Here is a 57,671-nt window from a genome sequence, read left to right on the forward strand (position 1 = left end):
TTAAAGCCTAATCTATTAATTAATGCTTCATCTTCTACCAATCTAAATACTCTAGGTTTAGGATTTCCATATTGTTTCAAAGGAGTAATCGTTCCAACCTCTACAAATCCAAAACCTAATTTAAATAATGAGTTGTATACCTCTGCATTTTTATCAAAACCAGCTGCCATTCCAATTGGATTATCTAAATCTTTGTCAAAAATTTTTGTTTGAAAAATAGGATCATTTTTATTTTCATCAAATACATTGGGAATTAAATTAAATTTTAACGATTTTATTGCTAACGTATGTGCTTTTTCAGGATCTACTTTAAATATCAGCGGTCTTAATTTAGAAAACATTATTTTAATTTATTCATTAACAGCTCAGTAGTTTCTTTTACACCAAAAAAACTTATAAAAAATCCCATTCGAGGTCCATTTTCATCACCAAAAACTACCTCATATATTAATTTGAACCAATCTCTCAAGTTATCTGCATAACCATTTTCTTTTCCAGTAGAATAAATCAAAGTTTGAATATCTTCTGGAGACATTTCATCTGTACATTTTTTTAGAGTTTTCACTAATGCTTCAAGAGCTAGTTTTTCTGACACATTTGGTGATTTATATTTTTTCTGAGCTTTAATTACATCATTAAAATATTTAATTGCATAACCAACCAGGCCATCAAAAATTGAAAAATTTTTTTCAGAAATATCTGACTTATATTTTTTAACAAACTTCCATAACAAATCCTTACTGTCAGCATTACTTGTTTCAACTAAATTAAGTAACATTGAAAATGTCATAATCATTTCTTCTTTTGGAATATTACCATTATGTACGTGCCATACAGGATTCATTAATAACTGTAGCTCATTTTGTTTTTTGGATTTTTCAATACAATCTAAATACTCATCAACAGCTTTAGGCACTATTTCTTTATATAGCTTTTTTGCTCTTTTTGGATTTTGATACATGTACAAGGATAAGCTTTCTGGTGATGCATATTCCAGCCATTGATCAATCGTTATCCCATTTCCTTTTGATTTAGAAATTTTTTCTCCTTTTTCATCTAAAAACAACTCATATGCAAAACCAGATGGATTTTTCTTCCCTAATAAATTTATTATTTTTGTGGATAAAATTGCACTTTCAATCAAATCTTTTCCGTACATCTCAAAGTCTACATCTAATGCGTACCATCTCATTGCCCAATCAACTTTCCATTGTAATTTACAATTCCCGTCCAAGACACTTGTCTCTAATTTTTTACCTTTATTATCAAAAATAATATTTGATTTTTTTTTATCAATTTCGATAACAGGAATTTCTAAAACATGTCCAGTCTCAGGACAAATCGGTAAAAAGGGACTGTAAGTTTGTTGACGTTCCTTACCTAAAGTTGGAATAATAATATTCATAATTCCTTCATAATTTTCTAAAATTATTTTAAGTGTTGGATTGAAAAATCCACTTTTATAAAGTGATGTAGAACTTTGAAAATTGTAATTAAATTTAAAACTATCTAAAAATTTTTTTAACATTTCATTGTTATGTTCACCAAAACTTTCAAATTTTCCAAATGGATCAGGAACTTTAGTCAGCGGTTTATGAAGGTTATCTTTCAATAATTCTTGATTAGGGACATTGTCTGGCACCTTTCGTAAGCCATCCATATCATCTGAAAATGTTATTATTTCGGTTGGAAGATCTGATAGTTGCTTTAAAGCATTTACCATCATTGATGTTCTTGCAACCTCACCAAATGTTCCAATATGTGGAAGACCACTAGGACCATAACCTGTTTGAAGAGTAATCTTGCCTTTTTTTTCTATAAAGGACTTTCTTTCTCGAAGTAGTTTTTTTGCTTCTACAAAAGGCCAAGCACTAGTTTTATCTAAATTTTCTTTTTTAATCATGAATTTTGCTTCTAAAAATCTTAAATCAGTGATTTTACTAATTCTTATAGAGTTGAAATTTATTTACCATAAAATAATGTTCTTTCAAAATGTCTAATTATAAAACTGTTTTTTTTACACTGGGAATTTTACAAATAATTCTTGGGGTGTCCATGTTCATACCCATTATTGCTCAATTTGCTTATTCTGAAATAGACTCTTCATTTTTTGGAGCATCAATTGTTACAATAATTTTTGGAACTTTATTTTTTTTAGCTAACTTAGATCATGATAAAAAATTAAATTTACAACAAGCTTTTTTGCTCACTGCACTTTCTTGGTTAAGTATCGCAATTTTTGGATCTTTGCCTTTTATATTTTCAACAATAGAATTATCCATCACTGATGCATTTTTTGAAAGTATGTCTGGGATAACAACTACCGGCTCAACAATTATTTCAAATCTTGAGTTTACACCAAAAGGAATTTTATTATGGAGAGCAATACTACAGTGGTTAGGTGGTATTGGTATCATTGTCATGGCTATTACTTTAATGCCAATAATGAACGTTGGTGGAATGCAATTGTTTAAAATTTCTAGCAATGACTCTGAAGAAAAAATACTTCCAAAATCTAAAGAGATAGCTCTGAGATTAATCTATATATATTCAGGACTAACTTTAATGTGTGCTTTGACTTATTGGTTGTTTGGAATGAGTAAATTTGACAGCATAACACACTCTATGACCACGATAGCAACAGGTGGTTTTTCAAATTACAATCAATCCATAGGTTTTTTCAATAGTATTCCAATTGAAATAGCATCAATGATATTCATTATTTTAGGAAGTATCCCATTTATTGCATACATCAAATTTATAAATGGAAACAAAAAAATTTTTTTAACAGATGTGCAAATTAAAACTTTTTTTAAAATTATTGTTACAGCAATTATATTATTGTCGATATATCTATTATTAGTTAATAATGAAAATTTTAATTTAAGGTCAGTTTTTTTTAACACTATTTCTATATTGACAGGAACTGGTTATGTAAATTCTGAGTATGATAGCTGGGGTGGTTTTCCAATAACTTTGTTTCTAGCACTAATGTTTATAGGTGGATGTGCTGGTTCAACTGCCTGTGGTATCAAAATTTTTAGAATTCAAATTCTGTATTTGTTTATAGCAAATCAACTTAAAAAAATTATTTATCCAAAAGGTGTGTTTGTTATCAAATATGATCAGGGTTCAGTTGATAATAAATTTATTGCATCAATAATTTCTTTTATTTATTTTTACTTTGTAATCTTCTTTTTACTTACAGCACTACTATCGTTAACTGGTCTCGATTTTATTACAGCAATTTCGGGAGCTGCTACATCAATTTCAAATGTTGGACCTGGACTAGGGCCTATAATAGGTCCTAATGGAGATTTTTCATCTTTACCTGATATTTCTAAGTGGATTTTAACAATTGGTATGATTTTAGGTAGACTTGAACTATTTGCAATATTAGTATTATTTTTACCATCTTTTTGGAGAAGTTAAAAATGCTTGAAATTAAAAAACAATCTCTATCAGAAACTTTTTCAGTTTATTTTGATAGAAGAATGTTGAGAATACTATTACTTGGAGCAATCTCTGGTTTTCCATGGGTTTTGATCGGCAGTAGCTTAAGTTTATGGCTCAAAGAGGAAGGCTTAAGTAGATCAACAATAGGATGGGCTGGATTAATATTCGGAGTATACGCATTTAATTATTTGTGGGCTCCTCTTATAGATAGACTACAAATTCCCTATCTTACAAAAAAACTTGGCCATAGACGAGGATGGATAGTATTAATGCAAACTGCAATTTTAATCTGTTTGGTTGGTTGGAGTTTGATAAATCCAACAGAAAATCTTGCTCTACTAATTACAATTGGTTTAATCATTGCAATTGCATCAGCAACTCAAGACATAACTGTAGATGCATTAAGAATTGAGCAGATTGGTGAAAATGAGGGTAAATCAATGGCTGCTGGAGCTGCAATGGCAGTGGTTGGTTGGTGGAGTGGATATAAATTAGGTGGTGTAATAGCTTTATTTACTGCGGAATACTTTCAAAATATTGGCATAACTAATTACTGGCAATCAACATTTTTAATTTTAGGGATTGTAGTAATTTTAATGAATATTGGATTGATGTTTGTTCATGAAACACATTCAAATACTAGAAAGGTTAATCAGAAAAAAACTGATGAGCTTATACAAAGTAAACTTGGATCACAAAATTTTATTACAAACATAATTTCATGGATAAGTGGAACTCTTGGAGGTCCTGTAATAAGTTTTTTCAAAAAAAATGGGTTTTCTATTGCAATAGGTATTTTAGGGTTTGTGTTTTTATTCAAGATAGGTGAGGCATTTTTAGGTCGTATGTCGATTGTTTTTTATAAAGAAATTGGATTTTCTAAGGGTGATATTGCAATTTATTCTAAAACCTTAGGCTGGATAACGACAGTTATTTTTACATTATTGGGTGGTCTTTTTGTAATTAGATCAGGAGTTTTAAAAGCAATGTTTCTTGCAGGTATCCTAATGGCTGCAACTAATTTATTATTTACAGCACTCGCATGGAGTGGAAAATCAGAATTGTTATTTGCAATTGCAGTTATTTTTGATGATATAGCTGCAGCTTTTGCAACAGTTGCTTTTGTAGCTTTTATTTCATTGTTAGTAGACAGAACTTATACTGCAACTCAATATGCACTTCTTGCCTCTATTGGAACGGCAGGAAGAACTACACTTGCATCCTCATCCGGAGCATTAGTGGATTGGTTAAATGGAGACTGGGGTATATTCTTTATTTTAACTGCAATTATGGTTATCCCCTCATTGATTTGCTTATGGTTTATTAAAGATAAACTTAAACTTCGTGAAAAATAATTTTTTTTATAAGAGTCAATTCTCAAATATTTATAAAAAAGCTTCAAAGAATTCTGAAGTTACTTCTCAAATAATCTATGGAGAAAAATTTAAAATCATATCTAAAAATAAAGAATGGATGAAAATAAGATCTTCATTCGATAATTACATAGGTTTCATCAAAAATGAAAAATATACAGACAAACATAAGCCAAGTCATAAAGTTTATAGTTTAAAAGCTAAAGTTTGGAGTGCACAAAAAAAAATAACAAATGAATTTTTACCCTTTGGTTCAAAAATTTCGATAATTAAAGAAAGTAAAAATCTTGCAGAATTTGAAAAAAATAAATGGGTAAAAAAATATGATTTAAAGAAAATAGATCATAAAGAAAAAAATTTTACTAAAATAATTAAATTATTTTTAAAAACCAAATATGTATGGGGTGGTAAAACTTTCAATGGAATTGATTGTTCAGCTTTATTGCAGCTATTTTATTATTATAATAACTCCTTTTATCCAAGAGATACAAAAGACCAAATCAAATATTCTAGAAAACAATTAAAAAGAAAAGTATTTAAAAAAGGTGATGTAATCTTTTGGAAAGGTCATGTTGCCATGTGCATTGATTCTAAAAAATTAATCCACGCTTATGGTCCAGAAAAAAAAGTATTAATTATGCCAATAATAAAAACAATAGAGAGAATTGAAAGAACAGCTAGCCTGTCTATAAAAAAAATATCCTCTATAAAATATTAACTTCTTCCAAAATCAGGTTTGTTAACATCTTGTTTTAATTTAATGATTTTTGTTCTTACTTTTTTGGTTTGAATTAATTTTTTTAAAATTGATTTATTATTTTTTGAATTAATATCTTTTTTAAAGGAATTTAAGTTTTTGATAAATAGATCAATAGCTTTTGAAATATTTTTCTTATTGTTAAAAAATATATCTCTCCACATAATTTCATTTGAGGCTGCTATTCTTGAAAAATCTCGTAACCCACCTGCACTATATTTAATCAAATCATAATTTTGTATTTTTTCAAAGTCTTGTGCTGATTTTACTAAATTGTATGCAATCAAGTGTGGAAGATGACTAGTTATAGAGAAAATTTTATCATGTTTTTCTGGACTCATAATAACTATTTTTGATCCAATCTTTTTCCAAAACTTATTCAATATATTTAAATGATTTTTCTTAGTATTTTTCTCTTTTATCAAAACACACCATTTATCCTCAAATATATCTTGCCTTCCATACTCTGGTCCACTTACCTCGGATCCTGCTATTGGGTGACTTTGTGTCCAGGAAATATCTTTTCTTAAAAATTTTTTAATAATCTTTGATGACTCTATTTTTGACGAACCTATGTCAGTTATAATAGTTTTGGATAATAAACATTTATTCATTCTAAGAATAAGATTCTTATATTCATTCATTGGTGTACATAAAATAATCAAATCTGCTTTTACAACTCCATCCTCTAATTTTTTTATTATTATTCCTGGTAGTTTTAATTTTTTTATTTTTGTAATGTTGGATTTTGATTTCTCATAAATATAAATCTTGTTAGCCATCCTCTTTTTTTGAATTCTTCTCAGCAAAGATGATCCTAATAACCCACATCCAATAATTAAAACATTTTTCATATTAATTTAATATTTTTTTTGTAGCATTCATAAATGCTAAATTTTCATTTTTAGATCCAATAGTTAATCTTAATTTATTTTTAATGTGATAACCATCCTCTGTGGATCTTAAAATAATTCCTTTTATTTTTAGTCTTTCATAAAAATACTTTGCTGTATATTTGCATTTTTCAAAATCTAAAAATAAAAAATTTGCAGAAATTGGATTTGAAAAAATTTCGTATCTTTCAAGAAAAGATTTTAATTTCTTTGCATAATATAAGTTATGTTTTATTGAGCGTTTTATAAAATTTTGATCTTTAAGTGACTCCATTGCTGCCATTTGTCCAATATGACTAACATTAAATGGGGGTTTTATAACATTTAATGCATTTATTATCTTTTTGGATCCATATCCCCACCCAACTCGTAAAGAAGCTAGTCCAAATATTTTAGAGAATGTTCTTAATACAAAAACATTGTCTTTGTTTTTAAACAAATCTAATCCTGATTTGTAGTCAGAATTTTTCATATACTCTGCATAAGCATCGTCTACCACCAATAAAATATTTTTATTCAATTTTTTTCTAAGATCTAGTAACTCTTTTTTTGTCAAATAAGTTCCAGTAGGATTATTAGGGTTAGCAAGGAAAACTATTTTTGTATTTTTTGTTACTTTTTTGAGTATCTCAATATTTGAAATTTTATAGTTAATTTCTTTTGCAAATTTAACTTTTGCATCAACAATATTTGCATAAATTCTGTACATTAGAAAACTGTATTCTGGAACTACAACTTCATCTTTTGGCTTTAAAAATAATTGACAGATCATTTGAATAACTTCATCTGAACCTGCTCCACATATAATTTTATCTGGATCACATTTAAATTTTTTTGATATTTCTTTTCTTAAATTCTGAGATTTACCATCTGGATATCTCTCTAAATTTAACCCTTTATTAGATATTATCTTGGTTGCTTTGGAACTCATTCCCAAAGCTGACTCATTTGCTGATAATTTAATTATTTTTTTTAGTTTTTTAATTTTGGATTTACCCGGTTTGTAGGGCTCAATATTAAAATTTTTAAATTTTGGAGTGGTCATATTTTTAATTTATGAGTTCTTTATAGATAAAATTATAAAATTTTACATAGAATAAGACAATTTTTAAAAAAATTGACATAATAAATAACATCTAGTACAAAATTTATGCGCTGATTTAACTGAATTGCGAGCGCTTAAAAAAAACCGCTAAAATTGTTTTTTTTCTCTCAATTCAAATAATAGCATTTATTATGAATACGGAATTAAACTTAAAAACTCTAATAGTTAAAAAACCACTTAAACTTGACTGTGGGAAAACTATCAATGATTTTCCAATTGCATACGAAACCTATGGAACTTTAAATGAAGAAAAAGATAATGCTATTTTAGTTTTTCATGCACTTACAGGTGACCAATTTGTAACTGGCCAAAATCCAATTACAAATAAAGATGGCTGGTGGTCCTATGCTGTAGGTCCTGATAAGGCAATTGATACAAACAAATATTTTGTAATCTGCTCAAATGTGATTGGTGGATGCCTCGGCTCATTTGGTCCAAGTCACAAAGATCCAAATACACAAAAAGTTTTTGGTACCAATTTTCCTGTAATCACTATTAATGACATGGTAAATGCTCAGAATAATTTACTAGATCACTTTGGTATAGAAAAACTTTTTTCTATTGTGGGGGGATCAATGGGTGGAATGCAAGTTCTGCAATTTATTAGTAATTTTCCAGATAAGGCTAAAACTGTAATTCCTATTGCATGTACCTCAAGTCATTCAGCACAAAATATTGCGTTTAATGAACTTGGAAGACAAGCGATTGCTGCAGATAGTAATTGGAATGAAGGAGATTATAATTCCAAAGATACTATACCCAATAAAGGTTTGGCAGTTGCAAGAATGGCTGCTCATATCACATATCTTTCAAAAAAAGGCCTTCAAGAAAAATTTGGGAGAAAATTACAAGAAAGAGAAGATCTAAAATTTGGATTTGATGCTGATTTTCAAATTGAAAGTTACTTGAGATACCAAGGATCAGTTTTTGTAGATAGATTTGATGCAAATAGTTACCTTTATATTACAAGAGCTATGGATTACTTTGATTTAGCTAAACAATTTAACGGAAATTTATCAGATGCTTTTAAAGAAACTAAAGCTAAATTTTTCATAATATCTTTTACATCAGATTGGCTTTATCCTACTCAGGAAAATAAAGATATCGTAATTGCTTTAAACGCTATTGGTGCTGACGTTGGTTTTGTTGAGATCGAGTCAGATAAAGGACATGATTCTTTCTTACTTGATGTCCCAGACTTTCTAAGTGCTCTTAAAAATTTTTTAGATAAATCTTATACAGATAATTAATTATGAAAAATGAATTCCAAGTTATTGCTGATTTAATTGAAAAAGATAAAAAAGTTTTGGATGTTGGGTGTGCAGATGGCACTTTAATGAAATTTTTAAAAGATAATAAAAATATTAACATTAGAGGATTAGAAATCTCAAAAGATAAAGTTCAAAAATGTATAGCAAAAGGATTAACAGTAATTGAGGGAAATGCTGAGAAAGATTTAATCCAATTTCCTGATAAATCTTTTGATTATGTTGTTTTAAGTCAAACACTTCAGGCATTTTTAAATCCTGAACTGGTAATAAATGAATTATTAAGAGTTGGAAAAAAAGCAATAGTTACCATACCTAATTTTGGTTATTGGAAAATTAGACTTCATTTATTAACTAAAGGAACAATGCCTATAACTAAAACATTGCCTGATGAATGGTATAACACTCCAAATTTACATATGTGTACAATTAAGGATTTTGTTCATTTTGTAAAATCTAGAAATTTTAAAATTTTCAAATCGATAGCTCTAAGTAATGAAAACGTATCATCAATTAATGATACTAATTTAGGTCTTAAAAATTTATTTGCTGATCTAGGTATATTTTTAATTGAAAAATAATATGAGAATAGAAATAATTCACTGCTTAAAAGATAATTACAGTTATTTAGTAATTGATGAGTCTAATAATACAGCATGTGTTATTGACCCAAGTGAGTCTGAACCAGTTATTAATTTTATTGAAAAAGAAAATATTACTCTAAAATATATTCTAAATACACATCATCATTTTGATCATATTGGAGGAAATATAGATCTAAAAAATAGATACAATTCAATTGTAGTTGGCTATAAAGATGACGCTAATAGAATTCCAGAGATCCAAGTTTTACTTGAGGATGGTCAAATTTGGAAAGCTGATAACTTTGAGGCAAAAATTATTCACGTACCTGGTCATACGACAGGTCATATTAGTTTTCATTTTTTTAAAGAAAAACTAATCTTTACTGGTGACACACTATTTTCTCTTGGTTGTGGAAAAATTTTTGAAGGCACTTATCAAGAAATGTTTAACTCTTTAGGAAAAATAAAAAGGCTTCCTGAGGACACTAAAATTTATTGTGGACATGAATACACACTTCAAAATTCCAAGTTTTGTATCAAACATGAGCCTAAAAATATAAATTTACAAAACAAAATATCAAAAATTAATGAAAAGCTTAAAAATAACCTGCCCACTATCCCCTCTAATGTCAAAGATGAAATAGAATGTAATATATTTTTAAGAGCAAAAAACGTTGAATCCTTTTCAAAATTGAGAGATTTAAAGGATAATTTCTAGTTAATTCAACTTGACTAAAACCTTGCTACAACTATATTGCGGTAACTTAAATTTAAATTCTTACTATGTCTTACGCTATAATAAAAACAGGTGGAAAACAGTATAAAGTAAAAGCTGGTGAAATCCTGAAAATTGAAAAATTACCAGACTCAAAACCTGAGTCTAAGATAGAATTCAACGAAATACTTGCATATGGAGATGATAAATCTATAGAAATAGGTACCCCACATGTTGAAGGTGCTAAAGTAGAAGCTGATTTAATTAAAAATGGTAAAGACAGAACGATTTTAATCTTCAAAAAAAGAAGAAGACATAATTCAAGAAGAAAAAATGGTCATAGACAAGAACATACAATGATTAGAATTAACAAAATTTTTTCTAAAGATGGTAAAGTTTTATCTGAGGCAGAAAAAATGGTTAAACCAACTAAAAAAGTTGAAGCTGAAGTTAAACCAAAAACAGAAGCGGCAAATAAATAAATTAGGTAAGTTATGGCAACAAAAAAAGCAGGTGGATCATCGAGAAACGGACGAGATAGTGCTGGGCGAAGGCTTGGTGTTAAAAAGTACGGTGGTGAGACAGTAATACCTGGAAATATAATTGTAAGACAAAGAGGAACTAAAATTTTTCCTGGAGAAAATGTAGGAATGGGTAAAGATCATTCTATTTTTTCAGTAGTAAAAGGTAAAGTTGTGTTCAAAAAATCTAAAGCAGATAGAACTTTCGTTTCAGTAAAGCCCAATTAATAGTACAACTTAAATAGATGTTGTATTATGAAATTCCTAGATCAAGTAAAAATTTATATTAAAGCTGGAAACGGTGGTGATGGCTCACCAAGCTTCAGAAGAGAAAAATATGTTGAGTATGGAGGTCCCGATGGAGGTGATGGAGGAAAGGGTGGATCAATAATTTTAAAGGCTGAAGATAATCTTAACACACTTATAGATTATAGGTACCAACAACATCATAAGGCACAACGAGGAGAAAATGGTGCTGGACAAAATCGTACAGGTAAAGGAGGTGACGATTTATTTTTAAAGGTGCCCCTTGGAACTCAAGTTTTTGAAGAAGACAACAAAACTTTACTATTTGATTTTAATAAAAAAGGAGAAGATTTTGTCGTTGCTATTGGTGGTAAAGGTGGACTTGGAAATACTAGGTTTAAAAGTTCTACAAATAGAGCCCCAAGAAAATTTACCAAAGGTGGAATTGGAGAAGAGTTTACAATTTGGCTTCAATTAAAAACAATTGCTGACATTGGAATAATTGGTTTACCAAATGCTGGAAAATCAAGTTTGTTGGCTGCAATAACAAACGCAAATCCAAAAATCGCAAATTATAGATTCACTACTTTAAATCCTAATTTAGGAGTTGCATCTTATGATGATAAAGAAATTACTATTGCAGATATCCCAGGACTTGTAGAAGGTGCTCATGAAGGTGTTGGTCTTGGTATACAGTTTTTAAAACATATAGAAAGATGTAAATCATTATTGCATCTTATAGATATTACGAACTTAGATTTAAATGAGTCTTACGAACAAGTTAAAAATGAATTAAAAAGTTACAGCTCAAAATTAATTGATAAAAAAGAGCTTGTAGTACTTAATAAAATAGATTTAGTAGATGAAGATACTGTTAAAGATGTAATTGATTATTTTTCAAAAGGTAAAAATTGTGAAATAATGACTATGACTACATTAGAAAAAGACTCTATATCTAAAATTAAAGCAAAACTTTTGTCATATGTCTCTTAAAAATTCTAAAATAATAGTTGTCAAAATAGGATCTTCACTTCTCGTAGATAACAATAAAAAGATTAGAAAAAAATGGCTTTCTAGTTTTGCAAAAGATATCAAAAAATTAAAAGATAAAAATCAAAAAGTAGTAATTGTAAGCTCAGGTGCAATAGCGCTTGGATGCAAGAAAATGAATATAAATAAAAAAACAATTAAACTAGATAAGAGTCAGGCTATAGCTTCAATCGGGCAAATCGAACTGATGAACTTATTTTCTCAAACATTTACAAAATATAAGCTAAATATTTCACAAATCCTATTAACTCTTGAGGATACAGAGGAAAGAAGAAGATCTTTAAATGCTAAAAGAACTTTTGAAAATTTATTTGATTTAGGTTTTATTCCAATCGTTAATGAAAATGACACAATAGCCACAACTGAAATAAAATATGGTGATAATGATAGACTAGCGTCTAGAGTTGCACAAATTTCAGATGCTGACACTTTAATTCTTCTTTCAGATGTGAATGGTCTTTACACAAAAAATCCAAAAATTTACAAAGATGCTGAATTAATCAAAAATGTAAATGATATAAAAAAAGATTTAAAAGAGATTAATATTAAAGGTGTAAACGAATATGGTAGTGGTGGAATGGAAACTAAAATTGAAGCAGCAAAAATCTGTCAATTAGCAGGCTGTAATATGGTTATAGCAAATGGACTACTCTTAAATCCTATCTCAATGATTAATGAAAAAAATAATTGCACTTGGTTTAATTCTAAAGTTTCAAAGCTTGATGCTAGAAAAAAATGGATCATAAGTTCTATTGCGCCAAAAGGATCAATTATAATTGATGATGGTGCAAAAAAAGCTTTAAGATCAGGAAAAAGCTTATTAGCTGCTGGGATTAAAAAAATTTCAGGAAAATTTAGTAAAGGGGATCATGTCAAAATTCTAGATAAAAAAAACAACGAATGTGCAAGAGGTTTAAGTTCTTTTACATCTGATGAAATAATTAAAATTATGGGAAATCATTCAAATCAAATAGAAAAATTACTAGGTTATGTTGCAAAATCAGAAGTTATTCACAAAGATGATATGGTAGAGATTTAAAATGATTAAAAAAATGAAATTAATAGGTATTAAAAGTAGAAAAGCCTCCGAAAAAAAAATTAATTTAGATACTAAAAATAAAGTTTTAAATCTTTACGCTAAATTACTTGATAAAGAAAATAAATCGATATTAAGAGAAAACTTAAAAGATGTTAAATTTGCTAAAAGTAAAGGAATTAAAGAAAATCTAATTAACAGACTACAAATTGATAAAGTAAGACTCAAAAATATCAAAGATTCTGTCATTAAAATTTCTAAACTAAAAGATCCTGTAAATGTAACTCTAAAAAAATGGAGTAGACCAAATGGATTAAATATAAAAAGAGTAACTATACCAATTGGCGTAATTGGTGTTATTTTTGAAAGTAGACCCAATGTAACATCTGATGTAGCAGGTCTATGCTTTAAGTCTGGTAATGCTGTAATTCTAAAAGGTGGATCAGAAGCTTTGAATACCAACAGAATATTGGCAAAATTATTTCGAAAAGCTCTTAAAAAAAATAATGTGGATGAAAATTATATTCAATTTGTAGACTCTAAAGATAGAAAAATGGTCGACATTATGCTTTCAAAAATGAAACCATACATTGATGTTATAATTCCTAGAGGTGGAAAAAATTTAGTTAAAAGAGTTCAAGAGTTTTCAACAGTTCCTACAATCGGCCACCTAGAAGGTATCTGTCACACGTTTATTGATAAAGATGCAGAATTAAATATGGCATCAAATATTATTTATAATGCTAAATTAAGAAATACAGCTATTTGTGGTGCGACCGAAACTATTTTACTTCATGAGAAAATAGTTAAAAAATTTTGTAATCCAATTTTAAAAAGACTTGAGAATGAAAATTGTAAAATATACGGTGATAATATCATAAGAAAATATTACAAAGGTAAAGTTTATCCAGCTAAAGAGAAAGATTGGTCTACAGAATATTTAACAGCTGCTGTATCGGTTAAAGTTGTTAAAAGTTCTGATGAAGCTATCAATCATATAAACAAATATGGAACAATGCATACTGACTCAATTATTACTAAAAATAAAAAAACAGCTAATAAGTTTTTAAAAAATGTTAAAAGCTCTATTGCAATGCATAATACTTCAACACAGTTTGCAGATGGTGGTGAATTCGGATTTGGTGGAGAAGTAGGTATATCAACTAATACACTACCTCCAAGAGGCCCTGTTAGCTTAGAGCAGTTAGTTTCATACAAATATGAAATCTCAAGTAAAGGAAAAATAAGAGAATAACTTGGATATAAAAAAAGTTAAAATTGGAATTTTGGGAGGTTCATTTGATCCAGCTCACAAAGGTCATTTAGCAATATCTAAAGAAGCTAAAAAAAAATTCAAACTTGAAAAAATTATTTGGGCTATTACTAAGCAAAATCCACTTAAATCTGAGAGCAAGACACCTATTGCAAAAAAAATTAAGGATTGTAAAAAAATAATTGGATTGAATTCTTTTATAAAAGTAAAATTTTATGAAAATATAATTAAATCTAATAAAACTATTGATCTAATTAACCATCTTAAAAAAAATAAAAACTTTGAAATTTATTTTTTAATGGGGGCGGATAACCTGATTGATTTTCATAGATGGCACAAATCAGAATTAATTACTCAAAAATGTAATATCATCGTATTCGATCGTCACGGATATAAAAAAAATTCTTTAAAATCAAAGACATTTAAGAAGTTTAACAATAAAACTCTTACATTTGTTGAATTTAAAAAAGTCAACATTTCATCTTCTCAATTAAGAAAAATTTGATAGTCTTATTTTAACTAATGGATAAAATTTCAGATCTTAAATCAGTTGTAATTGACACACTGGATCTTAACAAAGCTCAAGACATTGTAACTATTGACCTTAAAGATAAAAGTTCAATGGCAGACTATATGATTATTGCAAGTGGTACTTCTTCAAGACATATACAGTCTTTATCAGAGCAGGTTTTAGAAAAGTTAAAAGATAATGGTATCAAAAATTCAAAAATTGAAGGTAAAGAAAGTAGTGAATGGAAGCTGGTTGACGGAATTGATTTGATTGTGCATATATTTCATCCTGAAAAAAGAAAGTTTTATGAGCTTGAAAAAATTTGGTCAGAACTAATTCCAAAAGAAAAGGTAATTATATGAAAAAAATTCAACTTTATTTGATAATTTTTTTAACCTCTTTTTTTTTCTCGTATTCAATAAATTCAGCTGAAATAGATATTTATAAAAAAATTGATCTATTTGGAGAAGTCCTTGAAAAGATAAATGAAGAATATGTAGATGAAATTAATCAATCTGAAAGCATGGACTCGGCTATTAATGGTCTTCTTCAGTCACTTGATCCCTATTCCGCTTATATGTCACCAGAAATTTTTCAAGAGATGCAAACCGAAACTAGTGGAGAGTTTGGTGGTCTTGGAATTGAAGTTAGTATGGAATCAGGTGTTGTAAAAGTAATTTCACCCATAGATGACACTCCTGCATCAAAAGCTGGCATTAAAGCTGGGGACTATATTGTAAAAATTAATAACACTCAGGTGCAAGGAAAATCCTTAAGTGAAGCAGTTGATTTAATGAGAGGTCCAGTTGGTTCTAGCATTGAGCTAACTGTGAGACGAAGAGGAGTAAAAAAAGCTCTTACATTCAACATAACAAGAGAAATAATTGAAGTACAATCTGTTAAATCAGATTTATTGGAAAATAATATAGGATACATCAGATTAACTTCTTTCAACGACAACAGTAGTCAACAGATTAAAAAACAGATTAAAAAACTTAAAGAAAATGAAAACTTAAAAGCATTTATATTGGACTTAAGAAATAATCCTGGAGGTCTATTATCTCAGGCAATAAAAATTTCTGACTTTTTTTTAGAAAATGGTGAAATAGTATCAACGAAAAGTAGAAAAAAATCAGAGAATAGAAAATGGTTTGCAAGAAAAGGAGATATTACTGATGGAAAAACTTTATTGGTATTGATCAACTATGGTTCTGCATCTGCATCTGAAATTGTTGCTGGAGCTCTTAAAGACCATAAAAGAGCAATTATACTTGGTGAAAGTAGTTACGGAAAAGGATCTGTGCAGTCAATAATTCCTCTAAAAAACAAAGGAGCTATCAGATTAACAATTGCAAAATATTATCTTCCATCTGGAAAATCTATATCAGAAGTTGGTGTAAGACCAGATATTGAAGTCAATGAAGAAGGTGATGACTTTAGAATTAAAACTGTTACCGATAATCAGCTAAATTACGCAATTAAGCTACTAAACGGATAGTAATATGAAAAAAAATTTTAGCGAACTACCGCTAAGAATTGGGGTAGGAATAATTTTATTAAATAATGATAATAAAGTTTTTGTTGCAAGAAGGATCGATAATGCTAAAAAATTTTGGCAAATGCCTCAAGGTGGGGTTGATGAGGGAGAAGATTTTTTAAAAGCTGCCTACAGAGAACTTGAGGAAGAAACTAGTGTTAAAAGTGTAGAACTAATCAAAGAATTAGATGGCTCTATAACCTACGAACTTCCTGATCGATTGTTAGGAATTATTTGGAAAGGTAAATACAAAGGTCAAAAACAAAAGTGGTTTTTAATGAAATTTATAGGAGAAGAAAAAGAAATTAATATCAAAACTAAAAATCCAGAGTTTTTAGATTGGAAATGGATTGATATTGATCAAATTACAGAAGTTGTGGTAGATTTTAAGCTACACGTTTACAAAGAACTCCAGGAAAAAGTTAAAAAGATTATTAATTAAGAGATCTTAGTACTTCAAGTTTTTGGTCAACTAAATATTTAGATTGGTCATTTATCTCAGGGTTGCTTGCTTCCTCTTCAGCCAATTTTAATAGATCTTGTTGCTTAGATTTATCTAAATCTGTGAGATTAAATATCGAGCTTGTCAGGATTGATAAATTGTTATTTTTAAACTCAACAATTCCATCCTCAACATAATAATTTTCATCACCAGATTTTGACAAAATTTTTATAATACCTGGCTTTAAAAATGAAATTATAGAAATGTGATCTTTAAGTATTCCCATCTCACCTTCAAAGGCAGGAACAACAACTTCAGATGCATCTTCTTTAACTAAAAAAGATTTTTCTGGATTTACTATTTCAATCTTAAACTCTTCACTCATTAAGCAGCAGCTTCCTTAGCCATTTTTTCAGCTTTTTCTATTGCTTCTTCTATAGTTCCAACCATATAAAAAGCTGCTTCTGGCAGGTGATCGTAGTCACCTTTACAAATTGCAGCAAAGCCTTTTATTGTTGAGTCTAAATCAACTAATTTACCTGGCGATCCAGTAAATACTTCAGCAACAAAGAACGGTTGAGATAAAAATCTCTGGATTTTTCTTGCTCTTGCTACAACCAACTTATCTTCTTCAGATAATTCATCCATACCTAAAATAGCTATTATATCTTGTAGCGATTTATAAGTTTGTAAGATTTTTTGAACTTCTCTAGCAACTCTATAATGTTCATCACCAACAATTCTAGGATCCAAAATTCTTGAAGTAGAATCAAGTGGATCAACTGCAGGATAAATACCTATTTCTGCAATTTGTCTCGAAAGTACGGTAGTAGCATCCAAGTGAGCAAATGATGTTGCGGGCGCAGGGTCAGTTAGATCATCGGCAGGTACATAAATAGCCTGTACTGATGTAATCGATCCTTTATTAGTAGTAGTAATTCTTTCTTGAAGGTTACCCATGTCAGTTGCAAGTGTAGGCTGATAACCAACAGCCGATGGTATTCTACCTAATAGTGCTGACACCTCAGAACCTGCTTGTGTAAATCTGAATATATTATCTACGAAAAAAAGAACATCTTGACCTTCTTGATCTCTAAAATATTCAGCTACAGTTAATCCTGTAAGAGCAACTCTAGCTCTAGCTCCTGGAGGCTCGTTCATTTGTCCATAAACTAGTGCAGCTTTAGATCCAGCTCCATCTTTTTTAATAACACCTGAGTCTATCATCTCATGGTATAAATCGTTTCCTTCTCTAGTTCTTTCTCCAACTCCTGCAAATACTGAAAATCCACCGTGTGCTTTTGCAACGTTGTTAATTAATTCCATAATTAAAACTGTTTTTCCAACTCCAGCTCCACCAAACAGTCCAATTTTTCCACCTTTTGCATATGGTGCTAGTAAATCAATTACCTTAATACCTGTAACTAATATTTCTGTTTCAGTAGATTGTTCGTTAAATTCTGGTGCAGCTCTGTGAATAGGCCAGCTTTCTTTTGTTTTTACTTCGCCTCTTTCATCAATAGGCTCTCCAATTACATTTATAATTCTTCCCAATGTTTCAGGGCCAACTGGAACTTGGATAGGCGCTTTAGTATTTGTCACCTCGTCACCTCTTTTTAAACCTTCAGTAGCATCCATTGCAATTGTTCTAACAGTAGATTCTCCTAAATGCTGAGCAACCTCTAAAACTAGTCGGTTGTCTCCATTTTTACATTCTAAGGCTGTTAAAATTTCTGGAAGATCTCCATCAAATTTTACGTCTACTACTGCTCCAATAACTTGTGTAATTGTTCCTTTGCTCATAATTATAAACTCTCTGCTCCTGATATGATTTCTATTAGTTCTTTAGTAATTGCTGCCTGACGACTTCTATTATACTCAATAGTAAGCTTGTCAACCATTTCACCTGCGTTTCGGGTTGCATTATCCATTGCACTCATTCTTGAGCCCTGTTCACTAGCTGAATTCTCTAACATTGCCTTAAATATTTGTGTTGAAATATTTTTTGGCAATAAATTGCTTAAAATCTCATCTTCATCTGGTTCAAACTCGTAACTATCCTCAGATTTATCATCCTCTGAATTTTCAACATTTAAAGGAATTATTTGTTGTGCTTGAGGAATTTGAGTAATTACATTTTTAAATTGGTTATAAAAAATAGTACAAACATCAAACTCTTCAGCTCCAAATTTTTCAATTACCATTTTACCAACTTTTTCAGCATCAAAATAGTTAGCATGTTTTGACTCTTTGAATGAAATATTTGCAATTATCTTGTCACTATAGGCTCTTTTAAGTTGGTCGTTACCTTTTGAACCTACAGTAATGATCTTTAGATCTTTTCCATCTTTTGAAAGCTTAGCAAAATAGCTTTTGGCCTTTTTAATAATATTTGAATTAAAACCACCACACAAACCTCTATCGGAAGTCATCACTACGCATAAATGAACTTTATCATTACCTGATCCAGATAATAATTTTGGAGCATTTTCTTTGTCAGAAATCCCACTAGAAAGATTTAGAATTATATTATTCATTTTTTCTGAATAAGGCCTTCCCTTCTCAGCACTTTCTTGGGCTCTTCTAAGTTTTGCTGCTGCTACCATCTTCATAGCTTTGGTAATTTTCTGTGTAGACTTTACACTAGCTATTCTTTTTTTAAGGTCGTCTAAACTTGCCATAATAAATTAAGATTTAAAGTTTTCCTTTAATTGAGTTATTACTTCAATTAGTAATTTTTCTTTATCATCTTCAAGTTTACCTGAGCTTTGAATTGAATCAATTATTTCAGGTTTATCAGACTTACATTTTTCAATGATTTTATTTTCAAATTCAGCAATATCTTTTAATTCAATATCATCCAAATATCCCTTTACTCCACAGAAGACAGAAATAACTTGTTCAGCTACTGTCATTGGTGAGTATTGTTTTTGTTTTAGAAGTTCAGTTAATTTTGAACCTCTGTTTAAAAGTTGTTGTGTTGAAGCATCTAGATCAGATCCAAATTGAGCAAAAGCAGCCATCTCTCTATATTGTGCTAACTCTAATTTCATTGATCCAGAAACTTTTTTCATCGCTTTTGTTTGTGCTGAAGAACCAACCCTTGAAACAGATAAACCTACGTTAATAGCTGGTCTTATCCCCTGGTTAAAAAGTTCAGTTTCTAAGAAAATCTGACCATCAGTAATTGAAATTACATTAGTTGGAATAAACGCTGATACGTCACCACCTTGTGTTTCAATAATTGGAAGCGCTGTTAGAGAACCTCCACCATGCTCGTCACTTAATTTTGCTGCTCTTTCTAACAATCTACTGTGAAGATAGAATACATCACCAGGGTAAGCTTCACGTCCTGGAGGTCTTCTTAACAATAGGGACATTTGTCTATAAGCAACAGCCTGTTTAGACAAATCATCATAAATAATTAAACCGTGCATTCCATTATCTCTGAAATATTCACCCATTGTACAACCTGTATAGGGTGCTAAAAACTGAAGTGGCGCAGAGTCAGATGCTGTTGCAGCAACGATTGTTGTGTATTCCATTGCTCCAGCTTCTTCCAATGTTTTTTGAATTTGTCTTACAGTTGATCTTTTTTGACCAATAGCGACATAAATACAATAAAGTTTTTGTTTCTCATCACCAGACTCATTAATTTTCTTTTGGTTAATGATAGCGTCAATTGCAACTGCAGTTTTACCTGTTTGTCTGTCACCAATAATTAATTCACGCTGACCTCTTCCAACTGGAACTAGACTATCAATAGATTTAAGACCTGTTTGCATAGGCTCACTAACTGACTGTCTAGGAATAATTCCTGGAGCTTTTACTTCAACTCTACTTTTTTTAACACTTTTATCTAAAGGTCCTTTGCCATCAATTGGATTTCCTAACCCATCAACAACTCTACCTAATAATTCTTTTCCGACTGGAGTATCAACAATGTTCCCAGTTCTTTTTACAGTATCACCTTCTTTGATATTTCTGTCATCTCCAAAAATTACAACCCCAACGTTTTCACTCTCTAAGTTTAAGGCCATACCTTTAGAGCCATCTGCAAACTCAACCATCTCTCCAGCTTGAACATTGTCGAGACCATAAATTCTAGCGATACCATCTCCCACTGATAAAACTTGTCCTACCTCAGTTACTTCTGCTTTATCACCAAAATTTTTAATTTGTTCTTTTAATATCTTTGTTACTTCTGAAGGATTTATTTCCATTTATGCCTCTATCATTCTGTTTTCGATTTGTTGTAATTTATTTTTAATTGAGGTGTCAACCATAGTACTTCCAACTTGTACTATTAAACCTCCTATTAAACTTTCGTCATGTTTGTAGTTTAATTTTATTTTTGAGCTAAAATTTTTAGTAAGCTCTTCTGTAATTTTTGATATTTCATCGCCAGATAATTCTTTTGCAGATTTTAATTCTGCTTTTAATTCTCCTTTTTTTTGAGAACATGTTTCAATGAAGCTCTTTAAAATTTGATCTACATAAAAAAAACGTCTTTTAGTAATTAAAAAACTTAAGAAATTTTTTAATAAACTTTCAAATTTGTTTTCATTAGAAATAATATCTATAACTTTTAAAAGATCTTCTTGGCTATTAGTTGGATCTTTAATTAGATCTGAGAAATCTTTACTTGATGAAATCAGGCTTAAGATAGATGAGGACTGATCTTCTACTTGAGAAAGAACATTGCTTTCACTTGCAAGCTCATACAAAGCTAAAGAATATCTTTCAGCTGAAGTTATTGAAAATCCCTTATTTTTACTCAACTTGGTACCTCTGTTATGTTGAAGATTATTTTAAAATCACGCTCTAATTAGCATATGACCATAATGTCTTCAAGTAGCACATTCGTTTAAAAGTCCTTTTTTTAAAGGTTAATTGAAGTTTATTGGATCAACATCAACTGAAAGTTTTATTCCTGATGAAAATTTGTAATTTGGGATAATTTCAGCGATTGAATTCTGTAATTTGAGAGATTTTGAACCTCTAATTAACATTCTTATTCTAAATTTTCTTTTTAGTCTAAAAATAGGTGCGCTGACCGGTCCTAAAACTCTTCCATTAATTTTTTTTTCGATAAAATTTTTAAAATAAAAAGCTTCTTTTTCTAATTTTACTTCATTGTCTCCTGTTAGAATTAATGAAATAAATCTTTGAAATGGTGGAAGCTTGTTTTGTCTTCTAATATCTAATTCTCTATCAAGAAAGATGTCCGGATTACTATTTGTTAAATCTGAAATCATTTTAGTATTAGTATTATAAGTTTGAAAATACACAGTAGCAGGTTTACCTGTTCTTCCTGCACGGCCAGAAAGCTGGTGATATAACTGTAAATTTTTTTCAGCTCCTCTCAGATCATGTCCTTGAGACGAAAGATCAATATCAACTACCACAATACAATTAAGGCTTGGAAAATGAAAACCTTTAGAGATCAACTGTGTTCCAACTAATATTTGAACTTCATTATTAATTATTTTTTCTAATTTATCGCTAGAGTCTTTTTTATTCATAGTATCACTCGAAAAAATTTCTATTTTTTTTGATGGAAAGTTTTTTTTAACTTCTTCAGATATTCTTTCCACACCAGGCCCACTAAAAATAAACTCACAGTCACCATCTTTTACACAAGTTCTTTTCAAAGAAGATTTAAAACCACAATAATGGCACAATAAATTATTTTTATTTTTATGATAAACTAAATTGATTGAACAATTTGGACACGAATAACTATTAAAGCATTTATTACAAAGTACATGTGGAGAAAAACCTCTTCTATTTAAAAAAAATAATACTTGGTCGTTTTTATCAAGATGAAAATTTACTTTCTCAATTATTTTTTTTGAAAGCCAAGATTGTTTTTCTAATTTTGTTTCATTAAGATTGATTATTTCATAATTTGGTAATGATGCATTTTGATAACGTTTTTCTAATTTAGAAATACTATATTTACCTTTTTTAATATTTTCATAAGTTTCAATTGATGGAACAGCTGTAATTAAATTGATAGGAATATTTTCAAATGACGCTCTTGAAATAGCCATGTCTCTTGCATTATAGGTAACTCCTTCATCTTGTTTATAAGATTGGTCATGTTCTTCATCAACAATAATTAGACCTAGTTTTTTAAATGGTAAAAATAATGATGATCTAGCTCCAATGACAACTTTTATTTCCCCGTTTGCAATTCCACTCCAAATAATTTCTTTCTTTTTTTTTGTAATACCAGAATGCCAAACTGCTGGAGTAAAGCCAAAGAATTCTATAAATTTTTTTTCAAATTGACCTGTTAAGCCAATCTCAGGTAATAAAATTAAGCCCTGAAAACCTTTGTTTATAATGTCTTTAAGGGCTTCAAAATATACCATGGTTTTTCCTGAGCCTGTTGTTCCCTGAAGAACATGAACCCTAAATTTTTGATTAGAAAAATTCATTTTTTTAAGGGATTTTTTTTGTTCTTCAGAAAGCTTTATTGAATTTTTTTTGATATTTGTGTCAAAAATTTTGTGAGTATCTTGTTGAAATTTTTCTACAGCATTACTACTTAATAAAACTAGTTTTAAAGCCATTCCTCTAGGAATTATATTGTATTCTGAAAACCAGTTAAGAAATTTGATAGTTGTTTTTTTTAATGGAGAAACGTCTAATTTTTTTAAAACACTCTTTATCTTAAAATTTCTATTATTTTTTTTTTCAAATTCATCCCAAACTACTCCTGTGATTTTAGATTTACCAAAAGGTACAACTACATAATCTCCTACTTTTAAATTAATATCACTTTCGTAAGTAAAAGGATGGTTAAAGATATTTGGTAAAAGAATCGGTACTTTCATATCTTAATAATATGAAAATTTATTAAGAGTGTATTGCTCTTTTATCTACTGATAATGCTGCTTCTTTAACAGCTTCTGAAAATGTTGGGTGAGCGTGACAAGTTCTTGCAATATCCTCAGAGCTTGCACCAAATTCCATAGCAACACCTATTTCTGCAATAAGCTCTCCTGCGTGAGGACCAATAATGTGTGCACCTAAAACCTTATCTGTAGTTTCATCTGCTAAAATTTTTACAAACCCTTCTGCGTCATCTATAGCTTTTGCTCTAGAGTTTGCCATGAATGAAAACTTACCAATTTTATATTTTGTGTTTAATTCTTTTAATTGTTCTTCTGTCTTGCCAATTGATGCAACCTCAGGGGTAGTATAAACAACACCAGGAATTGTATCATAATTTACATGACCTGATTGACCTGCAATATTTTCTGCAACCGCAATTCCTTCATCTTCTGCTTTATGGGCAAGCATTGGTCCACTTATAACGTCACCTATCGCATATATGTTATCAACGTTTGTTTTAAACATATTGTCTGTTTTAACTCTTTTTCTTTCATCTAATTCAACCCCAATAGCTTCTAAATTTAAACCATTAGTGTTTGCTTTTCGTCCAACAGAAATAAGAACTACATCACAATCAAAATTATTTTTATTTCCATCTTTATTAACTGTTAAAACAACTGCTCCTGTTTTATTATTTTGAATAGCTTCAACTTTATTTTGCATATTAAATTTGATGCCTTGTTTTTTTAAAATCTTCATAAATTCTGAGGAAATTTCTTTATCCATACCTGGAGTAATATGATCTAAAAACTCTACTACTTGCACTTCAGCTCCTAATCTTGACCAAACTGATCCCATTTCTAATCCAATGTAACCACCTCCCACTACAACCATTTTATTTGGAACTTTATCTAATTTTAATGCTCCAGTTGAAGATACAATAACTTTCTCATCAATTTCTATTCCAGGTAATGACATTGGTACAGAACCAGTTGCTATCACTGTTTTTTCAGCCTCTATAACTGTCTCTTTGTTTTGATCATCTCTAATTATAATTTCATTTTGAGATTTGAAGCTTCCAGTTCCTTTGTAATAGGTCACCTTGTTTTTTTTCAATAAAAACTCGACTCCCTTAGTAAGAATAGTCACTGCTTTATCTTTACTTTTCATCATTTTTTCTAGATTTAGCTTAACTTCTCCAACTTCAATTCCTTTACTAGATAAATTTTGAACTTTATGAAATTCTTCAGATAAATTTAATAGGCTTTTTGAGGGAATGCACCCAACGTTTAAACACGTTCCCCCAAGTGATCCTCTTGACTCTATGCAGGCTGTTTTAAGTCCAAGTTGAGCAAGCCTAATAGCACAAACATAACCACCAGGACCCCCTCCAATTACTACTGCTTGAAATTTTTCTGACATTTAAATATCCAAAAATAACCGTCTAGGGTCTTCTAAATTTTCTTTAACCATTTTTAAAAATGAAACTGACTCTTTACCGTCAATTATTCTATGATCATATGACAAAGCTAAATACATAATAGGTCTAATTTTTATTTCTCCATCAACCACAACTGGTCTTTCAACAATATTATGCATTCCAAGTACCCCTGATTGAGGAAGATTCAATATTGGTGTTGATAACATTGATCCATACACACCACCATTACTAATTGTAAATGTTCCACCTTGAAGATCTTCAATAGTTAATTTTCCGTCTCTTGCTTTTTCTGAAATTTCTTTAATATTTTTTTCAATATCAGCAAATGATAATTCATCAGCATTTCTTAATACAGGTACAACCAAACCTTTTTCGGTACCTACAGCAAAACTAAGATTATAATAATTTTTATAAATTATTTCATCACCATCTATCTCAGCATTTACTGCTGGGAAATTTTTCAATGCAACAACACACGCTTTAACAAAAAAAGACATAAAACCTAATTTTATTCCATAACGACTTTGAAAATCTTGCTGATTTTCTTTTCTCATTTCCATAATATTAGTCATATCAACTTCATTAAATGTAGTTAACAAAGCTGCATTTTCTTGTGCTTGTTTTAATCTCTTAGCTATCGTCTGTCTTAGTCTGGTCATTTTAATTCTTTCTTCTTGACCATACTGAGCTTTTCTTTCTGAAGGTTGTGGATTAGCTCCCATTAAACTTATTAGGTCACCTTTTAAAACCCTTCCATCTTTTCCTGAGCCTTGAACTGAATTAATATCTATTTTATTTTCTGTAACAATTTTTCTAACAGCTGGTGAAAGTGTTTGGCTTTCTGTATTGGTTTTAGGCTCTAATTTTTCTATTTTGGCCTTTGGAGTTTCTTCTTCTATGACTTCATCAGTTAAAACTAATGGTTCATCTTCAGTTTTTTCTTCTGGTTTTTCCTCAAAAATTTTTGGTTCTTTTTTAGATGCATCTAATTTAATTACGTTATCTTCTTTTTGAGTGGGTTCTACTTTTTTAATTTCCTCTTTTTTAACTGACCCTGCTGATCCACTCTCTGATACTGAGCCTAACAAAGCTCCAACTTCTACCACAGAGCCATCTTTTGAATTTATTTCTGTTAAAATACCTTTAATAGGAGATGGCACTTCAAGATTAACCTTATCTGTCTCAAGCTCTACGATTGGCTCATCAGCGTCAACAGCATCACCAGCATTTTTTAGCCATTTTGCAACTGTTGCCTCAGTAATACTTTCGCCAAGAACAGGAACTACAATTTTTTCACTCATCTATAATTATTCAAAAACCTTATCAATTATTTCTTGTTGTTGAGAATTATGCCTTTTTGCATATCCTGTTGCTGGGGATGCATCGGGGCTTCTTCCTATATAAGAAATTTCATTATTATTAGCCTTAATAGTATCCAATGTCCATTGGATATAATCTCTAACTGAAAACCAAGCACCCATATTTTTAGGCTCTTCCTGACACCAAAAAAATTTAGCATTCTTTGCGTATGGTTTAAGCTCTTTAACAAGAGTTTTCGCAGGAAATGGGTAGAGTTGCTCAACTCTATATAAAATTACATCATCTTTTTTTAATTTTTCTCTAGCTTCCAATAAATCAAAATAAACTTTACCTGAACACATTATTACTTTTTTAATTTCTGAACTTTCTTTTAATTTTATAAAACCTTTTGTTTGTGGGTCTATTGCATGGTCCCAAAGTATTCTATGAAAAGAATTCGATTTACTAAAATCTTCTAAATTTGATACACAGTATTTATTTCTAAGTAAAGATTTTGGAGTCATCATAATTAATGGTTTTCTAAAATCTCTATGCATTTGTCTTCTAAGAGCATGAAAATAATTTGCAGGTGTTGTACAATTCATAACTTGCATATTGTCATTTGAGCACATCTGTAAAAATCTCTCTAATCTAGCTGATGAGTGTTCTGGTCCTTGACCTTCATATCCATGGGGCAATAACATTACTAATCCAGAAGCTCTTCTCCATTTTCTCTCTCCTGATGCAATAAATTGATCAATCACAACTTGTGCACCATTCGCAAAATCTCCAAATTGTGCTTCCCATAGAGTAAGAGTATTTGGTTCAACCAAACTATAACCATATTCAAATCCCAGAACAGCTAATTCTGATAAAAAGCTATCAACAACTTCAAATTGTTTTTGATTATTTGAAATATTATTTAGAGGAACATATCGACTGTTATTTTTTTGATTTCTTAATACTGAATGTCTCTGACTAAAAGTTCCCCTTCCAGAATCTTGCCCAACCAATCTTACTGGATAGCCCTCTTCTAAAAGAGATCCAAATGCTAAAGCTTCAGCTGTTGACCAATCAATATTGGATCCACTCTTAACAGCTTCTCTTCTATTATTTAATATTTTGACTATCGTTTTATGTAAATTTAATTCATCCGATGAAGCATTTATTTTTTCTGAAATTTGTAAAAGCTTTTTAGTATCTGCTCCCGTTACTCCTCTTTTATCTTTTCCTTTTTCAGGTTTATATGCTGACCACGTACCTTCAAACCAAGCAATTTTTGGTTTGTAATCTTTTGCATTTTTAAACTGATCATCAAGCAAGTTTTTAAAAGTCTTAATTGAATTATCTAAACTTTCATTTGAAATTACATTTTCATCTACAAGTCTTTTACCATAAACTTTTATTGTTGAAGGATGAGATCTAATTTTTTCATACATCAAAGGTTGCGTAAATGATGGCTCATCTCCTTCATTGTGACCAAACCTTCTGTAACAAATTAAATCTACAACTACATCTCTATTGAATTTAAGTCTAAACTCTGTTGCTATTCTAGCCGCATAAACAACAGCTTCTGGATCATCTCCATTTGCGTGAATTATTGGAGCATCAACCATCTTTGCTACATCAGATGGGTATGGGGAAGACCTGGCAAATCTTGGGCTTGTCGTAAATCCTATCTGATTATTAACTATTATGTGAATTGTACCACCAGTATTATGTCCAGGCAGTCCAGACATTGCAAAACATTCAGCTACAACACCTTGGCCTGCAAAAGCAGCATCGCCATGAATTAAAATTGGTATTACTTTGTTTCTCTCTTTATCCTTGTGGAAATATTGTTTTGCTCTAGTTTGACCTAGCACAACTGGATTAACTGCTTCTAAATGTGAAGGGTTATCAGTTAAACTAACATGAACTGAATTTCCATCAAATTCTCTATTAGATGAAGCACCTAAATGATATTTTACATCACCCGCACCCTCATCTGATGAAGTTCCAAATTCTCCAGCAAATTCATTAAATATTCTCTTATATGATTTTTGCAACACATTGGCTAAAACATTTAACCTACCTCTATGGGACATTCCAATTTTTACTTCTTTTACTTGTGATTGACCACTAATCTTAATAATTTGTTCTAAAGCTGGTATTAAGCTCTCTCCACCATCTAATCCAAATCTTTTGGTACCAACATATTTGGTATGAAGAAATTTTTCAAACCCCTCGGCTTGAATTAATTTATTCAAAATAGCTTCCTTACCATTTTTAGTAAAACTTAAATCATCTTCTGATTTTTCAATTCTATCCCTAAACCACTTTCTCTCTGTAGGATTTGAAATATGCATATATTCATATCCAACTGATCCACAATAAGTTTTTTTTAAAAATTCTAAAATTTCTTTTATATTTGAATTTTGTTTATTAATCACACCACCTAAATAAATATTTTTTTTATAATCAGATTTTTTAAAACCAAATGACTCAGGGTGAAGTTCATCTAAATAATCTGATTTAATTAATTCTAATGGATCTAATTTAGCTATGAGATGTCCTCTTTGCCTATAAGATCTTATCATCGAAACAGCTTTTATTGAATCTTCGTTTGATCCAGATGAATTTACATTCGTATCACCCACATTAGAAGCAGCACCATTGGAGTTATGATCTTCTTGATCAATTTTTTTCTGAAGCTCATCAATATCTATTTTGTTTTTTTTAGGACCCCAAGAAGGGCCATTAATTTCTTTTGCAATAATATTTAATTCATCTCCGATACCCTCAAAATAATCCTTCCAACTATCTGGTAAATCTGCATCTTTGTTAACAAACTTAAGGTACATTCGCTCAATAAATGCACTATTAGACTTGTTTAAAAATGAGGTTTTTTCGTATTCGAGATTTTTTGATGCTGACATCTATCTATTTAATATAATCCTCTAATATTATTTTTCAATTTGACAATTTATTAAATAAAGTTTTACCAATTATTGAAGGTGATTTTGCTACTGTAATGCCAGATTCTTCCATTTTCTTAATCTTATCTTCGGCGCCACCTTTTCCTCCTGAGATAATAGCTCCTGCATGGCCCATTCTACGTCCTGGTGGAGCTGTAATTCCAGCAATAAAACCAACAATTGGTTTTTTAATTTTGTGATTTTTAACAAATTCTGCAGCTTCTTCTTCTGCTGTACCCCCAATTTCTCCTATCATTAAAATAGACTCTGTTTCTTCGTCATTTAAAAACAAATCTAAACAATCAATAAAGTTTGTTCCATTTATTGGGTCGCCTCCAATACCAATACAAGTTGATTGGCCTAAACCGTTCTCAGTCGTTTGTGCAACTGCTTCGTAAGTGAGAGTTCCAGATCTAGATACAATTCCGACTGAACCTCTTTTATGAATATTTCCTGGCATAATTCCAATTTTGCATTCATCTGGCGTAATTATTCCTGGGCAATTTGGTCCAATCAATCTACTTTTAGAACCATTTAATTTTTGTCTAACTTTAAGCATATCCTGAACTGGAATACCCTCAGTAATGCAAACAATTAATTCTACAGATGCATCGATTGCCTCTATAATAGCTGCAGCAGCAAATTTAGCAGGAACATAAATCATTGATGCGTCCGCACCAACATTATTTTTTGCTTCAATAACACTATTAAAAACAGGTCTATCTAAATGCTTTTGACCACCTTTTTTAGGAGTTACTCCTCCAACTAAATTAGTTCCGTATTTAATTGCTTGCTCAGAATGAAAAGTACCATGTGCGCCTGTAAAACCTTGGCAAATTACTTTTGTGTTTTTGTTTACTAAAACAGACATATTATTTTATTGCCTCTACAATTTTTTTAGCTGCATCATCTAAATTTTCAGCAGATATCAATTTCAATCCTGAATTATCTAATATTTCTTTTCCTTCTTTGAAATTTGTTCCTGCAAGTCTAACAACTAATGGAACACTAATATTTATTTCTTTAGCAGCATCGACTACCCCTTGAGCAAGTACATCACATCTCATTATTCCCCCAAAAATATTAACTAAAATTCCCTTAACATTTTTATCAGATAGAATTATCTTTAAAGCCGCAGAAACTTTTTCTTTAGAAGCACCACCACCTACATCTAAAAAATTAGCTGGTTCTTTTCCATATAATTTAATTATATCCATTGTTGCCATAGCAAGTCCTGCTCCATTAACCATGCAGCCAATACTTCCATCTAATTTAATGTAAGCCAAATCATGTTTGCTTGCTTCTATTTCTGTTGGATCTTCTTCATTTAAATCTCTTAACTCAACAATTTCAGGGTGTCTAAATAAAGCGTTAGAATCAAAATTTACTTTTGCATCTAAGCAAATTATTTTTTCTTCTTTAGTTAAAATTAGGGGGTTAACTTCAACCATGTTTGCATCAGTATTTATAAACATTTGATAAATTGATTTTATTAGTGAAATTGCTTGTTTTTTTGCACTATCACTTAAGTTAAAGATTTTAACTATCTCCTCACATTCTTTATCTGAAATTTCATTATTTATATCAACTTTTGTTGTTATAATTTTTTCAGGTGAACTACTTGCTACCTCTTCAATATCCATCCCTCCTTGATCACTAGATATAAAAGCTATTTTAGAACTAGCTCTATCGACTAAACATGATAAATAAAACTCTTTATCTATATTTGACGACTCTTCAACGTAGAGTCTTTTAACTTCTCTACCCTCAGGACCTGTCTGATGGGTTACCAAAGTTTTTCCCATCAGTTCTTTTGCTGCATCAGTTAACTCTTCAATAGTATCTAAAATTTTTACTCCTCCAGCTTTACCTCTTCCACCCGCATGGATTTGTGCTTTTAATACATATTTTTTTGTATTTAATGATTTTGCTTTTTCTACTAATTCATCAACAGAAAGTGCAAACACACCCTCTGGAACGGTTGCACCATATTTCTTTAAAATTTGTTTGGCTTGATGTTCGTGAATGTTCATTATTACTTAGAAAGATCAGGATCTATTTTAGACGCTGCTTCCCAAAGAGCTTTGACTGCGTCAATGGAATGCATAAATTCTTTTTTTTCTTTATCATCTAAATCAATTTGCTCAATTTTCTCTACTCCATCTTTTCCTATAATTACTGGAACACCTGCATAAACATTGCTCACACCATACTCACCATTTAACTGAATAGCACATGGTAATAATTTTTTTTCATCATTTAAATATGCTTCTGCCATCTGAACTCCTGATGCTGCAGGCGCATAAAATGCAGATCCTTTTTCAAGGTATTTCACTATCTCAGCCCCACCATCTCTAGTTCTTTGATTTATTTCCTCTAATCTTTCTTTGGAAATTTTTCCCTCTTTTACTAAATCAAGCAAAGGTTTTCCTAAAACTTTTGTAAATCTAGGCATTGGTACCATAGTATCTCCATGTCCACCCATTACCATTGCATCTATTTCTTTTACAGGAACATTTAATTCTAAAGACAAAAATAATTTAAATCTTGAGCTATCTAAAATTCCAGCCATTCCAACAACCTTGTTAGCTGGTAAACCTGAAAATTTTTGAAATGCCATTACCATGACATCCAAAGGATTAGTAATACATATAACAAACGCGTTAGGGGCATTTTGCTTAATTCCTTCTGCTACTTGTTTAATAATTTTTAAATTAATTCCTAATAAGTCATCTCTGCTCATGCCTGGTTTTCTTGGTACACCAGCAGTAATAATTATTACATCAGAGTCTTTAATATCTTTATAGTCATCTGTGCCAGAAAATTTTACATTAAAACCATCAACTGATGAAGATTGCGCTATATCTAAAGCTTTTCCCTTTGCTATTCCGCTTGCAACATCAAACAAAACTACTTCGTTTACTAGCTCTTTTGTTCCAATTAAGTGTGCTAATGTTCCGCCTATTTGACCTGCACCAATTAATGATATTTTAGTCATGTTTTTCCTTATTTCATTGTTGGCATTACAAATTCCGCGTTTGAACGAATACCTGATGGCCATCTTGATGTTACTGTTTTTAATTTTGTATAAAATTTTATTCCTTCCATACCGTGCATTGCACTATCTCCAAATAAAGATCTTTTCCATCCTCCAAAACTATGAAACGCCATTGGAACCGGAATTGGAACATTAATACCAACCATACCTACTTGAATTTTACTTGCAAAAGTTCTGGCAGCATCTCCATCTCTAGTATAAATGCTTACTCCATTTCCATACTCATGATCATTAATCAATTTAGCTGCATCTTCGAAAGTTTTTACTCTAATAACTGATAGCACTGGTCCAAATATTTCCTCTTTATAAACTCTCATGTCTTTTGAAACATGATCAAATAAGCAACCACCAATATAAAAGCCATTTTCATAACCTTGGAGTTTTAAGTTTCTTCCATCTACAACTAGTTTTGCTTCCTCTTCAACACCTAGATCTACATAACTTTTAACTTTTGCTAAATGATCTTTAGTAACCAGGGGTCCCATTTCTGAAGTTTTATCCATGCCTGGACCAACTTTTAAAGCTTCAGCTTTTTTTGATAATCTCGAGACTAATTCATCACCTATGTCACCAACAGCCACCGCCACAGATTGGGCCATACATCTTTCGCCTGCGGAACCATAGGCTGCACCCATTAATCCATTTACAGCTCCATCTAAATCACAATCAGGCATAACCACTAAATGGTTTTTAGCTCCACCTAATGCCTGAACTCTTTTTTCATTTTTAGCTGAATTTTCATAAATGTATTTAGCAATAGGTGTTGATCCTACAAAACTTACCGCTTTTACATCTTTGTTTTCTAAAATTGCATCAACTGACTCTTTGTCTCCATTAATAACGTTAAATACACCATCTGGAAGCCCTGCTTCTGTAAGTAATTGTGCTAATTTGATTGCACATGAAGGATCTTTTTCCGAAGGCTTAAGTATAAATGTGTTTCCACATGCTATAGCTATTGGAAACATCCACATTGGAACCATTGCTGGAAAGTTAAAAGGTGTTATTCCAGCCACAACTCCTAACGGCTGTCTCATTGACCAGCTATCAACATTAGTTCCTACATTTTCTGAAAACTCACCTTTTAATAAATGAGGAATTCCACAAGCAAATTCAACTACCTCTAGTCCTCTTGTTAGTGAACCTTGGGCGTCATCATAAACTTTACCGTGCTCAGAAACTATTAATTTTGTTAGTTCATCCGAGTTTTTTTCAATTAATTCTTTAAATTTAAACATCACTCTTGCTCTTTGAAGAGGAGGTTTTAATGACCAAGTTTCAAAAGCTTTTTTAGCAACTTCAACTGCTTGATCTAAGTCTGATTTTGAAGCAAGTCTTACTTCAGATTCTTGTTCTCCAGTTGCAGGATTAAAAACTTTGCCCTTTTTATCTGATGAACCAGGAATAATTTTTCCACCAACGAAGTGCTCTATTAATTTCATGAATAGGGTCTTTTAGATCAAAAAAGCTTATTAGTCTATTTAAACATTGGCTGTAGCAATCATTTTTTTAATTTCAGCAATTGCTTTTGCTGGATTCAGGCCTTTTGGACAAGCATTTGTACAATTTAGAATAGTGTGACATCTATAAAGTTTTAATTCATCTGCAACTTTTTTTAATCTTGCTTTTCTCTCTTCATCTCTACTATCAATGATCCACCTATAAGCTTGAAGAAGAACTGCAGGACCTAAATATTTATCACCATTCCACCAGTAGCTTGGACAAGATGTTGAACAACATGCACACATAATACATTCATAGGCACCATCAAGTTTAGCTCTTTCTTCTTTTGATTGAACTATTTCAGTTGTTTCTTTCGTTGAATTATTTTTTAACCAAGGCTCAATTGATTGATATTGTTTGTAAAGCCCATCTAAATCCCCAATCAAATCTCTTTTAACTTTTAAGTGTGGTAAGGGATAAATATCTATATCACCATCAATTTCTGCATGAGGTGTGGTACATGCAAGGCCATTTTTACCTCCCATGTTCATAGCACAAGATCCGCAAACTCCATGTGCACAAGATCTTCGGTAAGCTAATGTTGGATCAATTTCATTCTTAATTTTATTAAGAATATCCAAAACTTTTGATGGACAATTATCCATATCCACTTCATAGGTATCTAACCTTGGGTTTTCTCCTGTGGACGGGTCCCATCTATAAACGTTAACTTTTCTTAAATTTTTTGAACCAGTTTTATCTTGATAATATTTACCCTTAGTTACTTCAGAATTTTTAGGTAAATTTATTTGAACCATTAATACACTCTTACTTGCGGTGGAAAATATTGTACTTCGTTTGTCAGAGTGGACTTATGTACTTCTCTATAGCCAATTTTTGTGTTCTTACCATCACACCAGGCAAGTGTATGTTGCATAAATTTTTCATCATCTCTTTTAGGATAATCTTCTCGAGCATGAGCTCCTCTACTTTCTTTTCTATTATATGCAGAGTCTACTGTCACTACAGCTTGTCTAATTAAATTATCAAATTCTAAAGTTTCTACTAAATCAGTATTAAATACTAATGATTTGTCTTTTACTGATATAGAATCTAATCCATCATAAGTTTTTCTTATTTCTTCAACTCCTTCTTTGAGAGTTTTTTCTGTTCTAAAAACTGCACATTTAGATTGCATTGTTTTCTGCATCGCTAGTCTTAATTCAGCTGTGCCGGTGTCTCCATCTGCATTTCTAATTTTATCAAATCTATCAATACATTTTTGTGTTTCATTCTCACTAATTTCTTCATGTGGTGCTCCAGGTTTAACCAGCTCAGCAGCTCTTTTTGCTGCTGCTCTTCCAAAAACAACTAAATCAATTAGAGAATTGGACCCCAATCTGTTTGCTCCATGAACTGAAACGCAGGCTGCTTCTCCAATAGCCATTAAGCCTGGCACTGTTTTTTCAGAACCATTCACTGTTAAAACTTCTCCTTTATAATTTGTCGGAATACCTCCCATATTATAATGAACAGTTGGCACAACTGGAATTGGTTCTTTGGTGACATCAACATTTGCAAATAATCTTGCAGCGTCAGTTATACCTGGCAATCTGCTTTCAATAATTTCTTTATCTAAATGACTTAAGTTAAGATGAACATGATCTTGATCTTTTCCAACTCCTCTTCCTTCATTAATTTCAATTGACATTGACCTACTTACTACATCCCTTGAAGCTAGATCTTTTGCATTAGGAGCATATCTTTCCATAAATCGCTCACCTTTAGAATTTGTAAGGTAACCTCCTTCACCTCTAGCTCCCTCAGTTATTAAAGTACCGTGACCATATATTCCTGTTGGATGAAATTGTACAAATTCCATATCTTGTAAAGGTAATCCAGCTCTAAGAACCATTGCATTACCATCGCCAGTGCAAGTGTGAGCTGAGGTTGCTGAGTAGTATACTTTTCCATAACCACCTGTTGCAATAATTACTGTATGTGCTCTAAATCTATGAATTGTTCCATCATTTAAATTCCATGCAATCAATCCTTTACACTCACCATCTTTCATCAATAAATCCAAAGCAAAATATTCTATAAAAAATTCAGTATTATGTTTTAGAGCTTGTCCATAAAGAGTATGCAATATTGCATGGCCCGTTCTATCAGCTGCCGCACAAGTTCTTTGCACTATTCCGTTTCCATAATTTTTAGTCATTCCACCAAATGGTCTTTGATAAATTTTCCCTTCTTCAGTTCTGCTAAATGGAACACCATATTTTTCTAGTTCAATTACTGCTTTTGGGGCTTCTTTACATAGGTACTCAATACTATCCTGATCACCCAACCAATCAGCACCTTTTACAGTATCGTACATGTGCCATCTCCAATCATCTTCACCCATATTTCCTAGAGCAGCTGAAATTCCACCTTGAGCAGCAGATGTATGGCTTCTTGTTGGAAAAACTTTTGAAATACAAGCTGTTTTTAATCCAGCCTCACTTAATCCTACAGCAGCTCTTAGACCAGATCCACCTGCTCCAAGGACAACAACATCGTATTCATGATCAATAATTTTATAAGAACTCATTAGTTTAGATTAAATAAAAAAATAATTGTTAATAATGGAATAATTATAGCAGAAATAAATAATAGTCTGTTTGCGACATATTTGATTTTATCCTCTGTTATATAATCTTCAAAAACCTCACTAATATTTAGTGCAGAAAAAAAGTAAGCAAAAATAATAAATAAGCTAAATAAAAATTTAGAAACTGAATTAGAAAAAAATTCTACTAATTCAAAATGATTTTGGTCATAAATTTCTATAAAATTTACTGCAAACCAAAACATTAACGGTAACAACATCACTGATGATATCTTTAAAAATACCCATTTTTTTGTAGCTAAATTCATATTAAATTTTTACCTATTAAATAAATCAAAATAGTTAATACAAATGATCCAAATATAACCATAAGACCTGTGATACGAGTTGTTTGTAATTCAAAACCATAGCCCATATCCATGACCAAGTGTCTAATTTCACTTAACATTTGGAAGCTAAAAGACCAAACTAAACCTATTGCAATAAATTTTCCAACTATAGAATTTAAGAATTGATTTATTAAACTATAATTTGCATCACCTAACACTAAAAAAGAAACCCAAATACAAATCAAAGTAATTGCAGCAATATTAATAATTCCTGTTATTCGGTGAGAAATAGATACTAATGATGAAATGTGCCACCTATAGATTTGTATATGTGGAGATAAAGGATTTTTATTTTCCATAAAAATTATTTTTAATTAATGTTTCTGCAATCTCAACTGCGTTTAAAGCTGCACCTCGTAAAAGATTATCTGAGACAATCCACATATTTAAGCCATTCCTTACTGTTTTGTCCTCTCTTATACGAGAAATAAAAGTTTCATCTTTTCCCTCAGCTTCAATAGGCGTTGAATAACCTTTGTCAGCTCTTTCATCAATTACTTTACATCCTTCAAAATTATCTAAGGCATCTCTAACTTTTTCTAATGAAAAAGAATTTTCAAATTCTATGTTAACTGACTCTGAATGAGAAACTAACACAGGCACTCTTACACAAGTAGCCGTTAAATCAATTTTGCTATCTAAAATTTTTTTTGTTTCATTTGTCATTTTAAGTTCTTCTTTTGTATAACCATCATCTGAAAATACATCTATGTGAGGAATTGCATTAAATGCGATTTGCTTTGTAAAGTTTTTAGACTCTATTTTATTATTTTGTAAAACTTGTTTTGTTTGCTCTATCAATTCATCCATGGGAGCCTTACCACCTCCTGAAACTGATTGATATGTTGAAACAACTATTCTTTTAATCTTAAATAAATCATGCAACGGCTTTAATGCTATGACAAGTTGAGCTGTCGAGCAGTTTGGATTTGCAATAATATTTTTCTTTATATTGTGTAAATGGTCTGAATTTACTTGAGGCACTATTAATGGTACATCTGGGTCCATTCTATAAAAACTTGAATTATCAATCACCAAAGAATGTTTTGCAGCAACTCCAGCAAAATTTTCTGAAATTTTTCCCCCTGCTGCAAAAAAAGTAATTTTTACTTTTGAAAAATCAAAAGTCTCTAAATCGATTACTTCATGCTCTTTTCCATTGAAAATAATTTTAGATCCTGCACTTCTAGATGATGCTAATAAATACAAATTATCTATAGCTAGATCTTTTCTTTCTAGAACTTCTAATATTTTTCTGCCTACATTACCAGTGGCTCCAACAATAGCTATATTCATGATTTTGTTAAAGTTTATACTAAATGAAAGGTAAATCGCAAACGTTTCCAGTACAAATATTGCCGTTTATCTCAGCTTTCACACTTAGAGACACTTCCCAGTAAGGCTTTTTAATCATTGCGATGCCAATTACTTTTTCGAAATGTGGTGAATAACATGCTGATCTTAATTCTCCAATAATGTTATTATTTTCATCTTTTAAGTCTAATGATCCTGATAAGCTGACCTCTTTAGCTTCAAATTTAATTCCCATAAGTTTTTTTTTAATTCCATTTAGTTTAACTTTTTTAAGATTTTCTTTTCCTAAAAAATTTATTTCATTATCTAATGAAACGTATTGATCAAAACCACATTCGAATGGATTATCATTATTGTCAAAATCATTTCCATACGAAAGCAATCCACTTTCAATTCTTTCAATTAAATTTGGGCAACCTGGTTTAACATTAAATTCTTTTCCTATCTCAAACAGGTGGTCATACAATCTCTGTCCTGATTGTGTGTCTTGAACATACACCTCATATCCCCCTTGTTTAGACCATCCAGATCTAGCAATTAAATGCTTTACTCCTTCAAAATCAAAATAACTAAAACCAAAAAATTTTAGTTCTTTAATTATTTTTCCAAATACTTTCTCCATTAAATCAAAAGATTTAGGACCTTGAACAGCAATAATATCAACAACTGGTTCAATAATTTTGACATCAAATTTATATCCAGATGCTAAACCTTTTGCAAAAAAAATCACATCTGAGTCAGCAATTGATATCCACCATTTATCTTCTGCTAACTTTAAGATTACAGGATCATTTACTAAATTTCCTGAACCATCAATAATTGGACAATAATAACATCTTCCTATTTTAGATTTTGATAAATCTCTACATGTCATCAATTGAACTAGTTTTGCAGAATCTTTTCCTTGAATTTCAACTTGTCGTTCAGCTGCAACATCCCAAACTTGAACATCTTTTTTTAAATGCTCATATGAGTCTTCGATAGATCCAAATGCTGCAGGTAAAAGCATATGATTATAAACCGTATAAGCAGTTACACCTTGTTTCTCTATTCTTGAAGTGTATGGAGTACTTCTAAGTCTCCTGGATTTTGCAATTGAATACTGTTTCATTTTTGTAAAAATTCTAAGACTTTTTCCCGCATTTCAAAAGCTTTTTCAATCATAATCATATGTCCACATTCATCAATAATGTGAGTTGTAGAATTATTAATCATATTTGCAAATTTTTTTCCTACTTCTATGTTAACCATTTTATCTAAGGAGCCCAAAACAAGCATGGTGGGACAATCAATTGTTTTTGCCGCATTTGAACCATTGCTGTAATTGTTGCAAGCAACAAGATCTACTCCTAATATTCTACTAATATCTTTCGGAGATTGGATTATTCTTTTTATAGGATTTCCACCTATAAATTTTTTTGACCCTTCGTAACCCCATTTCATCATTAATTTAACAGCATCTGAGTCTCCGTTTTGAGCTAGGTCTATTAAGTCTTGATTTACTGGCATTTTATAAGAGCCACCAACAAATACTAACTTGTTTATTCTGCTCTTATATTTATTTGAGTATTCAAGCATTTCCAAACACCCCTGAGAATGACCAATTAAAATAACTTGTTTTAATTCCAATTTAATAAATACTTTTTCTAACCAGTCTGCGATCTCTTCTATTGTGTGAAGACAGGGTCCCGCAGAATTACCATGTCCAGGAAGATCAACGGATAAAACATTGAAATTTCTATTTGCAAAAAATTGTTCAACTAAAGACCAAATTATATGAGAAAGACCACTGCCGTGAAGAAAAATAATAGTTTCTTTTTTATGATCTAATTCTTGACCAGCATCTGACGCATAAATACTTTTATTTTCTATCTCGAATATCAAATAATTTCCTAGAATTGCTTTCTTAATTCAAATTTCTGAATTTTTCCTGTTGATGTTTTTGGAAGTTCACAGAAAACAACTTTTTTGGGAACTTTAAATCCAGCTAAAGTTTCTTTACAAAAATCTATTAATTCCTTTTCCGTAACTAGTTTGTCTTTAACCATTTCTATAAATGCACAAGGAACTTCACCCCATTTATCATCTGGTTTAGCAACTACCGCTGCAATGGAAACAGATGGATGTTTTGCAAGTGTATTTTCAATTTCAATAGATGATATGTTTTCTCCTCCAGAAATAATTATATCTTTAGATCTATCCTGTATCTTAACGTATCCATCAGGATGCATAACAGCTAAATCACCTGTATGAAACCAGCCTCCAGCCATCGCTTTATCTGTTGCATCTTTATCTTTGAAATATCCCTTCATTACAATATTTCCTCTGATCATAATTTCACCAATAGTTTTTCCATCATGTGGAACTTGCTTCATTGTTTCAGGATCCATAACTGTAACCCCTTCAGTATTTGGATATCTAACGCCTTGTCGTGCTTTAATTTCATTCTGCTTATCTTCATCAAAATTGTTCCATTCATCATTCCAAGCACATTGCGTAACATGGCCATACGTTTCTGTTAAACCGTAAACATGCATTACTTCAAATCCTAAATCATTCATTTTCTTAAAAATGATACTGGGTGGAGGAGCTCCTGCTGTTAATACATGAACTTTGTGATTTAATTTTTTTCGATCACTCTCTGGGGCTCCTGTGATCATATTAAGTATAATTGGTGCACCACCAAAATGAGTTATTTTATATTTGTCTATTAATTCAAAAATTTTTTTAACATCTATATTTCTTAAACAAATGGTTCTTCCGTTTAACATTGGGATAGTCCAAGGATAACACCAGCCATTACAGTGAAACATTGGCACTATAGTTAGAAAATTTAGTCTATTCGGCATATTCCATGCAACTGAACTTCCAGTAGACATCAAGTACGCACCTCTATGATGATAAACAACTCCCTTTGGGTTACCTGTTGTTCCTGAAGTGTAACTTAAGGAAATAGCCTGCCATTCATCCTCTGGCATTTTCCAATCATAATTTTCATCACCAGTATCTAAAAAATCTTCATATTCATATTCACCAATCTTTTCCAACTTTGATTGATCTGCATATTTGTCATTTATATCAATAATAATAATTTTTTTATCTATCATGCTTAAAGCTTTTTTAACTTCTACATGAAGTTGTCTGTCCACAACTAATACTTTAGCTTCACTATGGTCTAATATATAGGCAATAGTGTTTGCATCCAATCTAACATTAATTGTGTTTAGCACTCCACCAGTCATTGGAACTGAATAATGTGCCTCAAAAATTTCAGGAGTATTAAACGCTAAAAATGAAACTGTATCTCCTTTACTAATTCCAATTTTTGATAATGCGCTAGCAAATTTTACTGACCTCTTATAAACTTCTGACCAAGTATACTTTCTATCTTCATAAACTATTGCTTCATAATTGGGATAAACATCTTTAGCTCTTTCTAAAAAAGTTAATGGAGAAAGAGGAATATGATTAGCTTTGTTCTTATCTAAATTTACATCGTAACTACTCATAATTAATTGAATTTAAAATTCATTATATTTGAACTTCCAGATATTGCAGACTTATAATGAAATTCAGCTCTTGGTAACACTTTATCAAAATAAAATTTTGCTGTATTTATTTTATCTTCATAAAATTCTTTATTAGTTTCATAATCAGTAAAACTTACTTCTAATACCTTAATCCAAGAGTATGCTATTGATACATAACCAAGTGTTTTTAAATAATCATTTGCAGCAGCACTAACATCATCTTTCTCAAATTTAGATTTATCTTCAATCCAGCCTGTAAATTTATACAAAATATCTAAGTAATAATTTAATTCCTTGGAATATGACTTCACTTTTTCATTCTTGCTATCACTTTCACTTTTAATCAAGTCTAGAAATTTTTGAATTATATTTCCATTTTTATTTGAAAGTTTTCTAAAAACTAAATCAGCTGCCTGAACTGAATTTGTTCCTTCATAAATTGGTGTAATTCTATTGTCTCTATATAATTGTTCAATTCCTTGATCTTTTGTGTATCCATATCCTCCATGAATTTGCATAGCATCATTAGTTATTTCCATTGCCAGATCAGTAAATAGTGATTTAACAACAGGGGTCATTAACGAAACATAATCGGAAGCCTCCTGTTTTATTTTATCGTCTGGATGATAAAGACTAACTTCTGTTTGTTGTGAAAGCCAAAAACAAAGGGCTCTTTCTCCTTCGATTATTGACTTCATGTTTAACAATGATTTTCTTATATCCGCATGTTCAATTATAAAATCTGCACCATTTGTTGATTTTGTATTATTAGTTTTGCCTTGTTTTCTCTCTTTAGCGTAAGCCAGAGAATTTTGATATGCTATTTCAGAAATACCCAAGCCTTGAATACCAACAACAATTCTCTCTAAATTCATCATAGTAAACATGGCATTCAAGCCCTTGTCTTTTGATCCAATCATGTAACCAGTTGCCTCATCAAAATTCAAAACACATGTTGCAGAGCCTTTAATACCCATTTTACTTTCAATAGATCCTGTGGATATTCCATTTCTTTGTCCTATTGTTCCATCTTCATTTACAATAAATTTTGGAACTAAAAATAAACTTATACCTTTTGTTCCTGCTGGTGAATCTGTTGATCTAGCTAAAACTAAATGAATTATATTTTCTGTTAAATCGTGATCACCTGATGTGATAAAAATTTTTTGACCACTTATTTTATAAGTACCGTCAGTTTGATGACTAGCTTTTGTCTTTAATAACCCTAAATCTGTTCCACATACTGGCTCTGTTAAACACATTGTGCCACTCCATTTTCCTTCAACCATTTTTGGTAAGTATTTCTCCTTAATTTCTTCAGGAGCATGGTGATTAATACAATTGTAGGCACCAATACTTAATTCGCTATATAATTTAAATGAGAGGCTTGCTGACGAAAGCATTTCATCAAAAAATCCACTTACTGTTTTAGGCATACCTTGACCACCATATTTTGGATCACAAGATAATGATGTCCAACCATCTTCAATATATTTTTGGTAAGCTTCTTTGTAGCCTGGAGGTGTTCTCACTACTCCATTTTCTAAAACAGCAGGATTTTCATCTCCTATCTTTGCTAACGGTAAGATTAAATTTTGATTAATTTTTGCTGCTTCTTCTAAAATATCTTTTACTAAATCTAAACTAACTTCATCATATTTTTTTAAATCATTGTAGTTTTTGTTATTTCTTAATTTTTCAAAAAGAAATAGCATATCTTCTACTGGCGCAGTATAACTTGGCATAATTTAAGCTTAGAATAATTCTAAGATTATTGCAATTTTGAAATTATCGCATCACCCATCTCAGAGGTTGATGTTTCTTTCATACCTTCTGATAGAATATCTTTTGTTCTAAGACCATCATTTAATACGTCTTGAACTGCTTTTTCTAAAGCGTCTGCTTCATTATCAAGATCTAATGAATATCTAAGAGCCATTGCAAAACTTAATATTGATGCAATCGGATTGGCTATTCCTTTGCCTGCAATATCTGGTGCTGATCCATGAATAGGTTCATACATAGCTCTCATTTCACCATCTTTATTTTTTGCCCCTAATGATGCAGATGGTAGAAGTCCTAAAGACCCTGTAAGCATTGAAGCTTGATCTGATAACATATCACCAAATAGATTATCAGTTACTATCACATCAAACTGTTTTGGGTTTCTTAAAAGCTGCATTGCACAATTGTCAGCAAGCATATGACTTAATTCTACATCCTTGTACTCTTTATCGTGAAGTTCTTGAACCTCTTCTTTCCAAAGCTGTCCTGCCTCCATTACATTTGATTTTTCACATGATGTTACTTTATTTGATCTTTTTTTAGCTAAATCAAAAGCAACTCTTGCTACTCTGGTAATTTCACTAGTTGTGTATGTATGGGTGTTAATTCCTTTTCTTTCACCATTATCAATTGGCTTAATACCTCTTGGCTCACCAAAATATATTCCACCCGTCAATTCTCTTACTATCATTATGTCTAAGCCTGATACAATTTCTGGCTTTAATGTTGATGCATCAACTAATTGTTCAAAACAAATAGCAGGTCTTAAATTAGCGAATAACTTTAATTCTTTTCTAAGTTTTAATAATGCTCTTTCAGGTTTTTTTGAAAATTCTAAATTATCCCACTTAGGACCTCCAACAGCACCAAGCATAACCACTTCACTTTCTAAAGCTTTGTAAAATACTTCGTCCGTTATAGGTGTACCATGTTTATCATAAGAACAACCTCCAGCAAGATCCACATCTATTTCGAAATCTAATGATTTATTATCATTGAACCAATTAATAATTTTTTTTACTTCACCAATGACTTCAGGCCCAATACCATCACCTGGCAATAAAAGTATTTTTCTTTTTTTTACTTTAATCATTAAAAATCCATGGTTTTTTGTTTTTTAGGTCTGTTTCAAAATTTTCAATTTTGTCTGACTTTTTAAGAGATAGAGCAATATCATCTAATCCCTCTAGCAAACACTTTTTCTTAAATGGATCTATATCAAATTTAATTTCATTATTTCCATAAACAATTTTTTCATCATTCAAATCAACTGAAATTTCTTCTTTTCTATTTGCATATTCTGATAGCTCTTTAATTTTTTCTTCTTCTAAAATTATAGGCAAAATTCCATTTTTAAAACAATTGCTATAAAAAATATCTGCATAACTAGAACTAATTACACATGTTATCCCAAAGTCTAATAATGCCCAAGGTGCGTGCTCTCTAGAAGAGCCACATCCAAAATTTTTACCAGCAATTAAAATTTTTGAATCATTGTATGGACTTTGATTTAAAACAAAATCATTAATTTCTTTGCCTTGATCGTCATATCTCATTTCAAAAAATAAATTTTTTCCAAGTCCAGTTCTTTTTATTGTTTTTAAAAATTGTTTTGGAATGATCATGTCTGTATCAATATTTACTATAGGTAAATATGCAGGTACGCTTTTTAATGTATTAAATTTTTGCATTAGTTTTGATACTTTCTTACATCATCTAGATTTCCAGATATTGCTGCTGCAGCTGCCATACCAGGACTTACTAAGTGTGTTCTACCACCTCTTCCTTGTCGTCCTTCAAAATTTCTGTTAGACGTAGAAGCACATCTTTCCTCAGGTTTTAATTTATCAGCATTCATTGCTAAACACATTGAACATCCTGGCTCTCTCCATTCGAAACCAGAATTTACGAATATTTTATCCAAACCTTCTTGTTCTGCTTGCTCTTTTACTAAGCCAGAACCTGGAACAACCATTGCATTCACATGTGATGATATTTTTTTATCTTTTAAAATTTTAGCTGCTTCTCTTAAGTCTTCTATTCTGCCATTAGTACAGCTTCCAATAAACACTTTATCTATTTTAATATCTTTAGCTGCCATATCTGGTTTTAAGCCCATGTATTTTAAAGCTCTTTCAATAGAATTCTTTTTATCCTCATCGCTTTCATTTTGAGGGCTAGGAACTTTACCATCTATAGTAATTACATCTTGAGGAGAAGTCCCCCAAGTAATCATTGGTAAAATTTCATCTGCATTTAAATTCAGCTCTTGATCAAAACTTGCATCTGCATCAGTTTTAAGAGTGTTCCAATAGTTTAAAGCTTTTTCCCAATTATCTCCTTTTGGAGACATAGGTTTTCCTTTTAAGTAATTAAATATTTTTTCATCTGGTGCTATTAAGCCCGCTCTTGCTCCACCTTCTATTGTCATATTACAAATAGTCATTCTTTGCTCAACGCTTAAAGATCTAATTAAATCACCAGCATATTCTATAACAGAACCTGTTCCACCAGCTGTTCCAATCTTTCCAATAATTTGAAGTATTACATCTTTTGAAGTTACGCCTAGAGGTAATTGACCATTAACATTTATTCTAAAATTTTTTGCTTTTTTTTGAACTAATGTTTGTGTTGCCAAAACATGTTCAACCTCAGATGTCCCAATCCCAAATGCTAAAGAGCCAAAGGCACCATGTGTTGCAGTGTGACTATCACCACAAACTATCACTGTTCCTGGCTGAGTAAAACCTTGTTCAGGTCCAATTATATGAACTATCCCTTGTCGTTTATCAGCCATCCCAAAAAGTTGAACTCCAAATTCTTTGCAATTAGCTTCTAGAGTGTCTACTTGTATTTTAGACTCTGCATCGGCTATTCCTTTTGTTCTATCTGTTGTAGGCACATTGTGATCAGCTACAGCTAATGTCAAATTAGGATGTCTAACTTTTCTATTTGAATTTCTTAAACCTTCAAATGCTTGTGGGCTAGTAACTTCATGAACTAAATGTCTATCAACAAAAAGTAATGCTGTACCATCCTCTTGTTGATCAACTAAGTGATCGTTCCAAATTTTATCGTAAAGAGTAGTGGACATTGAAAAAAAAATTATTTTTTTTCTGAAGGGCTTTCTGATTTTTGTTCTTCTTTAACAACTTCAGTTGCTGGAGCTTCTTCTTTAGGAGCCTCTGCTGCTGGTGCCGCTTCTTTAGGAGCCTCTGCTACAGGCGCTAAATTTTCTTCAGTTACAGTTTCTGGCTTTACATCAACATCAATTCCAATTTTTTTTCTTATCTTTTCTGCAATCCTTGCTGATTTACCTGTTCTGTCTCTTAGATAATATAATTTAGCTCTTCTTACTTTTCCTGATCTTATTACTTTTATTGAATCTATTAGTGTTCCATATAATGGGAATGTTCTTTCAACACCTTCTCCAAATGAAATTTTTCTAACTGTAAAAGATGAATTTAAATCTCTACTTTTTTTAGCAATACAAACACCTTCAAAATATTGAATTCTCTCTTTTTTACCTTCTGTAATTCTAACACCAACTTTTACAACGTCTCCTGGATAAAAATCTGGAATTTTTTTCTCTGATAGTATTTTTTTAACGTTATGTTGGTTTATTTCTTCAATTGTTTTCATATCAATATTTATCAAGTTAATTCTTCTTATATTTTTGCCATAAATCTGGTCTTCGGTCGCGTGTTATAGCCTCAGATTGAGATAAACGCCAGTCTTTAATTTTACTGTGATCACCAGATAATAAGACCTCAGGAACAGCTTTTTCCTCCCAAATTTGAGGTTTTGTGTACTGTGGATACTCTAATAACCCATTTTCAAAACTTTCATCTGTTTTAGAGTTTTCATTACCTAAAACACCAGGCAAAAGTCTTAATATACTATCAATGACAACAAATGCTGCTGTTTCGCCTCCTGATAAAATATAATCTCCAATACTTATTTCCTCTATATTTCTAGTAGATAACACTCTTTCATCAACTCCTTCAAAATGACCACAAATGAATGATGTTGATTTATCATTTGATAATTCTTGAGCATAATTTTGATCAAATTTTTTACCTTTAGGTGATAAGTAAATTATTCTTCCACCTTCAATTTTATTTTGATCTAAAGATTTTGCTAAGATATCTGCTTTTAAAAGCATTCCAGAACCTCCACCATACGGAGTGTCATCAACTGTTTTATGCTTATCTTCAGCTGCATCTCTAATGTTTACAATATTTAAATCCCATAACTTTTTAGATAAAGCTTTTCCGTATAGGCCTTTTGATAAAGGCCCAGGAAAAACTTCTGGATAAAGTGTAAACACTTGAGCTTGCCACATAAATAATCTTTTAAATTATTTTTGTTCTTCTTTAGGAGCCTCTGCTGCTGGTGCCGCTTCTGCTGCTGGAGCTTCTTCTTTAGGAGCCTCTGCTGCTGGTGCCGCTTCTGCTGCTGGAGCTTCTTCTTTAGGAGCCTCTGCTGCTGGTGCCGCTTCTGCTGCTGGAGCTTCTTCTTTAGGAGCCTCTGCTGCTGGTGCCGCTTCTGCTGCTGGAGCTTCTTCTTTAGGAGCCTCTGCTGCTGGTGCCGCTTCTGCTGCTGGTGCTTCTTCTTTAGGAGCCTCTGCTGCTGGTGCCGCTTCTGCTGCTGGTGCTTCTGTCTTCGGTGCAGCTGCTGGTGCTGCTTCACCTTCTTTGTTTCTTTCTTTTTTTGGAACTGCCTTTTTCGGGTTGTTACCATTTGCAGGCATTGGCATTAATTCATTTTCACCTAAAATTCTAGCAACTCTAGTTGTTGGTTGTGCACCTTGACCCAACCAGTACTTAATTCTTTCAGCTTCAAGACCAACTCTCTCCTTTTTCTCTTTAGGTAAAAGAGGGTTGAAAAATCCCACCTTCTCAATAAATCTTCCATCTCTTGCAAAACGACTATCTGCTACAACAACTTTGTAAACAGGTCGTTTCTTTGTTCCACCTCTTGATAATCTTAGTTTTAACATTTGTTCTCCTTTTTATTATTTTAATTGATTAAATAGCTCTGGCGGTATTCCTTTATCAGACATACCTTTCAGATTTCCTTTTGACATCTTCTTCATCATTTCAGACATCATTTTAAATTGCTTAAGCAATTTATTGATAGTGGCTGGATCTGTGCCAGAGCCATTAGCAATTCTTTTTTTTCTAGAACCATCAATAAGTTTTGGGTTCTCTCTTTCTCTTTTAGTCATCGACAAAATAATAGCTTCATTTTTGGTAATAATACTTTCATCAATTCCAGCTGAGTCCATTTGAGATTTCATTTTTGAAACTCCTGGCATGAAAGACATTATTCCTTCGATACCACCCATTTTTTTCATTTGTCTCAACTGAGTTAAATAATCTTGCATAGAAAATTGACCTTTTTTTAAATTTTCTTCTGCTTTTTTAATATTTTCTTCACCTAAATCCTGTGCAGCTTTTTCTACAAGAGATACTATGTCTCCCATTCCAAGAATTCTATTTGCTATTCTGTCAGGATGAAATACTTCAAGATTATCAATTTTTTCACCTATACCTAAAAATTTAATTGGAACATCTGAAACATATTTCATGCTAACAGCTGCACCACCTCTTGCATCACCATCCGCTCTTGTTAAAATTATTCCAGAAAGATTTACTGTATTTTTAAATTCTTTTGCAACAGATGCTGCTACTTGTCCTGTTAATGAGTCTGCGACCAAGAATGTTTCTGTCGGATTTATTACACTTTCAATTTGCTTAATTTCACTCATCATTTGTAAATCAATTTGAGTTCTACCAGCAGTATCAAATAAAATAATCTCAGCTCCATTTAGATTTGCCGCACTAATTGCCCTTTGACAAATATCTGTTGGCTGTTGACCTTCAATTATAGGAAGTGTTAAAATATCATTTTGTTCTCCGAGTGATCTAAGTTGCTCCTGTGCGGCTGGTCTATAAATATCGAGACTAACCATCATTACTTTTTTCTTTTTGTTAGTTTCCAAATATTTAGCTAATTTTGCAGTAGTTGTTGTTTTTCCTGAACCTTGAAGGCCCACAAGCATCATAGGAACAGGCGGAACAGCACTAAGATTTATCTCGGTATTTGACTCACCTAATAGATTAACTAACTCATCATATACAATTTTTACAACCATGTCCCCAGGAGAGGTTGATCTTATAATTTCTTGACCTAGGACTTTTGGTTTAACATTTTCAATAAACTCTTTGGCAACTTCAAGAGTAACATCAGCCTCTAATAAGGCCTGTCTAATCCCTCTTAAACCCTCATCTACTTGAGCTTCATCAAGTGAAGGAGCCTTTTTTAAAGAAGAAAAGATTTCTTCGAATTTATTTGTTAAGTTTTCAAACATAATTATTACGCACAGCAGTAATCGCACTAGTGGGCGAAGCCTCGCTGACTAGTGTCGATCTCTTTGTTTCCAAAGACACCGCAAATTTAATGTTTTTGCGGAAACGGCAACAACCTATAATAGAGGTTCAAAAAGTCAATAAATAAGTTAAATATCTATATATGGATATTAAAGCATTTAAAATGGATGGTTTGGGCAATGATTTTGTGATCATTGATCAAAGAAATCAAAGTTATAATCTAAACAAAGATCAAATTATTAAAATATGTGATCGGAGTTTTATTGGATGTGATCAACTAATTTTTATTCAAAAAACTGACAGAAAAGATGCTAACTTAGAGTTCTACAATTCAGATGGAAGCGTTTCTGGTGCTTGTGGAAATGGGACTAGATGTGTAGCTGATCTTTTATCAAAAGAAAACGATGATAAAGAAATTATACTTTGGACTTCTTCAGGAAGATTAAAATCACAAATTTTAGGTGACAATTTAGTGGAAACGGAAATTGGTATTCCAAAAACCAATTGGAATGAAATTCCATTAAATAAAGATTTAAATACAAAAAACCTGAATATTAAAATTATTAACAAAGATAATATTGAACATATAGGTGGAACTGCAGTTAATGTAGGAAATCCTCATATTGTTTTTTTTGTAGATAATATTGAAGACTATGACTTAAAAAAAATAGGCCCTGAAGTAGAAAATCATGAATATTTTCCAGAGAAATGTAATGTTACACTTGCAAAAGTTGTGAATAAAAAATTAATTAGAGTTAAGGTTTGGGAGAGAGGGGCTGGACTTACAAAAGCTTGTGGAACAGCGGCATGTGCTACAGCAGTAGCGGCAAATATTAATGGATTAACAGATAAAAAAACTGATATTGAGTTCGCATTAGGTAAACTATCAATATCTATTGATGAGAACAATAGTATTCACATGAAAGGACCTGTCTCAGATATAAAAAATATTGAGATTAATATTTGATGGGAATTTTTGATAAATTTAAATCCGGTTTTAAAAAAAGTGCATCTGCTTTTACGTCTGGTCTAAGAGATATAGTTGTAAAAAAGGAAATAGATGACAAAACCTTAGACAGAATCGAAGAATATTTAATTCAATCTGATGTTGGCATTGTAGCTGCATCTGAGATTAAGGAAATAATTTCAGATAGTAAAATTGATCCAAAGAAAGATATTGCCGAAGAAATAAATACAATTTTAAAAGAATATATAATTTCTTTGATGAAGCCACTTGAGAACAATACTTTTTTTAAAAAAAAAGAAAAAATTAATGCCACACTAGTTTCGGGTGTAAATGGAGTTGGAAAAACAACAACCATTGGAAAAATTAGTAAAATATTAAAAGCAAATGGAAATAAAGTTATGCTAGCTGCATCAGATACATTTAGAGCTGCAGCTATTGAACAATTAGAAAATTGGGCAAATAAAGTAGAGGTTGAGATAACAAAATCTTCTCAGGGAGCAGATCCAGCATCTGTTGCTTATAAAGCTATAGAAGACGCAATTGCTAATAATTTTAATCAAGTTTTAATTGATACTGCTGGGAGATTACAAAATAAAAAAAATTTGATGGAAGAATATAAAAAAATTGCAAACGTAACAAAAAAGATAGATCCTGAAGCTCCTCACGATGTAATTTTAGTTTTAGACGCTACTTCAGGTCAAAATGTAATAAATCAAGTTGAAGAATTTAATAAAATCATTCCTATCACTGGTCTTATAATGACAAAATTAGATGGTACTGCAAAAGGAGGAATACTTTTAGCAGTTGCTAAAAAATATAAACTTCCAATTATCGCCTTGGGCTTAGGAGAAAAAGAAGATGATCTACAAATTTTTGATGCAGAAAAATTTGCTGACGCTTTTACTCAAATTAGTTGATTAAAGTGCTTGATATTAAAGGCTTATAGAAGCTACACTTATAATTTTCTTTAAAATTATCATGTCCACAATTTTTAGCTATTGATGAAATGATAAAATCAAATTTTCCATTTTTTGGATAAAGTTCTAATTTTTTTTTACTAATATCAAATTTAAAATTAGCATTTAGACTTTTAACAGCACTTATCATTACTAATGTTTTGTTATCTTTTAAAAGATAGTAAGCAAAATCATCTGGAAATACTGGAAAGTCATATTCTTCAAGAAAATATTTTGCTCTTTTGGGAAACCATTCATAAGAAATTAGTGGAGATGAACTTTTTGTTTTATAATCATACATATAAAGGTCTTTGGGAAAATCATTTATATAATTACTATTTTCTCCTCTTGCTAATATCGCCTTCTCTCTTGCCTTAAAATATAGAGCAAAATTTTCATTATGTGAGTTCATTTGATCTATATGGAATAAATTATCAATCAGTAATTTATTTTCTTCTGCTGCAACAAAGTTTTTAAAAGAAAAAAAAATGATAAGTATTAAAAGTGTTTTCTTCACACATAATATTTAATAAAAGAATTTGTGCTATGTTTGTTTAGAATGTGGCTTAATTTAAACTTTTGATAAATTTTTCTAGCTTAAATAAAAGCTTTTCATCATATTCCATCATATGATCGTCAAATTTAGTAAAATAAGAATACTTTGGCTGATTAGCCATTTCATAAATTTTTTTGCCCATCCAAAAAGGAACAATTTGATCAACCTCACCATGCATCACTAAAACTGGAATATTAATATTCTTGATCTTTTTTTGATTGTCATACTTATCCTTTAACAAAATAGAGACTGGAATATATGGATAAAAATTTTTTGCCGCTTCAACCATTGATGTAAAAGGTGTCTCAAGTACTAATCCAGCATAATTATTGCTTTGTGCTATCTCAGTTGCAACGCCAGTTCCAAGAGACTCTCCATAAAGTATAATATCTTTTTCTTTTAAGCCTAATTTTTTGAGCCACTGAATGGTACTTCTAGCATCTATATAAAGCCCTTTTTCATTAGGCTTTCCTTTATTACCACTAAAACCCCTCCAAGCTATTATTAAAAAATTAATATCCATATCTTTAAAATGATTTAATTTATGAATTCTATTTTCAAGTTTTCCAGCATTGCCATGAAAATAAACAATTGTCTTAAATTTTTTAAGATCTTTTTTGTGAAACCATCCTAACAAATCTATATTATCTAAAGTTACAATCTTCACTTTTTCTACGGCTACTTCCAACTTATCATCAAAGTAATTGTTCTCATCAGGATGATACATTAAGCTTCTCTGAAAAATAAAAAGAAGAATTAACACTGATGCATAAACAATAATTATTCCAATAATTAATTCCAAAAAAAAATTCCTACGTTTTAGTTTCATAATTTTTCTTAGCTAAATAAACACCAAAGAATACTAAAACTGTGCCTAAATAATGAAAAGTTTCCAATTTTTCATCAAAAAATATAAATCCATAAATTGCAGCATAAATTGTAAAAATATAGAGCGTAAAACCAGTTAAAGACGCACCTAGGCTTTTTTGAGCCTGAGTATAAAGAGTGAAAGCAATTATTCCTGGAGATATTGCAGCAAATATAACCCATAAAAAAAATTGTGAATTAAATAAAGTTCTTTGAACAGCTGCTTCTTCAATTATATAAAATGGAAGTAAACTTACTGCTCCAAAAAATGCTACTAATGTAAATCTTTGAAAAATAGGCAATTTAGATTTCCAATAAAAAAGGTAGACAGAATAAAGAGCCCAACCAATGGCTGCAGCTAACATCCATAGATCTCCAATTGTAAAATTTAAATTTAATAATAAATTAAAATCACCTTTGATAATGATTGCAAAAACTCCTAATAAACAAGAAATTAAACCAATAATTTTAATAAAATTAACTTTTTCGTTAAAAAAAATTGCTGAAATTAGAATAATAAATATGGGTGAAGAAGTATAAATAATTCCCATATTAGTAACCGTAGTTGTTTCCCCTGCTAAAAAAGGAAACGCTCCACAAACACCACATCCCATTGCGCCTAAAAAGAAAAGTTTTTTAAATTCTTTTTTAATTATTTTTGAATTTTTTATTAAAAAAGAAAATGTAAATGGTAGAAGCAATAAAACTACCACTGTCCATCTCCAAAATGCTAATGAAATTGGCGGCACATATTCAACCCCACCTCTTGCAACAATCAAATTAGATGCCATGAAAATTGGCTGAATAAATAAAAGTGAAAAAGCTAAAAAATTTTTTTTTTTATCAGACAACTTTTTTCTATTAGTAATTATTTTTTATCAAAGAAAGCTTCGTACAGCATCATGAAGATAGCTACAGCCATCAAAATATAAACTGGCAGCACATCAAAAAAACCAATCATAGAAGATCGAGTTAGCGTTGTTGCCAACCCAATTAAAAAAGCACCTGCAAGCAAAGACCCCAGAAATGTTGTAAATTTTTGCATTTTATTTATTACATTCCTTTTCTAGCCAATTGGCAACACCTAAAAACCTATGATCATCATAACGAGCACCCACTAGTTGTACTCCTAGAGGCATACCACCATCGCCCTGAAGTAATGGAAGTGAAATACAAGGTGTACCAAGATAAGACCAGACCTTATTAAATTCTGCTGTGCCTGTACTTTTCAAACCTTTTGGAGCAACACCAGGACTAGAAGGTGTTAAAACACCGTGATAATCCTCAAATACTTCTTCATATGAATCATAGCTTCTTTTCATAAAATCAATTGCCTCAGCATAATCTTTGGCTGAATGTTTATTACCTTTTGAAATAGCATCTTGCATATATTTAGATAATTTTTTTTTATATTTCTTAAAATACAAACCAAAATTATTTGCCAAATCAGTTTCATGAATTATTTGATGATATTTGTGAATATTCTTAAAGTAAGAAGGTGTATCGAAAACTTCAATATTTTTTTTAAATGATTTTATGAAATATTCAAATGCATCTTTTGATTTTTTATCAAGTAATTTCCAATAATCAGTTTTATAAAAAATAAACTTTGGTTCAAACAAGGGCCCTTTTTTTGTTTCACTCAACATGTTTTCCGTTGAGTAGTGAACTGTTGCTTTGTCGTGATTATCTTTCCTAATTAAAACTTTAGCAAGTAGAGCAACATCTTCAACTGATCTTCCAAATACTCCCATGTGATCTAATTTATCTGATGTTTTTAAAACACCATTTCTTGAAATTAATCCATATGTTGGTTTGTACCCAACAACACCACAATAAGATGCGGGTCTTATTACTGATCCTCCAGTTTGTGAACCAATTGATAGTGGTGCCATAAACGATCCAACAGAAGCTGCTGATCCACTAGAAGAGCCACCTGGTGTTCTTGAATGATCATGTGGATTTGTGGTCTTTGAAGGACCAAGATAAGCAAGTTCTGATGTTGCTGTTTTGCCCATAACAATTGCCCCCGCAGAAAGAAGTAAATCAACTATTTCTGCATTTTGTGAGTAAGATTTACCTTTTCTAATTGGTGTTCCACACTCAGTTGGCATATCAATTGTTCCAATAATATCTTTAAGTGCAACAGGAATTCCATGTAGTGGTCCTGTTGGTTTACCAGATCGTCTATATTCATCAGCCTCAGCTGCTTTTTCAAGTAATAGTTTTTTATCTAAATGAACCCACGCTTTTACATCTTTTTCAAACTTATTTATTCTTTCAATATATTTTTGGCAAACCTCAACCGAAGTCAATTGAGCATCTTTTATTTTTGATACGATGTCTTCAACTTTTAGCTCTAAAATATCTGTCATTTCTTATTTAATTCGCAAACAATGTTTCAGGTAACCATAATGCAATTCCAGGGAACATGTACATTAAAAACATTGCAAAAATTACAATGCCAAGGAATGGCATAATACCCCTAAAAATATCCATTAATTCAACATTATTTTTTTGAACACCTTTTAAATAGTAAGCTGACATTGCCATTGGAGGTGTTAAAAAAGATGTTTGCAAATTCAGAGCAATCAGCATTGCAAAGAAATATGGGTTAACATTAAATACTTCTAATAATGGTAAAAATATTGGAACAAAAATAATTAAAATTTCTGTCCATTCTAATGGCCAACCTAAAAGAAAAATTATTATTTGAGTAATTATTAAAAATTGCCAAGTGGTTATATTGATTGAAGTGAAGAAATGTTCAAATACCTCATGTCCTCCTAGATAAGAAAAGACTGAAGAAAAAGTCCAAGAACCAATAAACAACCACATAATCATCGCTGTAGTTTTTGCTGTTAAAAATACAGACTCTTTAAAGTTTTGCCATTTTAAAGTTTTATAAAACCACGATAACAATATTGCTCCAAAAGCTCCTGCTGCAGCCGCTTCTGCAGGTGTTGCTATTCCAGCTAAAATGGTTCCAAGCACCAACATAATTAGTCCAAAAAGTGGTACAAAAGAAACTAATACTTCTTTTAAAATTTCTGCTCGAGGCGGTATATCCTCTGCTTTAGGTTTTGGCGCAATTGCCGGATTCATCCATGCTCTAAAAACTGCATAGCCAATATATAAACTAGCTAAAAGTAGACCTGGAAAAATTGCAGCAGCAAATAATCTTAGCGGTGACAGTTGTGCTATTACTGAATATACAATTAACATGATACTTGGGGGTATTAAGATACCTAGGCATCCCCCTGCACAAATCACACCTGATGCAAATTTTTTATCATAACCTGCCTTCACCATTGCAGGCCAAGCAAGTAGCCCCATTAGCGTTACCACAGCTCCTATAATTCCTGTAGCGGTAGAAAATAATGTGCAAGTTATTAATGCAGCCACAGCCATCGATGCTGGAAGCCTATGTGCTGCTAATCTTATAGCAAAAAATAATTTTGAAACTATACCAGCTCTTTCAACTAAGTAGCCCATAAATAAAAACAATGGTACTGCTGTCAGGACATTATTATCCATAACGGTATAGGTATTTTGAACAAATAATTGAAATATTCTGTTATCGAATATGTGCTCCATCATTGTTGCATCGTAATATGCGTAATAGCCAAAACCAATTCCCATTGCCATTAACGTAAATGCTATTGGAAAACCTAAAAGCACAGCGAATAAAAATATTCCCATCATAAAGATTGCTACTTCAGGATTTGTAAGACTTAAAAACATTTTTATTTATTCTCACTTTCAGCTTGTCTCATTAAAACTTTTTCTGTTTCTTCTGCAACAACCATTCTTGCTGGCCATTTTCCTTCTTGAATACAAATAATTGATCTACATACTTCGCTAATTCCTTGTATAATCAATAAAATACCTGCCGCTGGAATCATTGATTTAACCATATAAATTTGGATTTGAGCTGGGCTACTCCAGCTAGTTTCTTTTATTTTCCACGCTAGTGCTGCATATTCAAACCCATAAAATGCTAGAGCTACCACACCAGGAAAAAAGAAAAGAAAATAAAGTATTAAGTCAATCCAAGCTTGTTTTCTTTCACTAAATAATCTGTAAATAACATCTCCTCTTACATGGGCTTCTTCAGCCAAACAGTAAGCACCTGACATCATAAGTATTGCGCCATACATTTGCATACTAAAATCAAAATTCCAAAGTGTTGGCTTGTTAAATGCGTAAGCCATTACTACTTCATATACAGTTCCACCCATTAAAATTACTATACACCAAGAAAAAGCTTTACCCATAGAGGTGCTTAGCGTATCTGCAAATTTAATAAATTTTTTCATTAATAAATAAACCTATCTTTATTTCTTTTAAAAATCTGTAAAAAAAAAGGGGGTTTGAACCCCCTTCTTTATAATTTATTAAAAGTTAATTAGATTTTAACTTTTCCGATTGGACCAAACTCATTTTCATAAGCTAATTTGTAGTTCGGTTGATTCATCAACAGATACTTC

The 57,671-nt window shown here is 31.1% G+C and carries 58 protein-coding genes (2 of these 58 only partly in view); 17 read left to right on the top strand and 41 right to left on the bottom strand.

Annotated features, from left to right (window positions below):
• Positions 1-341, bottom strand: partial view of a quinone-dependent dihydroorotate dehydrogenase gene (locus ACIJYG_RS06230; protein ID WP_435096434.1) — the 5' portion only. It extends 712 nt beyond the left edge of the window; the window shows 341 of its 1,053 coding nt (coding positions 1-341); the start codon lies at positions 339-341; the stop codon falls past the left edge of the window.
• Positions 341-1,903, bottom strand: a complete 1,563-nt coding sequence (locus ACIJYG_RS06235) for a lysine--tRNA ligase (protein ID WP_435096437.1) — start codon at positions 1,901-1,903, stop codon at positions 341-343. The genes ACIJYG_RS06230 and ACIJYG_RS06235 overlap by 1 nt, the downstream gene beginning before the upstream one ends.
• An 89-nt stretch (positions 1,904-1,992) precedes the next feature.
• Between ACIJYG_RS06235 and ACIJYG_RS06240 the strand changes: the two genes are divergently transcribed.
• From ACIJYG_RS06240 to ACIJYG_RS06250, 3 genes are read left to right on the top strand one after another with little or no spacing between them, the layout of a single operon-like run.
• Positions 1,993-3,432, top strand: coding sequence for a TrkH family potassium uptake protein (locus ACIJYG_RS06240; RefSeq protein WP_435096440.1), 1,440 nt, complete (start codon positions 1,993-1,995; stop codon positions 3,430-3,432).
• Positions 3,433-3,434: 2 nt separating this feature from the next.
• Positions 3,435-4,811, top strand: coding sequence for an AmpG family muropeptide MFS transporter (locus ACIJYG_RS06245; protein ID WP_435096443.1), 1,377 nt, complete (start codon positions 3,435-3,437; stop codon positions 4,809-4,811).
• Positions 4,801-5,547: an NlpC/P60 family protein gene (locus ACIJYG_RS06250; protein ID WP_435096446.1), complete on the top strand. Its 747-nt coding sequence runs from the start codon at positions 4,801-4,803 to the stop codon at positions 5,545-5,547. Before ACIJYG_RS06245 ends, ACIJYG_RS06250 begins: the two co-directional genes overlap by 11 nt.
• On the opposite strand, the gene ACIJYG_RS06255 is transcribed toward ACIJYG_RS06250, so the two are convergent.
• Both ACIJYG_RS06255 and hisC read right to left on the bottom strand, forming a co-directional pair.
• Positions 5,544-6,440, bottom strand: coding sequence for a prephenate dehydrogenase (locus ACIJYG_RS06255; RefSeq protein ID WP_435096449.1), 897 nt, complete (start codon positions 6,438-6,440; stop codon positions 5,544-5,546). The two genes, ACIJYG_RS06250 and ACIJYG_RS06255, sit on opposite strands and share 4 nt — an antisense overlap.
• A gap of 1 nt (position 6,441) precedes the next feature.
• Positions 6,442-7,524: a histidinol-phosphate transaminase gene (hisC, locus tag ACIJYG_RS06260; RefSeq protein WP_435096452.1), complete on the bottom strand. Its 1,083-nt coding sequence runs from the start codon at positions 7,522-7,524 to the stop codon at positions 6,442-6,444.
• A gap of 191 nt (positions 7,525-7,715) precedes the next feature.
• Between hisC and metX the strand changes: the two genes are divergently transcribed.
• The 12 genes from metX to ACIJYG_RS06320 all read left to right on the top strand — a co-directional run bounded on the left by metX (position 7,716) and on the right by ACIJYG_RS06320 (position 16,767).
• A complete protein-coding gene (metX, locus tag ACIJYG_RS06265; protein WP_435096455.1) occupies positions 7,716-8,834 on the top strand; it encodes a homoserine O-acetyltransferase MetX in 1,119 nt (372 codons plus the stop codon).
• 2 nt (positions 8,835-8,836) lie between these two features.
• Positions 8,837-9,433: a methionine biosynthesis protein MetW gene (metW, locus tag ACIJYG_RS06270; RefSeq protein WP_435096458.1), complete on the top strand. Its 597-nt coding sequence runs from the start codon at positions 8,837-8,839 to the stop codon at positions 9,431-9,433.
• A gap of 1 nt (position 9,434) precedes the next feature.
• Positions 9,435-10,154: a hydroxyacylglutathione hydrolase gene (gloB, locus tag ACIJYG_RS06275; protein ID WP_435096461.1), complete on the top strand. Its 720-nt coding sequence runs from the start codon at positions 9,435-9,437 to the stop codon at positions 10,152-10,154.
• 65 nt (positions 10,155-10,219) lie between these two features.
• Positions 10,220-10,633 carry a 50S ribosomal protein L21 gene (rplU, locus tag ACIJYG_RS06280; RefSeq protein ID WP_028035976.1) on the top strand — a complete coding sequence of 138 codons (414 nt, stop codon included), beginning with the start codon at positions 10,220-10,222 and terminating at the stop codon, positions 10,631-10,633.
• A gap of 12 nt (positions 10,634-10,645) precedes the next feature.
• Positions 10,646-10,900, top strand: coding sequence for a 50S ribosomal protein L27 (rpmA, locus tag ACIJYG_RS06285; RefSeq protein WP_008544325.1), 255 nt, complete (start codon positions 10,646-10,648; stop codon positions 10,898-10,900).
• A 27-nt stretch (positions 10,901-10,927) separates the two neighbouring features.
• On the top strand, positions 10,928-11,911 hold the full coding sequence (gene cgtA / locus ACIJYG_RS06290; protein ID WP_435088131.1) for an Obg family GTPase CgtA: 984 nt from the start codon (positions 10,928-10,930) through the stop codon (positions 11,909-11,911).
• Positions 11,901-13,007 (top strand): glutamate 5-kinase, encoded by a 1,107-nt coding sequence (proB, locus tag ACIJYG_RS06295; protein WP_435096464.1) that lies wholly within the window; start codon positions 11,901-11,903, stop codon positions 13,005-13,007. The genes cgtA and proB overlap by 11 nt, the downstream gene beginning before the upstream one ends.
• A 1-nt stretch (position 13,008) precedes the next feature.
• A complete protein-coding gene (locus tag ACIJYG_RS06300; RefSeq protein WP_435096467.1) occupies positions 13,009-14,259 on the top strand; it encodes a glutamate-5-semialdehyde dehydrogenase in 1,251 nt (416 codons plus the stop codon).
• 1 nt (position 14,260) lies between these two features.
• Positions 14,261-14,782 (top strand): nicotinate (nicotinamide) nucleotide adenylyltransferase, encoded by a 522-nt coding sequence (nadD, locus tag ACIJYG_RS06305; protein ID WP_435096470.1) that lies wholly within the window; start codon positions 14,261-14,263, stop codon positions 14,780-14,782.
• A 17-nt stretch (positions 14,783-14,799) separates the two neighbouring features.
• Positions 14,800-15,150: a ribosome silencing factor gene (rsfS, locus tag ACIJYG_RS06310; protein ID WP_435096473.1), complete on the top strand. Its 351-nt coding sequence runs from the start codon at positions 14,800-14,802 to the stop codon at positions 15,148-15,150.
• Positions 15,147-16,286: a S41 family peptidase gene (locus ACIJYG_RS06315; protein WP_435096476.1), complete on the top strand. Its 1,140-nt coding sequence runs from the start codon at positions 15,147-15,149 to the stop codon at positions 16,284-16,286. The genes rsfS and ACIJYG_RS06315 overlap by 4 nt, the downstream gene beginning before the upstream one ends.
• 4 nt (positions 16,287-16,290) lie before the next feature.
• On the top strand, positions 16,291-16,767 hold the full coding sequence (locus ACIJYG_RS06320; protein WP_435096479.1) for an RNA pyrophosphohydrolase: 477 nt from the start codon (positions 16,291-16,293) through the stop codon (positions 16,765-16,767).
• Here the strand turns inward: ACIJYG_RS06320 and atpC are convergent.
• From atpC to ffh, 29 genes are all read right to left on the bottom strand, one after another.
• Entirely contained in the window at positions 16,760-17,152 is a 393-nt protein-coding gene (gene atpC / locus ACIJYG_RS06325) for an ATP synthase F1 subunit epsilon (RefSeq protein WP_435088144.1), read from the bottom strand. The genes ACIJYG_RS06320 and atpC overlap by 8 nt on opposite strands.
• On the bottom strand, positions 17,152-18,570 hold the full coding sequence (atpD, locus tag ACIJYG_RS06330) for a F0F1 ATP synthase subunit beta (protein WP_435088146.1): 1,419 nt from the start codon (positions 18,568-18,570) through the stop codon (positions 17,152-17,154). The genes atpC and atpD overlap by 1 nt, the downstream gene beginning before the upstream one ends.
• Positions 18,571-18,572: 2 nt before the next feature.
• Complete coding sequence (locus tag ACIJYG_RS06335; RefSeq protein WP_435096482.1) at positions 18,573-19,448, bottom strand: F0F1 ATP synthase subunit gamma; 876 nt, start codon at positions 19,446-19,448, stop codon at positions 18,573-18,575.
• A 6-nt stretch (positions 19,449-19,454) separates the two neighbouring features.
• Positions 19,455-20,990: a F0F1 ATP synthase subunit alpha gene (atpA, locus tag ACIJYG_RS06340; protein WP_271487867.1), complete on the bottom strand. Its 1,536-nt coding sequence runs from the start codon at positions 20,988-20,990 to the stop codon at positions 19,455-19,457.
• Positions 20,991-21,548: an ATP synthase F1 subunit delta gene (atpH, locus tag ACIJYG_RS06345; RefSeq protein WP_435096486.1), complete on the bottom strand. Its 558-nt coding sequence runs from the start codon at positions 21,546-21,548 to the stop codon at positions 20,991-20,993. It lies immediately after the preceding gene.
• Between the two features lie 108 nt (positions 21,549-21,656).
• Positions 21,657-23,612, bottom strand: a complete 1,956-nt coding sequence (gene priA / locus ACIJYG_RS06350; RefSeq protein ID WP_435096489.1) for a replication restart helicase PriA — start codon at positions 23,610-23,612, stop codon at positions 21,657-21,659.
• Positions 23,613-23,634: 22 nt separating this feature from the next.
• Positions 23,635-25,035 carry a dihydrolipoyl dehydrogenase gene (lpdA, locus tag ACIJYG_RS06355; RefSeq protein WP_435096492.1) on the bottom strand — a complete coding sequence of 467 codons (1,401 nt, stop codon included), beginning with the start codon at positions 25,033-25,035 and terminating at the stop codon, positions 23,635-23,637.
• Complete coding sequence (gene odhB, locus ACIJYG_RS06360; RefSeq protein WP_435096495.1) at positions 25,036-26,355, bottom strand: 2-oxoglutarate dehydrogenase complex dihydrolipoyllysine-residue succinyltransferase; 1,320 nt, start codon at positions 26,353-26,355, stop codon at positions 25,036-25,038. It abuts the gene before it with no gap.
• 6 nt (positions 26,356-26,361) lie between these two features.
• Complete coding sequence (locus tag ACIJYG_RS06365; protein WP_435096498.1) at positions 26,362-29,271, bottom strand: 2-oxoglutarate dehydrogenase E1 component; 2,910 nt, start codon at positions 29,269-29,271, stop codon at positions 26,362-26,364.
• 34 nt (positions 29,272-29,305) lie between these two features.
• Positions 29,306-30,181: a succinate--CoA ligase subunit alpha gene (gene sucD, locus ACIJYG_RS06370; protein ID WP_435096500.1), complete on the bottom strand. Its 876-nt coding sequence runs from the start codon at positions 30,179-30,181 to the stop codon at positions 29,306-29,308.
• Position 30,182: 1 nt separating this feature from the next.
• Entirely contained in the window at positions 30,183-31,343 is a 1,161-nt protein-coding gene (gene sucC / locus ACIJYG_RS06375; RefSeq protein WP_435096503.1) for an ADP-forming succinate--CoA ligase subunit beta, read from the bottom strand.
• 2 nt (positions 31,344-31,345) lie between these two features.
• Positions 31,346-32,308, bottom strand: coding sequence for a malate dehydrogenase (mdh, locus tag ACIJYG_RS06380; protein WP_435088169.1), 963 nt, complete (start codon positions 32,306-32,308; stop codon positions 31,346-31,348).
• Between the two features lie 8 nt (positions 32,309-32,316).
• Entirely contained in the window at positions 32,317-33,810 is a 1,494-nt protein-coding gene (locus ACIJYG_RS06385; RefSeq protein WP_435096506.1) for a CoA-acylating methylmalonate-semialdehyde dehydrogenase, read from the bottom strand.
• A 39-nt stretch (positions 33,811-33,849) separates the two neighbouring features.
• A complete protein-coding gene (locus tag ACIJYG_RS06390; RefSeq protein ID WP_435096509.1) occupies positions 33,850-34,629 on the bottom strand; it encodes a succinate dehydrogenase iron-sulfur subunit in 780 nt (259 codons plus the stop codon).
• Complete coding sequence (gene sdhA / locus ACIJYG_RS06395; RefSeq protein ID WP_435096512.1) at positions 34,629-36,404, bottom strand: succinate dehydrogenase flavoprotein subunit; 1,776 nt, start codon at positions 36,402-36,404, stop codon at positions 34,629-34,631. The genes ACIJYG_RS06390 and sdhA overlap by 1 nt, the downstream gene beginning before the upstream one ends.
• The gene (gene sdhD / locus ACIJYG_RS06400; RefSeq protein ID WP_435088175.1) at positions 36,404-36,730 is read right to left on the bottom strand and encodes a succinate dehydrogenase, hydrophobic membrane anchor protein; all 327 of its coding nucleotides are present in this window, start codon (positions 36,728-36,730) and stop codon (positions 36,404-36,406) included. The genes sdhA and sdhD overlap by 1 nt, the downstream gene beginning before the upstream one ends.
• The gene (sdhC, locus tag ACIJYG_RS06405; protein WP_435096515.1) at positions 36,727-37,110 is read right to left on the bottom strand and encodes a succinate dehydrogenase, cytochrome b556 subunit; all 384 of its coding nucleotides are present in this window, start codon (positions 37,108-37,110) and stop codon (positions 36,727-36,729) included. The genes sdhD and sdhC overlap by 4 nt, the downstream gene beginning before the upstream one ends.
• A complete protein-coding gene (locus tag ACIJYG_RS06410) occupies positions 37,100-38,107 on the bottom strand; it encodes an aspartate-semialdehyde dehydrogenase (protein ID WP_435096518.1) in 1,008 nt (335 codons plus the stop codon). The genes sdhC and ACIJYG_RS06410 overlap by 11 nt, the downstream gene beginning before the upstream one ends.
• Before the next feature lie 19 nt (positions 38,108-38,126).
• Entirely contained in the window at positions 38,127-39,236 is a 1,110-nt protein-coding gene (locus tag ACIJYG_RS06415) for a dimethylsulfoniopropionate demethylase (protein WP_435088180.1), read from the bottom strand.
• Positions 39,233-40,009: an alpha/beta fold hydrolase gene (locus ACIJYG_RS06420; protein ID WP_435088182.1), complete on the bottom strand. Its 777-nt coding sequence runs from the start codon at positions 40,007-40,009 to the stop codon at positions 39,233-39,235. Before ACIJYG_RS06420 ends, ACIJYG_RS06415 begins: the two co-directional genes overlap by 4 nt.
• Before the next feature lie 8 nt (positions 40,010-40,017).
• On the bottom strand, positions 40,018-41,634 hold the full coding sequence (locus ACIJYG_RS06425; protein ID WP_435096521.1) for an acyl-CoA synthetase: 1,617 nt from the start codon (positions 41,632-41,634) through the stop codon (positions 40,018-40,020).
• A gap of 2 nt (positions 41,635-41,636) precedes the next feature.
• Complete coding sequence (locus tag ACIJYG_RS06430; protein ID WP_435096524.1) at positions 41,637-43,400, bottom strand: acyl-CoA dehydrogenase family protein; 1,764 nt, start codon at positions 43,398-43,400, stop codon at positions 41,637-41,639.
• 26 nt (positions 43,401-43,426) lie between these two features.
• Positions 43,427-44,533: a 3-isopropylmalate dehydrogenase gene (gene leuB, locus ACIJYG_RS06435; protein WP_435088188.1), complete on the bottom strand. Its 1,107-nt coding sequence runs from the start codon at positions 44,531-44,533 to the stop codon at positions 43,427-43,429.
• On the bottom strand, positions 44,526-45,131 hold the full coding sequence (gene leuD, locus ACIJYG_RS06440) for a 3-isopropylmalate dehydratase small subunit (RefSeq protein WP_435088190.1): 606 nt from the start codon (positions 45,129-45,131) through the stop codon (positions 44,526-44,528). The genes leuB and leuD overlap by 8 nt, the downstream gene beginning before the upstream one ends.
• On the bottom strand, positions 45,131-46,534 hold the full coding sequence (leuC, locus tag ACIJYG_RS06445; protein ID WP_435096527.1) for a 3-isopropylmalate dehydratase large subunit: 1,404 nt from the start codon (positions 46,532-46,534) through the stop codon (positions 45,131-45,133). The genes leuD and leuC overlap by 1 nt, the downstream gene beginning before the upstream one ends.
• Positions 46,535-46,545: 11 nt before the next feature.
• Positions 46,546-47,082, bottom strand: coding sequence for a 50S ribosomal protein L19 (gene rplS, locus ACIJYG_RS06450; RefSeq protein ID WP_435096530.1), 537 nt, complete (start codon positions 47,080-47,082; stop codon positions 46,546-46,548).
• A 16-nt stretch (positions 47,083-47,098) separates the two neighbouring features.
• Positions 47,099-47,785 (bottom strand): tRNA (guanosine(37)-N1)-methyltransferase TrmD, encoded by a 687-nt coding sequence (trmD, locus tag ACIJYG_RS06455; protein ID WP_435088196.1) that lies wholly within the window; start codon positions 47,783-47,785, stop codon positions 47,099-47,101.
• A gap of 15 nt (positions 47,786-47,800) precedes the next feature.
• Positions 47,801-48,442, bottom strand: a complete 642-nt coding sequence (rpsP, locus tag ACIJYG_RS06460) for a 30S ribosomal protein S16 (RefSeq protein ID WP_435096533.1) — start codon at positions 48,440-48,442, stop codon at positions 47,801-47,803.
• Between the two features lie 15 nt (positions 48,443-48,457).
• The gene (gene ffh, locus ACIJYG_RS06465) at positions 48,458-49,816 is read right to left on the bottom strand and encodes a signal recognition particle protein (RefSeq protein WP_435088200.1); all 1,359 of its coding nucleotides are present in this window, start codon (positions 49,814-49,816) and stop codon (positions 48,458-48,460) included.
• A gap of 161 nt (positions 49,817-49,977) precedes the next feature.
• Between ffh and dapF the strand changes: the two genes are divergently transcribed.
• Entirely contained in the window at positions 49,978-50,802 is an 825-nt protein-coding gene (gene dapF, locus ACIJYG_RS06470; protein ID WP_435088201.1) for a diaminopimelate epimerase, read from the top strand.
• Positions 50,802-51,719, top strand: a complete 918-nt coding sequence (gene ftsY / locus ACIJYG_RS06475; protein ID WP_435088203.1) for a signal recognition particle-docking protein FtsY — start codon at positions 50,802-50,804, stop codon at positions 51,717-51,719. The genes dapF and ftsY overlap by 1 nt, the downstream gene beginning before the upstream one ends.
• Here ftsY and ACIJYG_RS06480 read toward each other — a convergent pair.
• The 8 genes from ACIJYG_RS06480 to ACIJYG_RS06515 all read right to left on the bottom strand — a co-directional run.
• Complete coding sequence (locus ACIJYG_RS06480; RefSeq protein ID WP_435088205.1) at positions 51,712-52,275, bottom strand: hypothetical protein; 564 nt, start codon at positions 52,273-52,275, stop codon at positions 51,712-51,714. The two genes, ftsY and ACIJYG_RS06480, sit on opposite strands and share 8 nt — an antisense overlap.
• A 49-nt stretch (positions 52,276-52,324) precedes the next feature.
• Complete coding sequence (locus ACIJYG_RS06485) at positions 52,325-53,143, bottom strand: alpha/beta hydrolase (protein ID WP_435096536.1); 819 nt, start codon at positions 53,141-53,143, stop codon at positions 52,325-52,327.
• A complete protein-coding gene (locus ACIJYG_RS06490; RefSeq protein WP_435088209.1) occupies positions 53,127-54,032 on the bottom strand; it encodes a DMT family transporter in 906 nt (301 codons plus the stop codon). The genes ACIJYG_RS06485 and ACIJYG_RS06490 overlap by 17 nt, the downstream gene beginning before the upstream one ends.
• Positions 54,033-54,049: 17 nt before the next feature.
• Positions 54,050-54,226 carry a hypothetical protein gene (locus tag ACIJYG_RS06495; protein WP_435088211.1) on the bottom strand — a complete coding sequence of 59 codons (177 nt, stop codon included), beginning with the start codon at positions 54,224-54,226 and terminating at the stop codon, positions 54,050-54,052.
• Position 54,227: 1 nt separating this feature from the next.
• A complete protein-coding gene (locus tag ACIJYG_RS06500) occupies positions 54,228-55,556 on the bottom strand; it encodes an amidase (protein ID WP_435088213.1) in 1,329 nt (442 codons plus the stop codon).
• Between the two features lie 7 nt (positions 55,557-55,563).
• On the bottom strand, positions 55,564-56,925 hold the full coding sequence (locus ACIJYG_RS06505) for a TRAP transporter large permease (protein ID WP_435096539.1): 1,362 nt from the start codon (positions 56,923-56,925) through the stop codon (positions 55,564-55,566).
• Between the two features lie 2 nt (positions 56,926-56,927).
• On the bottom strand, positions 56,928-57,500 hold the full coding sequence (locus ACIJYG_RS06510) for a TRAP transporter small permease subunit (RefSeq protein ID WP_435096542.1): 573 nt from the start codon (positions 57,498-57,500) through the stop codon (positions 56,928-56,930).
• Between the two features lie 89 nt (positions 57,501-57,589).
• On the bottom strand, positions 57,590-57,671 hold the 3' portion of the coding sequence (locus ACIJYG_RS06515) for a TRAP transporter substrate-binding protein (protein ID WP_435088219.1). Its footprint extends 1,076 nt past the window's final position; only the last 82 of its 1,158 coding nucleotides appear in the window; its start codon lies off the right edge, out of view; the stop codon is at positions 57,590-57,592.

It is taken from the genome of Candidatus Pelagibacter bacterium nBUS_27 (assembly GCF_051200985.1).
Taxonomy (GTDB): Bacteria; Pseudomonadota; Alphaproteobacteria; order Pelagibacterales; family Pelagibacteraceae; genus Pelagibacter.

Bases quoted from the DNA above. Each gene is read 5' to 3' on its own strand.
- ACIJYG_RS06235 (WP_435096437.1), bottom strand. From the start codon at position 1,903: ATGATTAAAAAAGAAAATTTAGATAAAACTAGTGCTTGGCCTTTTGTA.
- ACIJYG_RS06240 (WP_435096440.1), top strand. From the start codon at position 1,993: ATGTCTAATTATAAAACTGTTTTTTTTACACTGGGAATTTTACAAATA.
- ACIJYG_RS06245 (WP_435096443.1), top strand. From the start codon at position 3,435: ATGCTTGAAATTAAAAAACAATCTCTATCAGAAACTTTTTCAGTTTAT.
- ACIJYG_RS06255 (WP_435096449.1), bottom strand. From the start codon at position 6,440: ATGAAAAATGTTTTAATTATTGGATGTGGGTTATTAGGATCATCTTTG.
- hisC (WP_435096452.1), bottom strand. From the start codon at position 7,524: ATGACCACTCCAAAATTTAAAAATTTTAATATTGAGCCCTACAAACCG.
- metX (WP_435096455.1), top strand. From the start codon at position 7,716: ATGAATACGGAATTAAACTTAAAAACTCTAATAGTTAAAAAACCACTT.
- metW (WP_435096458.1), top strand. From the start codon at position 8,837: ATGAAAAATGAATTCCAAGTTATTGCTGATTTAATTGAAAAAGATAAA.
- gloB (WP_435096461.1), top strand. From the start codon at position 9,435: ATGAGAATAGAAATAATTCACTGCTTAAAAGATAATTACAGTTATTTA.
- rplU (WP_028035976.1), top strand. From the start codon at position 10,220: ATGTCTTACGCTATAATAAAAACAGGTGGAAAACAGTATAAAGTAAAA.
- rpmA (WP_008544325.1), top strand. From the start codon at position 10,646: ATGGCAACAAAAAAAGCAGGTGGATCATCGAGAAACGGACGAGATAGT.
- cgtA (WP_435088131.1), top strand. From the start codon at position 10,928: ATGAAATTCCTAGATCAAGTAAAAATTTATATTAAAGCTGGAAACGGT.
- proB (WP_435096464.1), top strand. From the start codon at position 11,901: ATGTCTCTTAAAAATTCTAAAATAATAGTTGTCAAAATAGGATCTTCA.
- ACIJYG_RS06300 (WP_435096467.1), top strand. From the start codon at position 13,009: ATGATTAAAAAAATGAAATTAATAGGTATTAAAAGTAGAAAAGCCTCC.
- rsfS (WP_435096473.1), top strand. From the start codon at position 14,800: ATGGATAAAATTTCAGATCTTAAATCAGTTGTAATTGACACACTGGAT.
- ACIJYG_RS06315 (WP_435096476.1), top strand. From the start codon at position 15,147: ATGAAAAAAATTCAACTTTATTTGATAATTTTTTTAACCTCTTTTTTT.
- ACIJYG_RS06320 (WP_435096479.1), top strand. From the start codon at position 16,291: ATGAAAAAAAATTTTAGCGAACTACCGCTAAGAATTGGGGTAGGAATA.
- atpC (WP_435088144.1), bottom strand. From the start codon at position 17,152: ATGAGTGAAGAGTTTAAGATTGAAATAGTAAATCCAGAAAAATCTTTT.
- atpD (WP_435088146.1), bottom strand. From the start codon at position 18,570: ATGAGCAAAGGAACAATTACACAAGTTATTGGAGCAGTAGTAGACGTA.
- ACIJYG_RS06335 (WP_435096482.1), bottom strand. From the start codon at position 19,448: ATGGCAAGTTTAGACGACCTTAAAAAAAGAATAGCTAGTGTAAAGTCT.
- atpA (WP_271487867.1), bottom strand. From the start codon at position 20,990: ATGGAAATAAATCCTTCAGAAGTAACAAAGATATTAAAAGAACAAATT.
- priA (WP_435096489.1), bottom strand. From the start codon at position 23,612: ATGAAAGTACCGATTCTTTTACCAAATATCTTTAACCATCCTTTTACT.
- lpdA (WP_435096492.1), bottom strand. From the start codon at position 25,035: ATGTCAGAAAAATTTCAAGCAGTAGTAATTGGAGGGGGTCCTGGTGGT.
- odhB (WP_435096495.1), bottom strand. From the start codon at position 26,355: ATGAGTGAAAAAATTGTAGTTCCTGTTCTTGGCGAAAGTATTACTGAG.
- ACIJYG_RS06365 (WP_435096498.1), bottom strand. From the start codon at position 29,271: ATGTCAGCATCAAAAAATCTCGAATACGAAAAAACCTCATTTTTAAAC.
- sucD (WP_435096500.1), bottom strand. From the start codon at position 30,181: ATGTCTGTTTTAGTAAACAAAAACACAAAAGTAATTTGCCAAGGTTTT.
- sucC (WP_435096503.1), bottom strand. From the start codon at position 31,343: ATGAACATTCACGAACATCAAGCCAAACAAATTTTAAAGAAATATGGT.
- mdh (WP_435088169.1), bottom strand. From the start codon at position 32,308: ATGACTAAAATATCATTAATTGGTGCAGGTCAAATAGGCGGAACATTA.
- ACIJYG_RS06385 (WP_435096506.1), bottom strand. From the start codon at position 33,810: ATGAAATTAATAGAGCACTTCGTTGGTGGAAAAATTATTCCTGGTTCA.
- ACIJYG_RS06390 (WP_435096509.1), bottom strand. From the start codon at position 34,629: ATGGTTCAAATAAATTTACCTAAAAATTCTGAAGTAACTAAGGGTAAA.
- sdhA (WP_435096512.1), bottom strand. From the start codon at position 36,404: ATGAGTTCTTATAAAATTATTGATCATGAATACGATGTTGTTGTCCTT.
- sdhD (WP_435088175.1), bottom strand. From the start codon at position 36,730: ATGAATTTAGCTACAAAAAAATGGGTATTTTTAAAGATATCATCAGTG.
- sdhC (WP_435096515.1), bottom strand. From the start codon at position 37,110: ATGGAAAATAAAAATCCTTTATCTCCACATATACAAATCTATAGGTGG.
- ACIJYG_RS06410 (WP_435096518.1), bottom strand. From the start codon at position 38,107: ATGAATATAGCTATTGTTGGAGCCACTGGTAATGTAGGCAGAAAAATA.
- ACIJYG_RS06415 (WP_435088180.1), bottom strand. From the start codon at position 39,236: ATGAAACAGTATTCAATTGCAAAATCCAGGAGACTTAGAAGTACTCCA.
- ACIJYG_RS06425 (WP_435096521.1), bottom strand. From the start codon at position 41,634: ATGAGTAGTTACGATGTAAATTTAGATAAGAACAAAGCTAATCATATT.
- ACIJYG_RS06430 (WP_435096524.1), bottom strand. From the start codon at position 43,400: ATGCCAAGTTATACTGCGCCAGTAGAAGATATGCTATTTCTTTTTGAA.
- leuB (WP_435088188.1), bottom strand. From the start codon at position 44,533: ATGATTAAAGTAAAAAAAAGAAAAATACTTTTATTGCCAGGTGATGGT.
- leuD (WP_435088190.1), bottom strand. From the start codon at position 45,131: ATGCAAAAATTTAATACATTAAAAAGCGTACCTGCATATTTACCTATA.
- leuC (WP_435096527.1), bottom strand. From the start codon at position 46,534: ATGTCCACTACTCTTTACGATAAAATTTGGAACGATCACTTAGTTGAT.
- rplS (WP_435096530.1), bottom strand. From the start codon at position 47,082: ATGAAAACAATTGAAGAAATAAACCAACATAACGTTAAAAAAATACTA.
- trmD (WP_435088196.1), bottom strand. From the start codon at position 47,785: ATGTGGCAAGCTCAAGTGTTTACACTTTATCCAGAAGTTTTTCCTGGG.
- rpsP (WP_435096533.1), bottom strand. From the start codon at position 48,442: ATGTTAAAACTAAGATTATCAAGAGGTGGAACAAAGAAACGACCTGTT.
- ffh (WP_435088200.1), bottom strand. From the start codon at position 49,816: ATGTTTGAAAACTTAACAAATAAATTCGAAGAAATCTTTTCTTCTTTA.
- dapF (WP_435088201.1), top strand. From the start codon at position 49,978: ATGGATATTAAAGCATTTAAAATGGATGGTTTGGGCAATGATTTTGTG.
- ftsY (WP_435088203.1), top strand. From the start codon at position 50,802: ATGGGAATTTTTGATAAATTTAAATCCGGTTTTAAAAAAAGTGCATCT.
- ACIJYG_RS06485 (WP_435096536.1), bottom strand. From the start codon at position 53,143: ATGAAACTAAAACGTAGGAATTTTTTTTTGGAATTAATTATTGGAATA.
- ACIJYG_RS06495 (WP_435088211.1), bottom strand. From the start codon at position 54,226: ATGCAAAAATTTACAACATTTCTGGGGTCTTTGCTTGCAGGTGCTTTT.
- ACIJYG_RS06500 (WP_435088213.1), bottom strand. From the start codon at position 55,556: ATGACAGATATTTTAGAGCTAAAAGTTGAAGACATCGTATCAAAAATA.
- ACIJYG_RS06505 (WP_435096539.1), bottom strand. From the start codon at position 56,925: ATGTTTTTAAGTCTTACAAATCCTGAAGTAGCAATCTTTATGATGGGA.
- ACIJYG_RS06510 (WP_435096542.1), bottom strand. From the start codon at position 57,500: ATGAAAAAATTTATTAAATTTGCAGATACGCTAAGCACCTCTATGGGT.